General features: G+C 60.0%; 51 protein-coding genes and 1 tRNA gene (1 of these 52 only partly in view). 32 read left to right on the top strand and 20 right to left on the bottom strand.

The window, feature by feature from the left end:
* The 3 genes from nhaA to NFR47_RS02930 all read left to right on the top strand — a co-directional run.
* Nucleotides 1-563, top strand: partial view of a Na+/H+ antiporter NhaA gene (nhaA, locus tag NFR47_RS02920; RefSeq protein WP_251214080.1) — the 3' portion only. It extends 820 nt beyond the left edge of the window; 563 of the gene's 1383 nt are visible here — the last part of the coding sequence; the start codon falls outside the window, past its left edge; its stop codon occupies nucleotides 561-563.
* Nucleotides 563-1255: an FKBP-type peptidyl-prolyl cis-trans isomerase gene (locus tag NFR47_RS02925; RefSeq protein ID WP_251214143.1), complete on the top strand. Its 693-nt coding sequence runs from the start codon at nucleotides 563-565 to the stop codon at nucleotides 1253-1255. The genes nhaA and NFR47_RS02925 overlap by 1 nt, the downstream gene beginning before the upstream one ends.
* Before the next feature lie 500 nt (nucleotides 1256-1755).
* On the top strand, nucleotides 1756-2850 hold the full coding sequence (locus NFR47_RS02930; protein ID WP_251214081.1) for an FKBP-type peptidyl-prolyl cis-trans isomerase N-terminal domain-containing protein: 1095 nt from the start codon (nucleotides 1756-1758) through the stop codon (nucleotides 2848-2850).
* Between the two features lie 133 nt (nucleotides 2851-2983).
* On the opposite strand, the gene gcvT is transcribed toward NFR47_RS02930, so the two are convergent.
* Together gcvT and NFR47_RS02940 are read right to left on the bottom strand one after the other, a co-directional pair.
* Complete coding sequence (gene gcvT / locus NFR47_RS02935) at nucleotides 2984-4084, bottom strand: glycine cleavage system aminomethyltransferase GcvT (protein WP_251214082.1); 1101 nt, start codon at nucleotides 4082-4084, stop codon at nucleotides 2984-2986.
* 49 nt (nucleotides 4085-4133) lie between these two features.
* Entirely contained in the window at nucleotides 4134-5339 is a 1206-nt protein-coding gene (locus tag NFR47_RS02940) for a hypothetical protein (RefSeq protein WP_251214083.1), read from the bottom strand.
* A 148-nt stretch (nucleotides 5340-5487) separates the two neighbouring features.
* Here NFR47_RS02940 and NFR47_RS02945 point away from each other — a divergent pair, with 148 nt between their 5' ends.
* Both NFR47_RS02945 and gdhA read left to right on the top strand, forming a co-directional pair.
* On the top strand, nucleotides 5488-8460 hold the full coding sequence (locus tag NFR47_RS02945) for a PEP/pyruvate-binding domain-containing protein (RefSeq protein ID WP_251214084.1): 2973 nt from the start codon (nucleotides 5488-5490) through the stop codon (nucleotides 8458-8460).
* A gap of 117 nt (nucleotides 8461-8577) precedes the next feature.
* Nucleotides 8578-9915, top strand: a complete 1338-nt coding sequence (gene gdhA, locus NFR47_RS02950; protein ID WP_251214085.1) for an NADP-specific glutamate dehydrogenase — start codon at nucleotides 8578-8580, stop codon at nucleotides 9913-9915.
* 81 nt (nucleotides 9916-9996) lie between these two features.
* On the opposite strand, the gene NFR47_RS02955 is transcribed toward gdhA, so the two are convergent.
* The 6 genes from NFR47_RS02955 to NFR47_RS02980 form a co-directional block, all read right to left on the bottom strand.
* Nucleotides 9997-12582, bottom strand: a complete 2586-nt coding sequence (locus NFR47_RS02955) for a calcium-translocating P-type ATPase, PMCA-type (RefSeq protein WP_251214086.1) — start codon at nucleotides 12580-12582, stop codon at nucleotides 9997-9999.
* On the bottom strand, nucleotides 12579-14030 hold the full coding sequence (rodA, locus tag NFR47_RS02960; RefSeq protein ID WP_251214087.1) for a rod shape-determining protein RodA: 1452 nt from the start codon (nucleotides 14028-14030) through the stop codon (nucleotides 12579-12581). Before rodA ends, NFR47_RS02955 begins: the two co-directional genes overlap by 4 nt.
* Nucleotides 14020-15849 (bottom strand): peptidoglycan D,D-transpeptidase FtsI family protein, encoded by a 1830-nt coding sequence (locus NFR47_RS02965; RefSeq protein WP_251214088.1) that lies wholly within the window; start codon nucleotides 15847-15849, stop codon nucleotides 14020-14022. The genes rodA and NFR47_RS02965 overlap by 11 nt, the downstream gene beginning before the upstream one ends.
* Complete coding sequence (locus NFR47_RS02970; RefSeq protein ID WP_251214089.1) at nucleotides 15846-16364, bottom strand: rod shape-determining protein MreD; 519 nt, start codon at nucleotides 16362-16364, stop codon at nucleotides 15846-15848. The genes NFR47_RS02965 and NFR47_RS02970 overlap by 4 nt, the downstream gene beginning before the upstream one ends.
* A 12-nt stretch (nucleotides 16365-16376) precedes the next feature.
* The gene (mreC, locus tag NFR47_RS02975; RefSeq protein WP_251214090.1) at nucleotides 16377-17231 is read right to left on the bottom strand and encodes a rod shape-determining protein MreC; all 855 of its coding nucleotides are present in this window, start codon (nucleotides 17229-17231) and stop codon (nucleotides 16377-16379) included.
* A gap of 79 nt (nucleotides 17232-17310) precedes the next feature.
* Nucleotides 17311-18330, bottom strand: a complete 1020-nt coding sequence (locus NFR47_RS02980) for a rod shape-determining protein (protein WP_251214091.1) — start codon at nucleotides 18328-18330, stop codon at nucleotides 17311-17313.
* 157 nt (nucleotides 18331-18487) lie between these two features.
* Between NFR47_RS02980 and NFR47_RS02985 the strand changes: the two genes are divergently transcribed.
* From NFR47_RS02985 to NFR47_RS02995, 3 genes are all read left to right on the top strand, one after another.
* Complete coding sequence (locus NFR47_RS02985) at nucleotides 18488-19495, top strand: NAD(P)H-dependent glycerol-3-phosphate dehydrogenase (protein ID WP_251214092.1); 1008 nt, start codon at nucleotides 18488-18490, stop codon at nucleotides 19493-19495.
* A 6-nt stretch (nucleotides 19496-19501) separates the two neighbouring features.
* Nucleotides 19502-20833, top strand: a complete 1332-nt coding sequence (locus NFR47_RS02990; RefSeq protein ID WP_251214093.1) for a glucose-6-phosphate isomerase — start codon at nucleotides 19502-19504, stop codon at nucleotides 20831-20833.
* Nucleotides 20834-21089: 256 nt separating this feature from the next.
* On the top strand, nucleotides 21090-21740 hold the full coding sequence (locus NFR47_RS02995) for a rubrerythrin family protein (RefSeq protein ID WP_251214094.1): 651 nt from the start codon (nucleotides 21090-21092) through the stop codon (nucleotides 21738-21740).
* Nucleotides 21741-21796: 56 nt separating this feature from the next.
* Here NFR47_RS02995 and NFR47_RS03000 read toward each other — a convergent pair whose 3' ends face one another.
* From NFR47_RS03000 to uvrC, 3 genes are all read right to left on the bottom strand, one after another.
* Entirely contained in the window at nucleotides 21797-22522 is a 726-nt protein-coding gene (locus NFR47_RS03000; protein ID WP_251214095.1) for a YebC/PmpR family DNA-binding transcriptional regulator, read from the bottom strand.
* A 228-nt stretch (nucleotides 22523-22750) separates the two neighbouring features.
* Nucleotides 22751-22834: transfer RNA gene (locus NFR47_RS03005), tRNA-Leu, on the bottom strand.
* 191 nt (nucleotides 22835-23025) lie between these two features.
* Nucleotides 23026-24855 (bottom strand): excinuclease ABC subunit UvrC, encoded by a 1830-nt coding sequence (uvrC, locus tag NFR47_RS03010; protein WP_251214096.1) that lies wholly within the window; start codon nucleotides 24853-24855, stop codon nucleotides 23026-23028.
* Between the two features lie 131 nt (nucleotides 24856-24986).
* Between uvrC and NFR47_RS03015 the strand changes: the two genes are divergently transcribed.
* A complete protein-coding gene (locus tag NFR47_RS03015) occupies nucleotides 24987-25907 on the top strand; it encodes a hypothetical protein (RefSeq protein ID WP_251214097.1) in 921 nt (306 codons plus the stop codon).
* 15 nt (nucleotides 25908-25922) lie between these two features.
* Nucleotides 25923-27284, top strand: a complete 1362-nt coding sequence (locus tag NFR47_RS03020) for a DUF5723 family protein (protein WP_251214098.1) — start codon at nucleotides 25923-25925, stop codon at nucleotides 27282-27284.
* Nucleotides 27285-27731: 447 nt separating this feature from the next.
* On the opposite strand, the gene NFR47_RS03025 is transcribed toward NFR47_RS03020, so the two are convergent.
* The gene (locus tag NFR47_RS03025) at nucleotides 27732-28517 is read right to left on the bottom strand and encodes a patatin-like phospholipase family protein (RefSeq protein WP_251214099.1); all 786 of its coding nucleotides are present in this window, start codon (nucleotides 28515-28517) and stop codon (nucleotides 27732-27734) included.
* 63 nt (nucleotides 28518-28580) lie between these two features.
* Nucleotides 28581-29117 (bottom strand): 5-formyltetrahydrofolate cyclo-ligase, encoded by a 537-nt coding sequence (locus tag NFR47_RS03030; RefSeq protein WP_251214100.1) that lies wholly within the window; start codon nucleotides 29115-29117, stop codon nucleotides 28581-28583.
* A gap of 148 nt (nucleotides 29118-29265) precedes the next feature.
* Between NFR47_RS03030 and NFR47_RS03035 the strand changes: the two genes are divergently transcribed.
* From NFR47_RS03035 to NFR47_RS03080, 10 genes are all read left to right on the top strand, one after another.
* Nucleotides 29266-29970 carry a succinate dehydrogenase cytochrome b subunit gene (locus NFR47_RS03035; protein WP_251214101.1) on the top strand — a complete coding sequence of 235 codons (705 nt, stop codon included), beginning with the start codon at nucleotides 29266-29268 and terminating at the stop codon, nucleotides 29968-29970.
* Between the two features lie 37 nt (nucleotides 29971-30007).
* Complete coding sequence (locus NFR47_RS03040) at nucleotides 30008-31954, top strand: fumarate reductase/succinate dehydrogenase flavoprotein subunit (protein WP_251214102.1); 1947 nt, start codon at nucleotides 30008-30010, stop codon at nucleotides 31952-31954.
* A 35-nt stretch (nucleotides 31955-31989) separates the two neighbouring features.
* On the top strand, nucleotides 31990-32733 hold the full coding sequence (locus tag NFR47_RS03045; RefSeq protein WP_251214103.1) for a succinate dehydrogenase/fumarate reductase iron-sulfur subunit: 744 nt from the start codon (nucleotides 31990-31992) through the stop codon (nucleotides 32731-32733).
* 277 nt (nucleotides 32734-33010) lie between these two features.
* Entirely contained in the window at nucleotides 33011-33520 is a 510-nt protein-coding gene (locus NFR47_RS03050) for a PspC domain-containing protein (protein ID WP_251214104.1), read from the top strand.
* 6 nt (nucleotides 33521-33526) lie between these two features.
* Nucleotides 33527-33730: a PspC domain-containing protein gene (locus tag NFR47_RS03055; protein WP_251214105.1), complete on the top strand. Its 204-nt coding sequence runs from the start codon at nucleotides 33527-33529 to the stop codon at nucleotides 33728-33730.
* Nucleotides 33731-33737: 7 nt separating this feature from the next.
* Nucleotides 33738-34076, top strand: a complete 339-nt coding sequence (locus NFR47_RS03060; RefSeq protein WP_251214106.1) for a PadR family transcriptional regulator — start codon at nucleotides 33738-33740, stop codon at nucleotides 34074-34076.
* A 26-nt stretch (nucleotides 34077-34102) separates the two neighbouring features.
* Nucleotides 34103-34963 (top strand): head GIN domain-containing protein, encoded by an 861-nt coding sequence (locus NFR47_RS03065; RefSeq protein WP_251214107.1) that lies wholly within the window; start codon nucleotides 34103-34105, stop codon nucleotides 34961-34963.
* 13 nt (nucleotides 34964-34976) lie between these two features.
* Entirely contained in the window at nucleotides 34977-36275 is a 1299-nt protein-coding gene (locus NFR47_RS03070) for a PspC domain-containing protein (protein ID WP_251214108.1), read from the top strand.
* 202 nt (nucleotides 36276-36477) lie between these two features.
* The gene (gene pfkA / locus NFR47_RS03075) at nucleotides 36478-37458 is read left to right on the top strand and encodes a 6-phosphofructokinase (protein ID WP_251214109.1); all 981 of its coding nucleotides are present in this window, start codon (nucleotides 36478-36480) and stop codon (nucleotides 37456-37458) included.
* A 38-nt stretch (nucleotides 37459-37496) separates the two neighbouring features.
* Nucleotides 37497-38498 carry an adenosine kinase gene (locus tag NFR47_RS03080; RefSeq protein WP_251214144.1) on the top strand — a complete coding sequence of 334 codons (1002 nt, stop codon included), beginning with the start codon at nucleotides 37497-37499 and terminating at the stop codon, nucleotides 38496-38498.
* A 119-nt stretch (nucleotides 38499-38617) separates the two neighbouring features.
* On the opposite strand, the gene NFR47_RS03085 is transcribed toward NFR47_RS03080, so the two are convergent.
* Nucleotides 38618-39508, bottom strand: a complete 891-nt coding sequence (locus NFR47_RS03085) for a glycosyltransferase family 2 protein (RefSeq protein WP_251214110.1) — start codon at nucleotides 39506-39508, stop codon at nucleotides 38618-38620.
* A gap of 106 nt (nucleotides 39509-39614) precedes the next feature.
* Here NFR47_RS03085 and prfA point away from each other — a divergent pair, with 106 nt between their 5' ends.
* The 6 genes from prfA to NFR47_RS03115 are packed head-to-tail and all read left to right on the top strand — an operon-like array spanning nucleotide 39615 to nucleotide 44421.
* Nucleotides 39615-40700 (top strand): peptide chain release factor 1, encoded by a 1086-nt coding sequence (gene prfA / locus NFR47_RS03090; RefSeq protein WP_251214111.1) that lies wholly within the window; start codon nucleotides 39615-39617, stop codon nucleotides 40698-40700.
* Between the two features lie 47 nt (nucleotides 40701-40747).
* Nucleotides 40748-41284 carry an energy transducer TonB gene (locus NFR47_RS03095; protein WP_251214112.1) on the top strand — a complete coding sequence of 179 codons (537 nt, stop codon included), beginning with the start codon at nucleotides 40748-40750 and terminating at the stop codon, nucleotides 41282-41284.
* Between the two features lie 40 nt (nucleotides 41285-41324).
* Nucleotides 41325-42212 carry a 1,4-dihydroxy-2-naphthoate octaprenyltransferase gene (gene menA / locus NFR47_RS03100; protein WP_251214113.1) on the top strand — a complete coding sequence of 296 codons (888 nt, stop codon included), beginning with the start codon at nucleotides 41325-41327 and terminating at the stop codon, nucleotides 42210-42212.
* 3 nt (nucleotides 42213-42215) lie between these two features.
* Nucleotides 42216-43493: an exodeoxyribonuclease VII large subunit gene (gene xseA / locus NFR47_RS03105; RefSeq protein WP_251214114.1), complete on the top strand. Its 1278-nt coding sequence runs from the start codon at nucleotides 42216-42218 to the stop codon at nucleotides 43491-43493.
* Entirely contained in the window at nucleotides 43457-43648 is a 192-nt protein-coding gene (gene xseB / locus NFR47_RS03110) for an exodeoxyribonuclease VII small subunit (protein ID WP_251214115.1), read from the top strand. Before xseA ends, xseB begins: the two co-directional genes overlap by 37 nt.
* On the top strand, nucleotides 43648-44421 hold the full coding sequence (locus tag NFR47_RS03115; RefSeq protein ID WP_251214145.1) for a class I SAM-dependent methyltransferase: 774 nt from the start codon (nucleotides 43648-43650) through the stop codon (nucleotides 44419-44421). Before xseB ends, NFR47_RS03115 begins: the two co-directional genes overlap by 1 nt.
* An 86-nt stretch (nucleotides 44422-44507) precedes the next feature.
* On the opposite strand, the gene rplS is transcribed toward NFR47_RS03115, so the two are convergent.
* Nucleotides 44508-44888: a 50S ribosomal protein L19 gene (gene rplS, locus NFR47_RS03120; RefSeq protein WP_251214116.1), complete on the bottom strand. Its 381-nt coding sequence runs from the start codon at nucleotides 44886-44888 to the stop codon at nucleotides 44508-44510.
* A gap of 334 nt (nucleotides 44889-45222) precedes the next feature.
* Here rplS and surE point away from each other — a divergent pair, with 334 nt between their 5' ends.
* The 3 genes from surE to NFR47_RS03135 are packed head-to-tail and all read left to right on the top strand — an operon-like array spanning nucleotide 45223 to nucleotide 47640.
* Nucleotides 45223-45996, top strand: a complete 774-nt coding sequence (surE, locus tag NFR47_RS03125; protein ID WP_251214117.1) for a 5'/3'-nucleotidase SurE — start codon at nucleotides 45223-45225, stop codon at nucleotides 45994-45996.
* A gap of 34 nt (nucleotides 45997-46030) precedes the next feature.
* Nucleotides 46031-47008 carry a sensor histidine kinase gene (locus NFR47_RS03130; protein ID WP_251214118.1) on the top strand — a complete coding sequence of 326 codons (978 nt, stop codon included), beginning with the start codon at nucleotides 46031-46033 and terminating at the stop codon, nucleotides 47006-47008.
* Nucleotides 47005-47640 (top strand): response regulator, encoded by a 636-nt coding sequence (locus tag NFR47_RS03135; protein WP_251214119.1) that lies wholly within the window; start codon nucleotides 47005-47007, stop codon nucleotides 47638-47640. Before NFR47_RS03130 ends, NFR47_RS03135 begins: the two co-directional genes overlap by 4 nt.
* Nucleotides 47641-47783: 143 nt before the next feature.
* Here NFR47_RS03135 and efp read toward each other — a convergent pair whose 3' ends face one another.
* Nucleotides 47784-48356 carry an elongation factor P gene (gene efp, locus NFR47_RS03140; RefSeq protein ID WP_251214120.1) on the bottom strand — a complete coding sequence of 191 codons (573 nt, stop codon included), beginning with the start codon at nucleotides 48354-48356 and terminating at the stop codon, nucleotides 47784-47786.
* Between the two features lie 88 nt (nucleotides 48357-48444).
* Nucleotides 48445-49053, bottom strand: a complete 609-nt coding sequence (locus NFR47_RS03145; RefSeq protein WP_251214121.1) for a polysaccharide deacetylase family protein — start codon at nucleotides 49051-49053, stop codon at nucleotides 48445-48447.
* A 366-nt stretch (nucleotides 49054-49419) separates the two neighbouring features.
* Here NFR47_RS03145 and NFR47_RS03150 point away from each other — a divergent pair, with 366 nt between their 5' ends.
* Both NFR47_RS03150 and cls read left to right on the top strand, forming a co-directional pair.
* Complete coding sequence (locus tag NFR47_RS03150; RefSeq protein WP_251214122.1) at nucleotides 49420-50421, top strand: DUF4837 family protein; 1002 nt, start codon at nucleotides 49420-49422, stop codon at nucleotides 50419-50421.
* A gap of 54 nt (nucleotides 50422-50475) precedes the next feature.
* Entirely contained in the window at nucleotides 50476-51906 is a 1431-nt protein-coding gene (gene cls, locus NFR47_RS03155) for a cardiolipin synthase (protein WP_251214123.1), read from the top strand.
* A 91-nt stretch (nucleotides 51907-51997) separates the two neighbouring features.
* On the opposite strand, the gene NFR47_RS03160 is transcribed toward cls, so the two are convergent.
* Nucleotides 51998-54193 carry a RelA/SpoT family protein gene (locus NFR47_RS03160; RefSeq protein WP_251214124.1) on the bottom strand — a complete coding sequence of 732 codons (2196 nt, stop codon included), beginning with the start codon at nucleotides 54191-54193 and terminating at the stop codon, nucleotides 51998-52000.
* Nucleotides 54194-54298: 105 nt separating this feature from the next.
* Between NFR47_RS03160 and trhA the strand changes: the two genes are divergently transcribed.
* Nucleotides 54299-54952 carry a PAQR family membrane homeostasis protein TrhA gene (trhA, locus tag NFR47_RS03165; RefSeq protein ID WP_251214125.1) on the top strand — a complete coding sequence of 218 codons (654 nt, stop codon included), beginning with the start codon at nucleotides 54299-54301 and terminating at the stop codon, nucleotides 54950-54952.
* A gap of 141 nt (nucleotides 54953-55093) precedes the next feature.
* Here trhA and NFR47_RS03170 read toward each other — a convergent pair whose 3' ends face one another.
* Nucleotides 55094-56440: an MFS transporter gene (locus NFR47_RS03170; RefSeq protein WP_251214126.1), complete on the bottom strand. Its 1347-nt coding sequence runs from the start codon at nucleotides 56438-56440 to the stop codon at nucleotides 55094-55096.
* Between the two features lie 36 nt (nucleotides 56441-56476).
* Complete coding sequence (locus tag NFR47_RS03175) at nucleotides 56477-57466, bottom strand: polyprenyl synthetase family protein (protein ID WP_251214127.1); 990 nt, start codon at nucleotides 57464-57466, stop codon at nucleotides 56477-56479.
* Between the last annotated feature and the right edge of the window lie 205 nt (nucleotides 57467-57671).

The raw sequence follows: 57671 nt of genomic DNA on the forward strand, positions 1-57671 counted from the left end.
AGATGCGCTGGCTGCGCGACCACCTGCTGGCCGTAGAGGATTCGGCCGAGGAATTCCCCAACGAGGAACACCGCTTCTACCTGCGTCAGATGACCTGCTTAGGCGCCCAATCCGTGGGGATGAGCTATCGGCTCGAACACGCGCTGGCTCCCTATGTGACGTTCCTCATCATGCCCATCTTCGCACTGGCCAACGCCGGAGTGGAAATCACCTCGCTGGAATACATCAACATCTTCGACTTCTCGCCCGAAATCGGCTCGGTGGGCATGGGCGTCTTCTTCGGCCTGTTGGTCGGCAAACCGTTGGGCATCTTTGTTGCAAGCTGGATCGCCGTGAAATCCAAAATGGCGGTCATGCCCGAGGGCGCTTCGTGGCGGATGCTGCTGGCCGTAGCGTGCCTGGGCGGTATCGGCTTCACCATGTCGCTGTTCGTCGATTCGCTGGCCTACACCGACCCGGGGCTTATCGACCGCGGCAAAATCGCCATTCTGATGGGTTCGACCGCGGCCGCCGTAGCCGGCAGCCTGCTGATTCTGCTCTTTTCCAAAAAACAACCGCGATGATGAAACGGACAATTCTGTTGCTGGCCGTCGGTGCGATGGCCCTCGCCTGCTCCAAGAACGGCAGCGGCGGCGCGAAACTCCGCACCGACACCGACTCGGTCGCCTACGTGCTGGGCTTCAACATCGGACTGAACCTTCAGCGGATGGATTCGACCCTCAACGCCGAAGCCGTCTGCGAGGGAATCCGCGACGTATTCCGAGGCACCACGAAGTTCTCGGCGGCCGATGCGGAGACCTGCTACCTACGTTTTCAGAACCACACCCTGCCCGAGAAAGCCCGCGCCTACGAGGAGCAGTTCCTGCTCGACATCGCCAAATCCAACCGTGCCTACGCCCGCACCGCTTCGGGGGTGACCTACACCGTTGACGAGGTGGGCGACCAGGAACGTCTCCCCAACTCGGACCGCGACACGGTGCTGCTCCGCTATGTAATCCGCACGGCCGACGGGCACGAAGTCTACTCCTCCTATGAGCAGGGCGACACGCTGCGCAGCTCCGTCGGACAATTGCAGCGCGGTGTGCGCGAGAGCCTGAAACTGATAGGCAAGGGCGGCCGCATCAACGCATGGCTGCCCGCAGCCACTGCCTACGGCGCCGAAGGCAATGCCGAACTCGGTATCGGCCCCAACGCAACGCTCTACTATGAAATGGAGTTGATCGACGTCATCAAATATTCGGCCCGGAGACGGTAAAAAGCTATACTTTTCCTCTTGAATAAATAAGGTCCTCACTGACGTCGAAGCCGTTAAGCGGAGGACGGACTAAAAGCGTCGACGCAGGGGCCGGTTTGCTTGCAAACCCGCGAATAGGCGCCCGAAGTAGCGTTAGGCCGTCCGCAGTAGGCGGAGACGTCTGTGAGGAGAGGTTTTTCCGCCGCTTTTTGCCGGAACAAAAAGCGGCCAAAGAACGCCGGGGCGGAACCCGAAACGACGTTTAACAATTGAAATGCAAACTTCGTTTGCTTTTCCGCTCGGCTTGCACTTTACCGTCGCTTCGCTCGGTTTAGATAGGCGGCGCCTCGGGAAAATGCAAACTTCGTTTGCTTTTCCGCTCGGCTTGCACTTTACCGTCGCTTCGCTCGGTTTAGATAGGCGGCGCCTCGGGAAAATGCAAACTTCGTTTGCTTTTCCGCTCGGCTTGCACTATCTTTGTCACTCGGAGTGAGAAACAAACACTTATACAAAATAAAACCATGAAAAAAATCCTTCTGGCAACGGCCATCGCTGCCATGACGCTGGTTTCCTGCAGCGGCGACCGCAAGACGACGGTCGTCATGGGCGACACGGCGCAATTCGACACCCTTTCCTACGCATTGGGTGCCAACATCGCTGCGGGCATGAACTACCAGCTGAGCAACGTTCCGTTCGATTACAAGGCCATCGACGAAAATTTCAAGAACGCTGTGCTGGGCAAGACGTCGGTCAAGCACGAAGATGCCCGCAAGACCCTGCAGGACTTCTTCAACTATGAAACCTACGGCAAGCGCATGCAGGCCATCGACCGCAAGCGCAAGGAAGCCGACAGCATCCGCCTTGCCAACGGCGACACGACCCAGGTCGTTTACGGCGCCGACCCCGAAATGTTCGAGACCGAGGAGGAGCGCGACGAAATTTCGTCGGCATTCGGTACCGACATGGGCTACAACGTTCGTCAGAGCGGCCTGCCCCTGCAGGTGGTGTGGATGCTCGAAGGCATGCAGAACGTTCGTGACAAGAACCCCAAGATGACCGAAGACGAAGTAGGCCAGTATCTGCAATACTACTTCATGGTGAAGCGTCCCGCCGAGAACGCCGAGGCATCGCAGGCATGGCTGGAGAAAATCGAGAAGAAATCGGGCGTGAAGAAGACAGAATCGGGCCTGCTCTACAAGGTGGTCAAGGCCGGCGACATGAATATGAAGCCCTCCGACCCGCGCGACGTGGTGAAGGTACATTATACCGGCCGTCTGCGCACGGGCGACGTTTTCGACACTTCGTTGTTCAAGAACCGTCCCAAGGAGCAGCAGGAGATGATGAAGCAGCAGCTTCCCGACAGCTACGACAAGGACGAGCCCATCGAATTCCCGCTCAACCGGGTTATCCGCGGCTGGACCGAGGGTTTGCAGCTGGTCGGCAAAGGCGGTAAAATCAAGCTCTGGATTCCGGCCGAACTAGCTTACGGTTCGAGCGACAACGGCCGCATCGGCCCCAACGAGGCGTTGGAGTTCGACGTGGAGCTGATCGACGTAACGCCTTACGAGGAGCCCGCTCCCGCCGAGGAAGTTCCTGCCGAAACTCCCGCAGAATAACCATTCCGCCATTCAGTTCAAAAGGCCGTCCCGAAAAAGGACGGCCTTTTTTCAACGCTCTGGCGACACGTTTATTCACCCTACCAAACAACAGGGCCGCGCAAGGCGGCCCTGAAGCATATAAGACAAGCCCCTACACGAACGGGAGCGGAGTTACCTGGGCCTTGAGGGCCTTGTCGCGAATGATGACGGCAATTTCGGTACCGGGCTTGGCGAAGTCAGCAGCGACGTACCCGAGCCCGAAACCGATTTTGAGACACGGCGACATGGTGCCGGAGGTGACGTGGCCGATGGGCGTGCCGTCGGGAGCGGACAGCGCATAGCCGTGGCGCGGAATGCCGCGGTCGATCATCTTGAACCCGACGAGTTTGCGCGTGACGCCCTCGCTCTTCTGCTTCTCCATCAGCGCCCGGTCGATGAACTCCTTGCCCTCGGCGAACTTGGTAATCCACCCGAGTCCGGCCTCGATGGGCGAAGTCGTGTCGTCGATGTCGTTGCCATAGAGACAGAAGCCCTTTTCGAGCCGGAGCGTGTCGCGGGCACCGAGCCCGATATTCTTCAGCCCGTATTCGGCCCCGGCTTCCCAAAGCGCCGTCCAGAGTTTGTCGCCGTCCTCGTTGGCCACATAGATTTCGCAGCCGCCCGACCCGGTGTAGCCCGTAATCGAAAGAATAGCGTCGCACCCGGCCACCCGCATCTTGCGGAACGTATAATACTCCATCTCCTCAACGGGTTCGGCGCACATTTTCTGCACGATTTTCATGGCCAGGGGCCCCTGCACGGCGAGCTGACAGATTTCGTCGGAAGCGTTGTAAAGTTCCTTGCCGTGACCGGCTTCCATGCCGAGCTTGGCCCCCTCGGCGCAGATATGCTGCCAGTCCTTGTCGGTATTGGCCGCGTTGACCACCAACAGATAGGTCTCGGCGTCGACACGATAAACCAAAATGTCGTCGACGATGCCGCCGCGGCCGTTGGGCATGCACGAATACTGCACCTTGCCGTCGTAGAGCTTCGACACGTCGTTGGACGTAATGCGCTGCAAAAGGTCGAGCGCCTTGGGCCCCTTGACCCAGATTTCGCCCATGTGGCTGACGTCGAAGACCCCGGCGCCCTGCCGCACGGTCAGATGCTCGTCGTTGATGCCCGAGAACTCGATGGGCATGTTGTACCCCGCGAACTCGGCCATGCGGGCCCCGGCGGCGATGTGGTACTTGGTGAAAGCGGTTGTTTTCATGGTATCAGGTAAGGTTTCAGGCTGTTTCCGGATTCGGACCGAAAGGATGCTACTCGCGCTTTTTCATCCCCAGACGGGGGCAGCGGTGGAATTCTTTCTCGCGGTCGAACAGATAACGGTAGGTCGTATGGACCTTGTGGCGCGACGCGCAGACGTAGGTCTCGATCATGCGGTTCATCACGGGGTTGAAGTCGCCGATCCATGCCAGCTCCAAAGTCTTGTAAGGAATATCCGTCCGGTCGAGGTATTTCCAATATTCGGCCATGATGGCCGATTCGACCCCCTTGCCGTGGAACTCGGGCGCGATGCCGAAGATGATGCCGAAAATCCGGTCGCACTTGCGCCGCACCTTGAGGTCCCACATCAGCCGCAGTTTCTGCCACAGCCCGAACTTGCCGCGGAACTTGCCGATAAGCCGGTTGAGGTCGGGCACGGTGACGAAGAAACCGATGGGTTCCTGGTTGTAGTAGGCGAAGAAGACGATTTCGGGGTCGATGATGGGACGCAGCGCCCGCATCATGTCGAGCGCCTCGCTCTGCGTCATGGGCTTGACGCCCGAGAAAAGCGCCCAGGCACGGTTGTAGACGACGCGGAAATTCTCGGCGGCCTCCTCGACGTTTTTCATGTCGATGTGCTCGACGTGGTAGCCGGGCGTGGAATAGAGTCGCGCGGCGCGGGCGAAAATCTGGCGGTTGGCCTCGGACGCATCCTTGCGCCAGATGAAACTGTGCTGGTTGAAATAGTTCTTGAACCCGTAGTTCTCGAACAGCTCCTTATAATATGTAGGATTGTAGGGGTTCTTGTAGAGGGGCTGGAACTCGTAGCCCTCGACCAGGAGCCCCCACCAGTCGCGCCGCTGTCCGAAGTTGATGGGACCGTCCATCGCCTCCATGCCGCGGCCGGCAAGCCACATGCGGGCAGCGTCGAACAGCATGTCGGCGACCTGCTGGCAGTCGATACACTCGAAGAATCCGCACCCGCCCGTGGGCTGCTCCTCCAAAGCGGCCTTCTCGCGGTTGTAGAACGCGGCGATGCGCCCGACGACCTTGCCGCTGCTGTCGCGCACGACCCACCGGACAGCCTCGCCGTCGGCGAAAAGCTCGTTCTTGTCGCGGTCGAAGACCTCCAGAACATCCTGGTCCAGCGGGCAGACCCAGTTGGGATAACCCTCGTAGAGGGTCTTGGGAAAATCGAGCCACTCACGCTCGGCGGCAGGGGTCGCAACCTCCTGCAAACGATATTTTTGCGAATCCATCGTACGATATTTTGGTGAACCGGTAACCACGGCCGGCGCCCGCCCCACGCAACGTTCGCTCGAAAATATTGCGGAAGCGCGCCTGCCTTAAGACAAAGATAACCATTTTTTCTTATATTTGTTCAGCCGACCGAAAAAGAGACGCCCTATGGAAAAGACCCGCGAAGAACAACTGCCCGACGGCACCCGGCCGCAGTACCGCTTCATGAAGTACCGGATACACAAAATCCTGCTGGTATGCTGCAGCTACGACGGCTACATACTCGAAGAAGACGGCCACATCGAATCGCAGATCAACCAGGAGTACCTGGACCTCAACCTGTCGAATCCGCCCTCGTTCACGCGGGTAAGTTCGACGCGCGAAGCCCTCGACGTGCTGGCCGACGACGATTCGTACGACTTCATCCTGACGATGTACAACGTCGGCGAACCGGACGTCTTCAGTTTCGCCAAGACCGTCAAGCAGCGCCACCCGCAGATACCCGTGGCACTGCTGACCTCGTTCTCGAAAGACATCTACCGCCGCATCGAGGAGCAGGACCGCTCGGGGCTCGACTACATCTTCTGCTGGCACGGCAACAACGACCTCATCATCGCCATCATCAAGCTGGTCGAAGACAAGATGAACGCCGAGGAAGACATTCTGCAAGGCGGCGTGCAGGCGATTCTGCTGGTCGAGGACTCGATTCGCTTCTACTCGACCTACCTGCCCGAGCTGTACCGTCTGCTGCTGATGCAGAACACCGAATTTCTGAAGGACGCCCTCAACGAGCAGCAGCAGATTCTGCGCAAACGGGCCCGGCCCAAAATCCTGCTGGCGACCAACTACGACCAGGCGACCGAACTTTACGACCGCTACAAGAACAACCTGCTCGGCGTCATTTCGGACGTGGGATTCGTGATGCACGCCGACGACAAGCCCGCCGACGAGCGGCCCGACGCAGGCATGGCGCTCTGCCGCCGCATCCGCCAGGACAACCCGCTGATGCCGGTGCTGCTGCAATCGTCGCAGGTCGAATTCCGGGCGCAGGCCCGTGAGCTGGGCGCCGGGTTCATCGCCAAGAATTCCAAGACGCTGCTGTCGGAACTGCACGACTACATCTCGACGGAATTCGCGTTCGGCGACTTCGTGTTTCGCGACCCGCAGGCTGGTACGGTCATCGGCCGGGCCAAAGACCTGGCGCAGATGCAGCAGATGATTGCGACGGTGCCCGACGATGCGTTCGAGTACCACACTTCGCAGAACCACCTCTCCAAATGGCTCTACTCGCGGGGGCTCTTCCCGCTGGCGGCCTCCATCCGCCGCTACAACAAGGGCCATTTCGCGTCGGTCGAAGAACACCGCCGGGTGCTGGTGGGGCTCATCCGCGACTACCGCACGCTGCTGGGGCAGGGCGTGGTGGCGCGCTTCGACCCGGAGACTTACTCCGACGCCGTGGCGTTCGCCCGCATCGGCGAGGGCTCGCTGGGCGGCAAGGCCCGCGGGCTGGCGTTCATGAACTCGATGCTCATCAAATACCGCCAGTACGACAAGCACGACGGGGTGCGCATCATGATTCCGCGCTCGGTGGTCATCGCAACCGACTGGTTCGACGAATTCATCCGGCAGAACGGCCTGCAATACGTCATTTCGCGGGAGTGCACCGACGAGGAAATCCTGTCGGAATTCGTCACGGCAACCATCCCGGCCCGGCTCCAGGAAGAACTCAAGGCCTACATCCGCACCGTACGGGCGCCGCTGGCCGTGCGTTCGTCGTCGAAGCTGGAAGACTCGCACTACCAACCTTTCGCGGGCATCTATTCGACCTACATGATTCCCTACACGGAGAACGAGGACCAGATGCTGCGGCTCCTGCTGCGGGCCGTGAAGAGCGTCTATGCCTCGGTCTACTTCGCGGCGTCGAGGGCCTACATACAGAGTTCGCAGAACCTGATTTCGGAGGAGAAGATGGCGGTCATCGTGCAGGAAGTGTGCGGCACGGAGCAGAACGGGCTCTTCTTCCCGACCTTCTCGGGCGTGGCGCGCTCGATCAACTGCTACCCCATCGGCGACGAAAAGCCCGAAGACGGCATCTGCAACGTGGCGATGGGCCTTGGCAAACTCGTGGTCGACGGCGGACGGACGCTACGCTTCTCGCCCCGCTATCCGCAGAAAGTATTGCAGACCTCGACGCCGGAACTTGCCCTGCGCGACACGCAGACGGAGGTGCTGGCACTGAGCCTGCGGCCCGAAGAATTCCGGACGTCGATAGACGACGCGGTGAACCTGCGCCGGCTGACGGTCAGCGAAGCGGGCGAATACCGCAACGCCTGCCATGCGACGTCGGTGTGGGACCGCGAGAACGAACGCATCTCGGACAGCCCCTACGACCGCGGGCGCAAGCTGATAACGTTCAACAACATACTGAAGTACAACACTTTCCCGCTGGCGGAAATCGTGCGCGACATCCTGGCGATGGGAGCCGAGGAGATGCGCTGCCCGGTGGAGGTGGAATTTGCGGTCAACATGGACGTGAACGCGGGCCGCGAACGGATATTCAACCTGCTGCAAATCCGCCCGATTATCGACAGCCAGGACAACCGCCCGGTCGACTGGAGCGAAACGGAGACCAGCGATGCGCTGATTTACGGCGAGAGCGCGCTGGGCATCGGCCAGATGGCCGACATCGCGGACATCGTCTATGTGAAGACCGAGAAATTCAGTTCGCTGGCGACGGAGAAAATCGCCGACGAACTGCTGGCGCTCAACGCACGTCTGCGCGACGAAAAACGTCCCTACATCCTGGTAGGCCCGGGCCGCTGGGGTTCGTCGGACCCGTATCTGGGGGTGCCGGTCAAATGGAGCCACATATCGGAAGCGAAAGTAATCGTAGAATGCGGCATCGAAAACTTCGACGTGGAACCCTCGCAAGGAACCCACTTTTTCCAGAACGTCACCTCGCTGGGCGTAGGCTATCTGACAATCAACCCGTTCCGGGGCGACGGCATCTTCCGGCAGGACCGATTGGACGCCCGCGAAGCCCTCTACGAGGGGGAATACCTGCGGCTGGTACGCTTCGACCGCCCGCTGTGGGTCTGCATCGACGGTCGCTCGGACCGGGGAATGGTCGCTATAAAGTGAAAGGTGAATTTTGCGGATAAATAAGAGCCCGGCTGAAAAAATCCACAAAAAGATTACAATCCATAAGAATAATTCCTATATTTGTTCTAAACAAAAACCTTAAAACACCTGCAAGCTATGAATGTAAACAATCTGATGACCGAACTCGAACGGAAGCATCCGGGCGAGAGCGAGTACCTGCAAGCCGTGCGCGAAGTACTCATGACCGTGGAGGAGACCTACAACAAACACCCCGAATTCGAGGCCAACCGCATTGCGGAGCGAATCGTGGAACCCGATCGCAGCTTCACGTTCAAAGTGGTATGGGTCGACGACAAGGGCGAAGTGCAGGTCAACACGGGCTACCGCTTCCAGTTCAACAACGCCATCGGCCCCTACAAGGGCGGGCTGCGTTTCCACCCCTCGGTGAACCCCTCGATTCTGAAATTCCTGGGCTTCGAGCAGATTTTCAAGAACGCGCTGACGACCCTGCCGATGGGCGGTGCGAAAGGCGGCTCGGACTTCAACCCCAAGGGCAAGTCGGACCGCGAGGTGATGCGCTTCTGCCAGGCTTTCATGACGGAGCTGTGGCGCCACATCGGCCCGGAGACCGACGTACCTGCAGGCGACATCGGCGTGGGCGGCCGCGAAATCGGCTACCTCTACGGCATGTACCGCAAGCTGGCGCGCGAGAACACGGGCGTGTTGACGGGCAAGGGCATGACCTACGGCGGCTCGCTGATTCGTCCGGAAGCGACGGGCTTCGGCGCGGTCTATTTCCTGCGCCAGATGCTCGAAAAAGCGGGCATGGACATCAAGGGGCAGACCATCGCCATTTCGGGCTTCGGCAACGTAGCGTGGGGCGCGGCGACGAAAGCCACGGAGCTGGGTGCCAAGGTCGTGACGATTTCGGGCCCGGACGGCTACATCTACGACCCCGAAGGACTGAACGCCGAGAAAATCGCCTACATGCTTGAACTGCGCGCGTCGAACAACGACGTAGTGGCTCCCTATGCCGACAAGTTCCCGGGCTCGAAATTCGTGGCGGGCCGCAAGCCGTGGGAAGTGAAGGTCGACATCGCGATGCCCTGCGCGACGCAGAACGAGCTGGGCGGCGAAGACGCCAAACAGCTGCTGGCCAACGGCGTGAAGATCGTGGCCGAAGTGTCGAACATGGGCTGCCGCCCGGAAGCCATCGACGCGTTCATTGCGGCGAAGATACCCTACGGCCCGGGCAAGGCGGTCAATGCGGGCGGCGTAGCGACGTCGGGCCTGGAAATGACGCAGAACTCGCAGAAACTCAACTGGACGGCCGAAGAAGTCGACGCGAAGCTGCACCAGATTATGAGCTCGATTCACGGAGCCTGCCTGGAATACGGCACGGAGAAAGACGGCTATATCAACTACATGAAAGGCGCCAACATCGCCGGCTTCATGAAAGTGGCCAAGTCGATGGTCGAGCAGGGAATCCTGTAAGAGCAACGGTTCAAGAATACGACGACGGGAAAAGCCGAATGGCTTTTCCCGTTTTTTTAGCGTGCAAAAAACCTCTTACTTTTAACCTTTCACCTTTAACTTTCTTCTCAAGCTGCGGACGACTTCGCCACCGAGGGCGAGGAACGAGGAAGCACCGACGACAAAAGCCCATTCGCGCAAGGAAAGGGGGACGGTGCGGAAAACCTCTCCGCCGAAACGCACGATAAGGAACTGCCCGAAGCCGATAGCAAGGAGAATAAGGAAGAATTCGCGGCATCCTTTCCACGAAGCAAAGACACAGCGCCGCGTCTCGAACCCTTTGGCGTTGAACATGTTCCAAAACTGCATAAAGACGAATGCGGAGAAGAAGACCGTCAGCTGCCGCACGGAAAGCTCGGCGCCGCCGCAGGACCACCACCCCAACAAACCGAGCAGCGCAACGACCATCAGCCCGCCGCAGACGAAGATAGTCCGGGCCATGGCGGGCGTGATGATGAACTCGTCGCGCGGACGCGGACGGTCGGCCATCACCCCGGGGTCGGGCGGGAGCGAAGCCATGGCCATGGCGGCGAGGGTGTCCATGATGATGTTGACCCACAGAATCTGCACGACGGTGAGGGGCATTTCGGTGCCGAAAACCGCCCCGGCGAAGCAGATGACGATGGCCGCGAAGTTGATGGTGAGCTGGAACAGCACGAACCGCTGGATGTTGCGGTAGAGCGAACGGCCCCACATGACGGCCGTGGCGATGGACGAAAACGAATCGTCAAGCAACGTGATGTCGGACGCATCCTTGGCCACGGAAGTGCCGGAGCCCATGGAGAGCCCGACATGGGCGAAGTTGAGCGCAGGTGCGTCGTTGGTGCCGTCGCCCGTGACGGCGACGACCTCGCCGCACTGCTGCAAGAGCCGCACGAGCCGCTGCTTGTCCAAGGGCCGGGCTCGCGAAAGAATCTTCAAATCCCGCACACGGGCCAGTAGCTCCCCGTCGCTGGCCGCAGCGAACTCTGCCCCGGTCATGCGGTTGCGGTCGCCGTCGGCCGAATCGTCCCAAAGGCCGATTTGGCGGGCGATTTCGCAAGCGGTGGCCGAAGTGTCGCCGGTGACGATCTTAACGGCGATTCCGGCACTCAAGCACCGTTGTACAGCAGCCGGAACGTCGTCCCGCACAGGGTCGGCGATGGCCGCGACACCCGAAAAGGTCAATCCGCCCCGAGCGACAGCCTCCTCGCAGGTATCGGCATCGGTTTCGGACCAAGCAACGGCGAGCGTCCGCATGGCGCGGCTTTGGAAATCGTCCAACTGCTGAGCGACCTGGGCACCCAAGCCGTCATCGCGGCACAAGGCCCGCACGATTTCGGGTGCCCCCTTGACGCACAACAATTTGCGCCCGGAGACCCCGCTGCGGACGATGGTAGCCATATACTTGCGCTCGGTGGAGAAAGTGAGCCTGTCAACAATCTGCGCCCCGGCCCGCAAAGGCTCGTAATCGAACCCTCGACTGCGCAGCCACGCGAGCAGCGCCCCCTCGGTGGGATTGCCGAGAATCCGCCCCTCGGCATCAAGGAACGCGGTGGAATTGGCCGCGACGACCTCGGCGAATTCGGGGTCGGACAAGGCATCGTAACGCACCAACCCGCAAACGTGCATGCGGTTCTGCGTGAGGGTCCCAGTCTTGTCGGTACAGATGACCGTCACGGCGCCCATGGTCTCGCACGCGTGCATCTTACGGACCAAGTTATTGGTTTTCAGCATGCGGCGCATGGACATGGCCAACGAAAGCGTGATGCTCATGGGCAGCCCCTCGGGCACGGCCATGACGATGATGGCGACCGAAATCATGAAGAGGTGGAGCACCTGCTGCGAAACGGCGAGCCAGTTCTGCTGCAACAGCCCGCCGAAGAAAAAGGCCTTGAAGAGCATGATGCAGAAGATGGCGACGGCAAGCGAAATGCCGACGCGCCCGATGAGCCGCGAAAGCCGTGCGAGCTGGCGGTTGAGCGGCGTGGGCTCGTCGCAGAGAACCGCGGCCTGCTCGGTGACGCGCCCGGCTTCGGTAGCGTCGCCCACGGCCGTGACGACGAACCGCCCGTATCCGTCGGCGACGGTAGTGCCGCGCAAAACACGGTCGGAGGGATAAGTGGCTTCGGGGTCGAAATGGGCGGGGTCGGCGGTTTTGTCGGTTTCGGGCTCCCCGGTGAGAGAGGATTCGTTGACTTTGAGCGAAACGGCCTCAACTAATTGCCCGTCGGCGGGTACGGTCTCGCCGCTCTCGATAACGACGACATCGCCGACGACGACATCGCGCCGGGGAACGCGCTGCATGGCTCCGTCGCGCAGGACGGTGACGGGAACGTCGTCGCTGACCCTGTTGAGCCTGCGGAACCGCCGCTGGGCGTCCCACTCGAAAAGGAACCCGACGCAAGTGGCGAGGACAATGGCGCAGACGATGCCGACGGATTCGGTGAAATCATGGCGGACAGCCCCGACGACGAACGAAAGCACGGCGGCGGCGAGCAGCACTTTGATAACGGGGTCGCGGAACTTGTCGAGCAACAGCACCCACGGCGACTGCTCGCGCGGCGGTGTGATGACGTTGACACCGTGGAGCCGCCGGCTTTCGGCGACCTCGGAAGCGGACAGACCGACGGAACGGGAAGGAATCATAACGAACTTTTTTTCTCCAGCGGGAACTGCCGCGACGACGCATCGAGCCGCACGGCGATAAAAAGCAGGATGGTGAAAGCGATGAGCGACGACCCGCCGTAACTCATGAAAGGCAGCGGAATACCCATCACGGGCATCATGCCGATGGTCATGCCGACGTTGACCAAGACGTGGAACAAGAGAATGGACGCCACGCAATAGCAATAGATACGCCCGAAAGGCTCCTGCTGGTACTCGCCCATACGCATGAGGCGGAGAATCAACAGACACAGCAGCACGAGGACCGCCGCGGCGCCGACGAACCCCCACTCCTCGCCGACGGTGCAGAAGATGAAGTCGGTATGCCGTTCGGGAACGAAACCGTACTTGATCTGCGTACCCCGCAGGAAACCCTTGCCGAGCCAGCCGCCCGACCCGATGGCGATTTTGGACTGGTTGACGTTGTAGTCGATGCCGCGCGGGTCGCTGATGATGCCCAGGAAACTGAGGATGCGGTCGCGCTGGTGCTGCCGGAGCACGGAATCGAAGATGTAGTCGGTGGTGGGGAGAAAAATCATGGCGCCGACGAACAGCCCGACGGGCAAAAAGACGCTGCGGATATTGGCCCGGTAAGCGTAGACGGCGATGCCGATAAACGACAAAAGCGTGACGGTGAGCAGCGCGGCGTAGAACGAAACGGCGCCGGGAGCGATGAAGTGGGCGGTCCAGAAAAAGAGCAGACTGCCGAGCGCGAGCGCCGCCAGATAGACCATGCGCGACTGCCACTCGCCGCTCATCATGGCCTCGGAGAGGGTGCAGATGACAATCAGCGCCACCAACAAGACGGCGGGCGAGAGGAGAAACGACGAAATGAACAGCCCGGCGACCAGCAAAATGGGAATGCAAAGCCACTTGTTGAGCCCCTCGCGGTAGAGAACGAAAAGAAACGAACAGAGAACGATACCGGACCCGGTGTCGTTCTGCAAGACGATGATGAAAAGCGGCGCGCAGATGACCGCCGCGACCTTGAACAAGTCGCCGGACCGCGAAATGGAGAACGAATAGGAACTCATGACGCGGGCGAGCGCCAGGGCGGTGGCTATCTTTACGAACTCGGCGGGCTGGACACGGAACGATCCGAACTCGAACCACGCCTTGGCGCCGTTGACCTCCTTACCGAACAAGAGCGCAGCGAGGAGGAGGGCCAACCCGGCGAAGTAAGCAGGATAGGCGAGCATGTGGATGAACCGCTTGTCCAGGAGCAGGACGACCAGCGCGGCGACCCACGCGATGCCGATCCAGACCAACTGCTTCATGTAGAAATGCGAGAGGGCGAAAGGAGCGAGCGAATCCTCCTTGTAAGTGGCCGCGAGAATCGACAGGGCCCCGGCGGCGACGATGGCCAGGTAGAGGAGGACCGTCCAGACGTCGACCCACCCGAAGATGTTGCGAAAACGCTCACCGATCATAATAAGGATAATAAATGTTCATGTTCTTGATACGCTCGAACAGCTCGGGCCGCCGGATGGTGTCGGTGAGGTAGAACTCCTCCAGCAGCGAAGCGATGGGCAGCGCGGCGGAAGCACCGAAACCGCCGTTCTCGACATAGACGGAGATGGCGATTCTGGGATTGTTGCGCGGAGCGAACGAAAGGAACGTAGAATGGTCCTTGCCGTGGGGGTTCTGGGCCGTGCCGGTCTTGCCGCAGACGTCCCAACCCTCCAGATAAGCGTCGGTAGAAGTACCCGCCACGTTGACGCCCCGCCACATGCCCTCGACGATGGGCTCGAAGTGCTTGGGGTCGACCATGGTATAATGACGCTGGTAGAACCGTGCGTCGAGCGAATCGCGCCCCTCTATCTGCTTGACGATGTGGGGGATGTAATAATAGCCGCGGTTGGCGACGATGGCGGCGAGGTTGGCGAGCTGCAAGGGCGTACAGCCCAGCTCGCCCTGCCCGATGGAGAGGGAAAGCAGCGTGAGCGAATTCCAGGAACGACGATAACGACGGTCGTAGAACTCGCGGTTGGGAACGTAGCCATGGCCCTCGTCGAGGAAGTCGGACCCGAGCTTGCGCCCGAAACCGAAGCTGTGGACGTACTCTTTCCAGACGTCGAAACCCTCCTTGGGCCCGTCGTAACGGGGGTTGTCGAGGATGTCGCGGAAGACGTAGCAAAAATAGGCGTTGCACGAAGTGGCGACGGCGAACCGCAGGTCGAGGGGCGAAGAATGGGCGTGGCAGGCCATCCGCTGCCGGCCGGCCTGATACCCCATGTTGCAGGCGTGGAGGTCGGACGGCCGCAGGACTCCCTCCTGCAGCCCGATGAGCCCCTGCACGATTTTGAAAGTGGACCCGGGAGGATACTTGGCCTTGACGGCGCGGTTGAACAACGGCCGCCGCTTGTTGCGCAACATACGCATGTAATTGTTGCCGCGCCCGCGTCCGACGAGCTCGTCGGGGTCGTAAGTAGGCGACGAAACCATCATGAGGATTTCTCCGGTCGAGGGCTCGATGGCGACAGCGGCCCCGACCTTGCCGTGCATCAGCTCCTCGCCGAGCAGCTGGAGCCGGGTGTCGATGGTGCTGACGAGGTTGCGCCCGGGTTTGGGCAGCGAATCGTAACGCCCGTCGAGGTAAGAACCCTTGACCTCGCCGTGGGTGTCGACCTCCTGGATCTTGACCCCCTTTTCACCGCGCATGACGGTCTCGTAAGCGGATTCGACGCCTGTGAGCCCGACGTAATCGCCGGCCTGGTAATAAGGGTGGCGCTTGAGATACTCGGAAGTGACCTCGGAGACGAACCCCAACAAATTGCCGCCGACCTTGCGGGGATAACGCCGGACGGTACGGTAGACCATATAGAACCCGCGGAAATTGCACTCGTCGAAACGTAGCTTGTCCTCCTTGGAAATGTAGCTGGAGACGAGCCTCGGCGCACGGGGCCGCATCCGGGCGTTGGCGATTTCGCGGTTGAGCTTGGCGACGGAGAGACCGAGAATCCGGCACATGCGGGCGGTATCGAACCCGCGCTTGTCGAGCTCGCGGTAGATGACCATCAAATCGTAGCACTCGCGCGACTGGACCAGGAACTCGCCGTTGCGGTCGAGCACTTCGCCACGCGAGGGATACTGGACGACGTGGCGCAGGACATTGGCCTTGGCCAGCTCCTCATAACGCGAATCGAAGAGCTGCAGCCACGCGAGCCGCCCGACCAGGAGGGCGAAGATGAAAATCACTACCCCCTGCAACAAACGCATGCGGGCAAAACCGTCGACGGGCCCGTTCATAACCGCGCGACGAATTTGGCGGTGAAGATACGGCCGAGCAGCCAGACGGCGGCGACGGTGACCGACCCGGAAGCGACGATACGCAGCACGGTACGGACAATATGGCTCCACGAAAGTGCCTCCAAAGAGAAGAAGACGGCGTGGTGGACGGCGACGAGGACGATAAGGTAGTTGAGGAATACATGATGTCCCAACCGCTCGGGCGACGGGACGCCGCCGTCGCGCAAGTCGTCGCGGCTATAAAACGAAGCAAGGATATAAGGCCGCAAAAACGCCATCAGCAAGGTAGCCATCGTGTTGATACCTGCGGCCCCCATGAGGAAATCCATGGTGACGCCCATGGCCAACCCGGCGAGCAGAACGGTGACGGGTGCCGTATCGACGGGCAGAAGGACGATGAACGCGACGTAGATAAGCGGATTGAGGTAGATGCTGACCGAAAGGTTGTCGAAGAGGAAGACCTGCAACAACACGGTGACCAGAAAGAGCGACGAATAAGTGACTATGCGATACATGGCGGAATATGGCTACTGATGGCGGAAACGCTCGTCGTCCTCCTGCCGGGCCTGCAAGTCGAGGACCTCGCAGGCGTCGCGGTTCTCGATGAGGATGATGTCGGTGAGCCTTGCGAAATCGGTGGCGAGCTTCAGACGGACGGTATAGGCGGTCCTGTTCTCGTTCATGGAAGCGCTCTCGACCCACCCGATGAGGACGTTCTCGGGAAAGAACTGCGAAAACCCGGTCGTGATGACCCGCTGCCCGATTTTGGGCTCGGCATACTTGGACAGCTCGCCGAGCAAGACGGAATGGGGGTCGACGCCGTCCCAATACACGGACCCGAAATAATCGGTGCCCTCCAACTTGCCGCTGGCTCGGAACGAGGTGTTAAGCAAGGGGATGGCGACGGAATAGCGGTCGGTACAATCGACGATATATCCCAACATGGAGCCGCCGGGAGCGAGCAACGCCATATCGGGAGTGACGCCGTCGCGCAAACCCCGGTTGATGGTGACGAAATTCTGCGCCCGGTTGATGGTATTGGAGACGACGGTAGCGGTCATGACGCGGAACTTGGACCCGCCCAAATCGAGCATGTAACGCTTGAGCCTGTCGATATTGGCGGCCTCGTCGTATTGGGCAAGCCGTTCCTCAAGGAGGGCGACACGGTCGAGGAGGATGCGATTCTCGGCTTCGAGCCGGAAGTAGCGCCGCACCCCGGCGGAAAACTCGTGGACCGACCCGGCGGCGGCGTTGGAACGCGCGAGCAGGCGGGCCTGCGTGAAGTAGGTGGACCGTGCGTAATACCCGATGGCGAGGGCCTCCAACACGACGAACAACACCACGAGGTAGATACTACGGATGAACTCGATGAGCTTGTGCACGACTTTTACTAATTCAAGATTGCGGACCGTCGGCCCGCAATCCAAAAAACGCTATGTATGACCGGCTTGGGACCGGCGGCTACTTCATGAGGAACGAAAAACGGTTGATATTCTTCAAGGCAATGCCGGTACCGCGCGCGATGGCCCGCAGCGGGTCCTCGGCGAGGTGGAACGGGATGCCGGTCTTCTCGGTAAGGCGTCTGTCGAGCCCCTTGATGAGGGCACCGCCGCCAGCAAGGTAGATACCGTTCTTGACGATGTCGGCGTACAACTCGGGCGGCATGGACTCGAGAACCTTCATCAGCGCGGCGTCGATTTTGGTGAGCGACTTCTCCAAAGCGTAAGCGATTTCGCTGTAAGAAAGGGAGACGGTCTGCGGCAGGGCGGTGAGCATGTTGGGACCCGTGACGACGAAATCTTCGGGCTCGTTGTCGAGGTCGGAGACGGCGGCACCGACGGAACACTTGATGGCCTCGGCCGTACGCTCGCCGATGCGGATGTTATGCTGCTGGCGGACGTAACTCTGAATGTCGTTGGTAAAGACGTCGCCGGCGACATTAACCGACTCGGAGCAAACGATGCCGCCGAGGGAGATGCAGGCGATTTCGGAAGTACCGCCGCCGATGTCGATGACCATGTTGCCCTCGGGAGCCTCGACGTCGAGCCCGGCACCCAGGGCGGCGGCCATGGGCTCGTAAATCATATAGACCTCGCGTCCCCCGGCGTGCTCGGCGGAATCGCGGACGGCGCGAATCTCGACGTTGGTAGACCCGGACGGGATGCAGATGACCATACGCAGCGACGGCGCGAAGAGACTGCCCGAAGTCTTGACCTTCTTGAGCATTCCGCGCAGCATGAGCTCGGTAGCGTTGAAGTCGGCGATGACGCCGTCTTTCAAGGGGCGGATGGTCTTGATATTGGGGTTGGTCTTCTCGTGCATGTTGCGCGCCTGGCTGCCGATGGCGACCAGCTTGCCGGTATGGACGTCGAGCGCGACGATGGACGGTTCGTCGACAACGACCTTGCCGTTATAGAGGATGAGCGTATTGGCCGTACCGAGGTCGATGGCCAACTCCTGTGTCAAAGAAAATAATCCCATACTGAATGCGAAGAATTTAACAACGGCGCGGACCCGGCGAAAACCCCAAGGGAGAACGGCGGGAAGCTACCCGGACAAAGGTAGGAAAAAGCTGTGAAATAATTTGTATATTTTTTGAGATTTTTTTATTTACTTTGTGTGGCCAAACAACGACTGCATGGAATACAAAATAGGAAAAGAAGCCCGCTGCGCCGTAATCGGCTACGGAAGCTGGGCGACGGCGATCGTGGGTCTGCTGGCGGCCAACGAAACGCGCGTAGGCTGGCATGTGCGCAACCCCGAAGTGCTGGAAGCCCTGCGCACCGAAGGCCGCAACCCGCGCTATCTGAGCGACGCGGAATTCGACCGGGAACGCATAGCCCCCACGGACGACCTGAACGAAGCGGTCCGCGAAGCGGACATCGTGGTGCTGGCGGCCCCGTCGGCCTATCTGAAAGACTTCCTGGCGCCGCTGACCGAACCGCTGACGGACAAATTCATCGTGTCGGCCATCAAGGGAATCATACCGGGCGACTACACGACGGTGGTAGAATATATCCACGACCACTACGGAGTGCCGTACAAGCAGCTGGGCCTGCTGACGGGCCCGTCGCATGCGGAAGAAGTGTCGCGCGGAAAACTCACCTACCTGACGGCGGTATGCACCGACCTGGAAAACGCACGGGAGATAGGCAAGAAATTCGCAGCCCCGCACATCCAGCTGAGCTACGCCACGGACCTCTACGGCATCGAATACGCGGCGATACTGAAAAACATCTATGCGCTGGCGGTAGGCATAGCCGTGGGGCTGGGCTACGGCGACAACTTCCTGGCGGTGCTGATAGCCAACAGCGCGGGCGAAATGAAACGTTTCTTAGACGAAAGCTACCCGGACGCCCGCGACACGCTGGTATCGGCCTATGTAGGCGACCTGCTGGTGACGTGCTACTCGGTACACAGCCGCAACCGCCGTCTGGGACTGCTCATCGGCCACGGCTGCACGGTGAAAAGCGCGCTGAACGAAATGACGATGGTGGCGGAAGGCTACTTCGCGGCCGACTGCATCCGCCACATCAACACCCGCCACCGCATCGAAATGCCGATAGCGGAGACGGTCTACAAAATCCTCTACGAAAAAGCCCCGGCGCGCCGGAGCATGAAAGAACTGACGACAAAACTAATCTGATACGACATGAAAACACTCGAACTGGACATCCGCAAAAGCGGCATAACGCCGACCGACGAGATGAAGAAGGCGGCCGAAGCGGCCAATACCCTGCTGCACTCGGGCAAGGGAGCGGGCAGCGACTTTCTGGGCTGGGTACACCTGCCGTCGTCGATAACGGACGCCGACTTGGCGGCCATCGAAAAAACGGCGGCCAACCTGCGCGCGAAAGCCGACCTGATAATCTGCATCGGCATCGGCGGCTCGTACTTGGGAGCCAAGGCGGTGCTGGAAGCGATGAACGACCCGTTCAAGCAACTGCGCAGGGAGCAGAAAGACCCGACGGTGGTATTTGCAGGCCAGAACATCTCGGAAGACTACATCCACGCCCTGCTGGAAGCCTCGAAAGAGCACTCGGTAGCGGCAATCGTCATCTCGAAATCGGGCACGACGACCGAACCGGCCATTGCATTCCGGCTGATAAAGGCGGAAATCGAAAAACGCTACGGCAAGAAAGAAGCGGCGGAACGAATCGTAGCGGTGACCGACGCAGCGCGCGGCGCACTGAAGACGCTGGCAACGAACGAAGGCTACCCGACTTTCGTGATTCCGGACGACGTGGGCGGCCGCTTCTCGGTACTGACCCCGGTAGGTCTGCTGCCGCTGGCTGCGGCGGGCATAGACATCCGTGCGCTGGTGCGCGGAGCGCAGGAAATGGAGAAGGCAACGGACGAAAAGATACCGTATGCCGAAAACCCTGCGGCGATCTATGCGACGGTACGCAACGCTCTCTACCGGAACGGCAAGAAAACGGAAATCCTGGGCTCCTACGAACCGCAGCTGCAATACGTCAACGAATGGTGGAAACAACTCTACGGCGAGAGCGAGGGCAAGGAAGGCAAAGGCATCTTCCCGGCGAGCGTGACGCTGACGGCCGACCTGCACTCGATGGGCCAATACATCCAGGAGGGCGAGCGAACGCTGTTCGAGACGATTATTTCGGTGAAAACGCCTGCGCACGAAGTGAAAGTGGAAACGGACGCAGAAAACCTGGACGGTCTGAACTACCTGGCGGGCAAACGAATCTCGGAAGTAAACCGGATGGCGGAAATCGGCGTACAGCTGGCCCATGTGGACGGAGGAGTGCCCAACATCCGCATCGAAATCCCGCGCATCGACGCGCAGACGATAGGCGGCCTGCTCTACTTCTTCGAGAAAGCCTGCGGCATCAGCGGCTATCTGCTGGGAGTGAACCCGTTCGACCAGCCGGGCGTGGAAGCGTACAAGAAAAACATGTTTGCACTGCTGGAAAAACCGGGCTACGAAGAAGCATCGAAAGCCATCAAGGCAAGACTATAAAACATCGCATTGCGAATCGAAAGCGGACCTCTCACCGAGGTCCGCTTTTTTGTAGGCAGGACGCGGGCACTCCTTGCGACCTCCTCCTTGCGGCATAGCATGTTGCCAAGCATCGGTTCATCTGCGGCTTCTCAGAATGACAGAGAGGAACTTCTCGGAATGGCCAATCACCTTTAGCCTTTCACTTTTCACCTTATAAATAAAGTGGCACAAAAAATGCACCCGGAAACAATCCCTTAGACAAGCAAACCGAACCATGAAACTGCGTCCGCTATTCATCCTGATTCTGTTCGTCGTATCGACGGCCATCCTGGGCTGGATATACTACAAGGCCACCCATCCGCAGCAGGAAAAACCCACCGAAACCTGGCACGAAATCATAGCCGACCTGGACGCCTGCTGCCGCCGCAAACACGTGAAGTCGATGCAGTACGACCACTTCGCAACGATAGCCGAACAGGAAAGCCGCCAGCAAATCGCACGGCTGTTCCGGGCGATGGCCCTTTCGGAACGGCTCCAGGAACACAACTGCGCGGATGCAATCCAACAATTGGGCGGCGAATACCTGCCGCCGGAGAAAATCGTGGTATTCCGCGGCGACACGGACGGCAATCTCGAACGGAGCATCGCCTATGAACTGCGCACGACGGAAGAATGCAAATGCGGCGAAATCGACCGGGCCATAGCCTGCGACAACCGCTTCGCGGCGCGCCTGCTGACATGGTCCTCGTCGGTAGACATGCGGAACGCGGCGTTCATGCACCTGTGCCGGATACCGGAAGAAACGGCGGCCAACTGGGAATATCTGGTCTGCCCGCGCTGCGGAAATCTCTTCATATCGGTCTACTGCGAACCCTACTGCCCGTTCTGTCTGACGTCGGGCCGACAATTCGTCCGCTTCGAGTAAAAAGAAAACCCGGTCCATTCTACGAACGACCGGGCTTTTCATATATGGTGCGGCGGCTACTCCTCGTCGGCCTCCTTCATGGCGTGGTAGACGTTGGTAACGTCGTCGTCCTCCTCAAGCCGCTCGACGAGCTTCTCGACAGCTTCGCGTCCCTCGGCATCCAGCTCCTTGGTATCGGTAGGCAGGTAAGCCGATTCACCCGAAACAATCTCGAAACCCTTGTCGTCGAGCCACTTCTGAATGGCGCCGAACGACTCGTAGGGAGCGTAGACCGTGATTCCGTCCTCCTCGGGGTAGAACTCGTCGACGCCGAGGTCGATCATTTCGAGCTCCAATTCTTCGGGGTCGGTCCCGGCAGGAACGCTGAACTTGAAGATGCACTTGTGGTCGAACATGAACGCAACGGAACCGCTGTTGCCCAACGTTCCGCCGCACTTGTTGAAGTGCATCCGCACATTGGCGACGGTCCGGTTGGTGTTGTCGGTAGCGGTTTCGACAAGGAACGCAACACCGTGGGGACCGTAACCTTCGTAAACGACCTCCTTGTAATCGGCGGCATCCTTCTCGGTGGCACGCTTGATGGCACGCTCGACATTCTCCTTGGGCATGTTCTCAGCCTTGGCATTCTGCATGAGAATACGCAGACGCGTATTGCCGGAGGGGTCGGAACCGCCCGCCTTGACGGCGATTTCGATCTCCTTGCCCAACTTGGTGAACGTACGGGCCATGTGCCCCCAACGCTTCATTTTGCGCGCCTTACGGTACTCGAAAGCTCTTCCCATAATATATTCAGATTTACGATTTCTCGGACTTGGTGGCGCAAAGTTATAAAAACGCGACCAAAAACGGAAAAATAGAAGCCGAAAAATCAGCGGGGCCAGCAACGAACAAGCTCTGCCCGGCTGAACCGTCGGCGGCAAAGCGCTGCGGGGTTTCGCAAACAAGACATCCGGAGGAAGACCCTGCGGCACAAAAAAAACAATCTGCTGTAAACCAGCAGATTGAAAAGGTACCCGGAGCCGGGGTCGAACCGGCACGACATTGCTGTCATTGGTGTTTGAGACCAACGCGTCTACCGATTCCGCCATCCGGGCAAACCGTCTCCAACGAAGAATCGGGCGCACAAAGATAGGAATTAATTCACAATTCGCAATTCCTAACACACAATTATTTCAATCGAAGCCGAAAAAAGCAAAAGAACGCGGAGACCGAAGCCAGGACCATGGCTGTGCCTGCTCGAAAAAAGATTCTTCGCTGCGCTCAGAATGACAGAAAGAGGAAAGGACTAATCCGCAGGGTGGAAAAACTCCTGGATTTTACGGGCCTTGGCGTCACCAACGAGGGCGGCGAGCTCGCCGAAATTGGCAGCCTTAACCTTAGCGACGGTCCGGAAATGCTGCAAGAGCAGGCGGACGGTCTTTTCGCCGACACCGGGAATCTGCTCCAGCTCGCTATGGATAAACGCCTTGCTCCGCTTCTGCCGATGGAACGAAACAGCAAAACGGTGCACCTCCTCCTGGATATGCGACAACAGGTGGAAAACGGGCGAAGTAGGCCGCAGCCCGACCAACAAAGGCGGATAACCGCAATACAATTCGGCGGTGCGGTGGCGGCTGTCCTTGGCCAACCCGGCGATGGGAATATCGAGCTGCAAATACTCCAGCACTTCGTGGATAACCGTCATCTGCCCCTTGCCGCCGTCGGCGATAATCAAATCGGGCAGCTCGGCCCCCTCGGCCACGAGCCGGCTATAACGCCGAAAAACAACCTCGCGCATGGAAGCGTAATCGTCGGCCCCCTCGACGGTCTTGACGTTGAAATGGCGGTACTCCTTGCGGGAGGGCTTGCCGTTGCGGAAGACGACGCACGACGCGACGGGGTGGGAACCCTGCAAATTGGAATTGTCGAAACACTCGATATGGCGCGGCTGCCGGTCGAGGTGCAGTTCTTTCTGCATGGCGTTCATCAAACGGTCGGCGTGGCGCTCGGGATTCTTGATTTCGAGGTTCTTGAGCTGCTCGGCGCGGTAGATGCGGGCGCTTTTCTGCGAAAACACCAACAAATCGAGCTTCTCGCCGCGCTTGGGAACGGTGAAGGTGACGCCGTCGAACAGCAAGGTAGTGGAGGGCAGGAACGGAACGATTACTTCGCGCGCCAACTCCCCGCCCGCGATATGCTCGACGACATGCTGGATAGCCAAGGTGAGCATGTCGCGCTCGTCAGCCCCGACGCCCGTGGAAAGACGCACGGTAGAGACGCCGACGACCGACCCGTGGCGGATACGGACAAAATTGCAATAAGCCACATCGTCGTCGGGCAAGAGCGAAAAGACGTCGACGTCGACGATGCGGGCGCTGACGATGACCGACCGACCGGCGTAATGGTCCAGAGCGTCGAGCCGCTGTTTGTAGCGCTGCGCCTGCTCGAACCTCAGCGCCGCGGAAGCCCGGGCCATCTCCTCCTCCAGGTAGCTCCGCACGGGCCGCAAGTCGCCTTTGAGAATGGAGACGACCAGCCCGACCTGCGTGTCGTAGTCTTCCTCGGACTGCAGCCCGACGCAAGGCCCCTTGCAATTGCCGATATGATACTGAAGACAGACCGAATACTTGCCTCGCGCGATAAGTTCGGGAGCGAGGTTGAGCTTGCAGGTACGCAACGGCACGACCTCGCGGATGAACTCCAGCACGCTGTGCTGCATCATGCCCGACCCGTAAGGACCGAAATACTGCGACCCGTCGCGCAAGAGCTGCCGCGTAGACTGCACACGGGGAAAATGTTCGCGCCGCACGACGATCCACGGGTAGGTCTTGTCGTCCTTGAGGAGGATGTTGTAACGCGGCTGGAGGGTCTTGATAAGCGAGTTTTCGAGCAGCAAAGCGTCGGTCTCGCTGCCAACGACTATATGGCGGATTTCGGCAATCTGCCTGACCAGCACACGCACCTTGGCGCTATGCTCCTTGCTCTGAACGAAATACGAAGAAACGCGCTTGCGCAGGCTTTTGGCCTTGCCGACGTAGATGACCGTGCCGGAGCGGTCCACGAACTGGTAGACGCCCGGCGACAAGGGCAGCAAAGCCACCTGCTCGCGAAGAAAGGAATTGTCGGATTCGGCCATACGTGTGCAAATGTAGGAATTTTTTCGCAAAGCCCCGGCCCCGAATACGCGCAGCGACAAAGCCCGGGCGATTTTTGCTTTATTGGGCCGAACGCCGTATATTTGCGCACAAAATGCTCATATTCACACCCATGAAAAAAACGATACTCCTATTGGCCGCGGGACTGCTGACCCTGTCGTGCGTCGACAAAGCCTACGACCTCGGGCGCCTGGAGGGAGGACAAATCGCCGTCGGCGACGACGAATCGGAATTCGCGGCACCGCTGGTGACCGTGACGGTCCTGCTCGACGACATCCACGACAGCCAAGGTTCGCTGCAAGAAATGCTGGACGAAGCCGACATCTGGCTGCCGTCGGAGCTGCCCGGAGGGGTGGACTACGTAGACTTCCAGCGCCTCTATGCGGACGACGCCTATCTGGCGGAAGTGACCGGAGCTCTGGTCGATGAAATGGGGCACGATGCGGCCAAGGTGGACAAAGTGGCCGACCTGGTATGGCGGTGCTACAAGGATGACTTCCTCAAACCGCTGGGGCTGGAGGGAATACCCGTCGACAAAGCCCAGTTTACAACATTGTTCGTCGACCGGTTCACAGCCAGCGAAGCGCTTCGGGAGCAAACCGAAGCGACAGCCCGCAAATTCTTGATTTTGCTGCAAGTATCCGACCTGGACTACCAGCTGGGAGCCATCGACCTGGGCGAAGCATTGGACATGCTGACCGCGAACCTCGACCCGGAAGGGACGCCCGACCCGCGCAACACGCTCTCCATCAAAGGCAAGGTAGAGAGTACGCTACCGCTGAGCATGCGGCTGTCGCCCGTATTCACGCCGACGGGGCTGGAAATCGCCCCGTTCGCCATAGCCCCGGGCACAACGACCGAACTGACCCCGACGCGGATTTACACCGAAGACCTGCGGGCGCTGGCAGAAGCCAACGACCTGGCCATCCATGTACCGGTCGAGTTGCAGCGCTACTACCCGGGACGGGCACTCGACGCGCGCCCGATCTCCATCCGGCTGAGCCTCCACAAAACCGGAGCTCTGAACCTCTAACCCGCGGCACAAACCATGAAAAGGATTCCTATATATATAATAGCGCTCCTGGCGGCCGCAACAGCGGCGGCACAGAACCCCACGACCTACTTCATGGAGGGGAGCACCCTCCGCATGCAATACAACCCGGCGTTCGCCCCGCACCGCGGCTACTTCAACGTACCGGGCGCGGGTGGCGTACAAGTGGGCGTGAACAGCAGCCTTACCCTCGACAACCTGCTTTACCCGCGCGACGGACGGCTTGTAACGCTGTTCGACGCGTCGGTACCGACGTCGGAAGCCCTGCGCAACATTCGCGACAAGAACACGCTGACGGCCGGCACGCGGGTGAACCTGCTGGGATTCGGCAGCTATACCCGCAACCGCAAACATTTCTGGTCGTTCGACCTCAACCTGCACGCCAGCGCGACGCTCAACATACCGGGCAAACTGGTCGAATTCGTCAAACGCGGCACCGACGGCTCGATCCGCGACCTGGGGATAAGCGTCGAAACCTATGCGGACGCGGGATTCTCCTACTCGTTCCCGCTACTCGACGACAAGCTCTACATAGGCGCCAAAGCCAAGGTGCTGGTGGGATTGGGCCGCGCGAAACTGACGTTCGACCGAATGGACGTAACGCTCCACGACGACCGTTGGGCGGTAGACACCTATGCCACGCTGGACGCGAACATACCGGAAGCGGAAATCAACTACCGCTATGACGAAGAAGGCCGCCCCTATTTCGAGCTGAGCGACATCCGCATGAAAGGCTTCAAGCCCACAGGCTACGGATTCGCAGTCGACCTGGGCGCGACATACAATGTACTGCCCGACTTGCAGGTGTCGCTCTCGGTGACGGACCTGGGATTCATCGACTGGGACAAAGAAAACAACATCCGGGGCCACTCGGAAGAACATGTAGAATACACAGGAATCACGGTGGAAAACGACATGACGGTCGCTTCGCCCGACTTCTCGTTCGACGACCTGCTGCGCTTCCGCCCGGACGACAGCCAAATGAAAACCCGCATGCTGCAAGCGACGCTCAACGCAGGGGCGGAATATTACTTGTGGGACCACCGGGTAGGATTCGGCCTGCTCTACCAAGCCCGCTTCCACCACTTTACAACGCTGCACAGCGTGACGGGTTCGGTGAACTTCAGCCCGGTACGATGGTTCACGCTGGCGGCAAGCTACACGCGCACGACCCGCTGCGGAGGAAGTTTCGGCCTTGCGCTGAACCTCTGCCCGAGCTGGATCAACTTCTTCATAGCGACCGACCTGGCGACGGCGAAATTCACGCCGCAATACATCCCCGTCCGCCAGCGCACGATGAATGTCACGTTCGGGCTGGGTTTCCCGCTCGGACCCAAAGGCCAGCGCACGCAAAAATAGACCTCCTGCCGGCCGAAACAGCCGAACTACGAGGATTTCAACCCGTTTACGCCCGGATTCAAACGGCCCCGACCGCCCGAATCCGGGCATTTTGTGCACCCCCGATACCGGATAAGGTTCGCAGCGATGCGGAAAAATGCGAACGCGAACTCCGGAAAAGGCATCGGAATTAACGATTTCAGACGCACCCATACCAGATTCGGGCAAAGCTATTGCAAATTCGGAATCTTTGCGTATCTTTGTGGTGTTGGAGAAATCCGACGAATAACCTCGCAAAGTTTGAAGGTTAGTAAAAATAATTAAGTACCCATTGCGGCGGTCCGAACTCTGTGTGAAGTTGCGTCACTGAACTTGAATTCTTCAACGGACCGCCGCAATTTTTGATCCGAAACCCCGTATTGCCGGCAAGGCAGTACGGGGTTCCTATATAAATTAAGGAGAAGTAAATCAACCGCTGACGGGAACCCCGTGGCGCTGCAGCGCCTGCTCCATCAGATGCCGGCCGGCCTCGACGATTTCAGCGGCGCGGTAGAACTCGAAGATGCCGAACAAATCGCAAGGCAGCTCGACCAGCAAATCGGGCGGATAAATCCGGCACATGAGCTGCGTGATGCGCTGAATCATGATTTCGGAAGAGACGGAAATCAAGTTGTAATAATTGAGCGACGAGCACAGCCCGGAACACGAACCGCAGACATCGACAGCGACGAGCCAATCGCCGGGCTGCCGCTGCACGCGGTTGAGCGGCAAGGGATTGACCGTACCGCCGTCGATAAGGACCATGCCATTGTAACGCACGGGCTGGAAGACCGAGGGAATGGAAATGGAAGCCCGGACGGCGCCGAACAAATCGCCGTGGTCGAAGACGACTTCGCGCCCGGTGACGAGGTCGGCGGAGACGGCGGCGAAAGGAACGGCGAGACGTTCGATGCGCACATCGGGAACGAGCGACTTCAAAGCCTTCATAACGCGGTTGCCCTTGACCAGCCCCTCGGAGCTGAACGCCAAGTCGACCATGCCGAGGACCTTGTAACGGTCGAGCGAACAAATCCAGTCGCGGAACTCCGCCAGACGCCCGGCGGCGAACATTCCCCCTACGAGCGCTCCCATGGAAGTACCGGCGACGGACGAAATCTCGAACCCGGCCTCCTCCAGCGCCTCGATGGCCCCGATATGGGCGATGCCGCGCGCGCCGCCGCCGCTGAGCACCAAAGCAACCTTACGTTTCTGCATAAGACAAATCCTCCGAACAATCCAAAAAAAATACACGCATCGTGCCGAACCGCGGGGCACGAACTACTCGCCGCAAAACACCCGGTCCATCGCCACGTCGTGCGGCTCGGCGGACAGTTTGCCAACCAACTGATGCGGATAACACACGCCGAACCTAAGGGCCCGCACACCGGGCTGGGTGAGATAACGGTCGTAGAACCCCTTGCCGCGTCCCAACCGGACACCAGACGGGGTGAAGGCTACGCCGGGAACGATGATGAGGTCTATGTCGCCGGGCGGGCAAACCGAAGCCCCGGGTCCGGGCTCGGCGATACCGAAAGCCCCGCAGCACAAAGATTCGGGCACATAATCGTAGAACTGCATGGTCTCGCCCTCGACCCGGGGCACGACGATGCGCTTCTGCCTGCACCAAGCGGCGAGCGCCGCCAAAGTGTCGGGCTCGTCGCCAAGGGCGCAGAACAGCCCCACGCACCGGGCCGCAGCGAACTCGGGCAAAGCAGCTATGCCCGCAAAAATCCTTTCCGATGCCACCCGGCGCTCCTCCCCGGTCAAAGCCCGGTTGAGCCGCTTCATTTCGGCACGCAGCTCCTTCTTATTCATAAAACCCTCCGACTTAAGACAATTTCCCCCGTGCCGCCATTGTTATTCCGCAAACAATACGTATATTTGTGGCAGTTTGTCCGCCACGAACCATCGCTGCGGAAACCCACGGCAACACGAACATTACAAATATAACAAAATTATTCCTATGAACTGTTTTCTTTGCAACTCCTCGGTGGGCAAGAAACTGGTGATGAGCGTCTCGGGCTGCGTGCTGGTGCTCTTCATCCTGTTCCACATGTCCATGAACCTGACGGCGCTCTTCTCGCCGGAAGCCTACAACGTAATCTGCTCGCTGCTGGGCGCGAATTGGTATGCGCTGGTAGCGACGGCGGGCCTGGCAGCCATCGTAGCGCTGCACTTCATCTATGCGATCGTGCTGACGCTGAACAACTATCGCGCGCGCGGCTCGCAGCGCTACGAAGTGACGGCCAAGGAACCGGGCGTATCGTGGGCCTCGAAGAACATGCTCGTACTGGGCTTCATCGTACTGGGCGGCCTGGCCCTCCACCTCTACAACTTCTGGGCGAAGATGCAGCTGGTGGAACTCATGGGCGGCCACGTGAACTCGCTGGGCTACGCCCCCACCGACGGAGCGGCGCTGATAGCCTACACGTTCTCGCAATGGTACTACGTAGCGCTCTACCTGGCGTGGTTCTTCGCGCTGTGGTTCCATCTCACGCACGGCGTATGGTCGATGTTCCAGACCGTGGGCTGGGCCAACGACACGTGGTACCCGCGTCTGAAGTGCGCGGCCAACATCGCGGCAACGATCATCTTCCTGGGCTTCGCGGCCGTGGTGGTCGTATACTATCTGAAGAGCGTATGCCCCTGCTGTGCAGGCGCCTGCTGAATCCACCCTATCACGAAACAATAAATCGCACGAAGATATGGCACTCAAATTAGATGCTAAAATTCCTGCCGGCGAACTTGCGCAGAAGTGGAACAACCACAAGGCGGCCATCAAGGTAGTGAGCCCGGCCAACAAACGAAAACTCGACATCATCATTGTCGGAACCGGACTGGGCGGCGCTTCGGCCGCTGCCTCGCTGGGCGAACTGGGCTACAACGTGAAGATATTCTGCATCCAGGATTCGCCCCGCCGTGCCCACTCCATTGCGGCGCAGGGCGGTATCAACGCAGCGAAGAACTACCAGAACGACAACGACTCGGTATACCGTCTGTTCTACGACACGATCAAGGGCGGCGACTACCGTGCCCGCGAAGCCAACGTCTACCGACTGGCCGAGGTGTCGAACCTCATCATCGACCAGTGCGTGGCGCAGGGCGTACCGTTCGCCCGCGAATACGGCGGTCTGCTGGCCAACCGTTCGTTCGGCGGCGCACAGGTATCGCGCACGTTCTATGCCCGCGGCCAGACGGGCCAGCAGCTCCTGCTGGGCGCCTATGCGGCCCTCAACAAGGAAATCGCCGCCGGCTCGGTGAAGAGCTATCCGCGTCACGAGATGCTCGACATCGTCATCGAAGACGGCGAAGCCAAGGGCATCATCGCCCGCAACCTGGTGACGGGCGAAATCGAACGCCACGGAGCCCATGCGGTGGTAATCGCGACGGGCGGTTACGGCAACGTATTCTTCCTGTCGACCAACGCGATGGCCTCGAACGGCTCGGCGGCATTCCAGTGCTACCGCAAAGGCGCAGGCTTTGCGAACCCCTGCTTCACGCAGATTCACCCGACGTGCATCCCGGTACACGGCGACCAGCAGTCGAAACTGACCCTGATGTCGGAATCGCTGCGCAACGACGGCCGCATCTGGGTACCCAAGAAGATAGAAGACGTCCAGGCAATCCGCTCGGGCGCCAAGAAACCGTCGGACATTGCCGAAGAAGACCGCGACTACTACCTGGAGCGCCGCTACCCTGCGTTCGGCAACCTGGTACCGCGCGACGTAGCGTCGCGTGCGGCCAAGGAGCGCTGCGACGCCGGCTACGGTGTGAACGAAACGGGCCTGGCCGTATTCCTCGACTTCAAGACGGCAATCGAACGTCTCGGCAAGGAAATCATCAAGCAGCGCTACGGCAATCTGTTCGACATGTATGAGGAAATCACCGACGTGAGCCCCTACGAGGAACCGATGCAGATATTCCCGGCCGTACACTATACGATGGGCGGCATCTGGGTCGACTACAACCTCATGACCACCGTTCCGGGTCTGTACGCCATCGGCGAAGCCAACTTCTCGGACCACGGAGCCAACCGCCTCGGCGCCTCGGCGCTGATGCAGGGTCTGGCCGACGGTTACTTCGTACTGCCCTACACCATCGGAGACTACCTGTCGCACAAGATTCAGGCCCCGAAAGTGGCGACCGACACCCCGGCGTTCGCGGAAGCGGAGAAAGCCGTGCGCGAGAAAATCGGCAAACTGCTGGCCATCAAGGGCAAGCAGTCGGTCGACGACATCCACAAGAAACTGGGCCACATCATGTGGGAAAACGTGGGCATGGCCCGCACGAAGGAATCGCTCGAAAAAGCGATTGTGGAAATCCAGGCCCTGCGCAAGGAATTCTGGGCCGACGTGAAAGTGGTGGGCGCCGAAAACGAATTCAACGTAGAGCTGGAAAAGGCGCTGCGCCTGGCCGACTTCCTCGAACTGGGCGAACTGATGGCCCGCGACGCACTGAACCGCGAGGAATCGTGCGGCGGACACTTCCGCTCGGAACACCAGACCGAGGAGGGCGAAGCCAAGCGCGACGACGAAAACTTCGTCTATGCGGCCGTATGGGAATACAAAGGCATGGACCAAGCACCGGAGCTGACCAAGGAACCGCTGAACTTCGAGTTCGTACACCCGGCCCAGCGCAACTACAAGGACTAAACTTTCTGACGTACAATTAAAGACAATTCGGAATCATGAATTTCACGTTGAAAATATGGCGTCAGAAAGACGCCAAGTCGAAAGGCGCATTCGAGACCTACAAGGTAGAGAACATCTCGGCCGACACGTCGTTCCTCGAAATGCTCGACATTCTGAACAACAACCTTATCCACGAAGGCAAGGAACCTGTGGCCTTCGACCACGACTGCCGCGAAGGCATCTGCGGCATGTGCTCGCTGCACATCGACGGGCAGGCCCACGGCCCGAGCCAGGCGGCGACGACGTGCCAGATTTACATGCGCAAGTTCAAGGACGGCGCAACGATCACCATCGAGCCGTGGCGCTCGGCAGCGTTCCCCGTCATCAAGGACCTGGTGGTGAACCGCTCGGCCTACGACGAGATTCTCCAGGCCGGAGGCTTCATCTCGGTGCGGACCAACTCGGTGCCCGACGCCAACGCCATTCCGATTCCCAAGGCCGACGCCGACGAATCCATGGACGCCGCGGCCTGCATCGGCTGCGGAGCCTGCGCGGCGACGTGCAAGAACGGTTCGGCGATGCTCTTCGTGGCGGCCCGCGTATCGTCGCTGGCCAAGTTGCCGCAAGGCCGCGTGGAAGGCGCACGCCGCGCCAAGGCGATGGTCGCCAAGATGGACGAGCTGGGATTCGGCAACTGCACCAACACGGGTGCTTGCCAGGCCGAATGCCCGAAGTCGATTTCGATAGCCCACATCGCCCGGCTCAACCGCGAATTCCTCTCGGCCAAGTTCGAGGACTAAGATTCGCTCAATATTTCCTGCAAGCAAGCGGAATCCCGGCTTTTCGGGATTCCGCTTGTTATTTGCAGACAGATGCAGCCGCAGAACCCTTGGCGCACACAAAAAACAAAAACAGCTTCTTCGCTGAAACAGCCATCGCCGGGAGGAGTTCCCATAAAAAAAGCGAAGATTGTAGAAAATAAAAGTACTTTGTATTGCATAATACCAAAAAGTGCATTATATTTGCATCGTGAAAACCACCCGCCCCGGCGGAAAAACCAGAAACGCACCCGCAGACATGAAAGAAACGATTCAGGCGAACATCGGCTCGATAGCCTTCACGCTTGACCGCGACGCCTACGACACACTCAAGGAATACTTAGACGCCGTGCGCGACCGCCTGCCGGAACACGACACGGAGACGCTGGACGACATCGAACGCCACTTTGCAGAAATCTTCGGCGAACGCATCGCTTCCCCGATGCAGGTAGTCTCGCTGGAAACCGTGAACGAAGCGATAAAACGGATGGGACGGCCTGCGGACTTCGGCGACGGCCCCGCAGACGCACGCACCCGAAATCCGGCGCCCCATGAAATCCTGCGGCCGCTGCGCCGCACGGTGGCGGACCGCTCGATAGCGGGTGTCTGCGGCGGACTGGCCCGGTTCTTCGGGACGGACCCTACGCTGGTCCGCATTATCACGCTGCTGCTGTTTCTGTTCGGCGGGCTGTCGCTCTGGGTTTATATCCTCCTGTGGATAATCGTCCCGGAAGAAAGCCCCCGCATCGCGACCAACAAAAAACACTGAAATACAATGGAAACGAACCAACGACTTTACCGCACCCGCAACGGCGTGCTGGCAGGCGTATGCGGCGGACTGGCCGACTATTTCGGGCTGAACCGCGGACTTATCCGCCTCGCAACGGCGATTCTGATACTCTTCGGCGGGCTCTCGCTCTGGGTCTACATCATCCTGTGGATCATCATTCCGAAAGCACCCGCACAACTTAACCCCTGAAACCCTCATGTCTGAAGACAACGTAAAGGCACAGATGCGCAAAGGCATCCTGGAATACTGCATCCTGGCCATCCTCTCGCGGGAAGATTCCTACGCCCCGAAAATCATTGCCGAATTGAAAGCGGCGGAGATGATCGTGGTCGAGGGAACGCTCTACCCGATTCTGACCCGGCAGAAGAACGCCGGACTGCTGACCTACCGCTGGGAAGAGTCGCCGCAGGGCCCTCCCCGCAAGTACTACACCCTGACCGAAAAAGGCCGCGAATACCTCGCGGCCCTGGACGAAGCGTGGGACGAGCTGGTGAAGCAAATCGGCACCATCCGCCACGGCAAAAAAGACGAATAACCCTCTAACGACAAACACTTACGACTATGAAAAAACTCTTTCTGCTTATTGCCGGGCTCGGTTTCCTGGCCGCCGTCACAGGCTGCATACTGGGTCTGACCGCCAAATCGCTCATCGCCGCCGAAAGAATCAAGGGCAGCGGAAACCTCGTTACCCGCACGGTGACGGTGCCTGCGTTCGACGCGGTACAGGTATCGCGGGGCATTCATACAATAATAAAGAACACTGACAGCAACGAAGTCGAGGTCAAGGCCGACGATAATCTGCTGGACAAAGTGACCGTCCAGGTAGAGGAAAGCACGCTGAAAATCAGCATCGACAAATCGGTCAAGGAACTTGCGAACCACCACGTCACGGTGACCGTGCCCCACAACGCACGCATCGGCAAAATCGACGCCAACAGCGCGGCATGCGTAGTCTGCGAAGCACCGCTCACAGCCAAGAACGTAGAGCTCGACGCGTCGAGCGCGGCAAAAATCGAAGCAACGGTCCATGCCGACAAATGCGAAGCCGAGGCATCGAGCGCCGCCAAAATTGCGGCAACGATAACTGCCACGGAATGCGCATTCGACGTGTCGAGCGCCGCGAAGATAACGGGCCACGTGACGACCGAACGCTGCAAAATAGAGTTGTCGAGCGCCTCGTCGCTGACGCTCGACGGAACCGCCGCCGACTGCAAGGCCGAAACGAACTCGGCCGCCCGGCTGTCGGCAGATAAATTTGCGGTGAAAAACTACGACGTCGACGCGTCGAGCGGCTCGTCGGCCCGTATCCGCTGCACCGAAACCCTCAACGCCAGCGCATCGAGCGGTGCATCGGTCCGCTACGCAGGCGACTGCCGGGCGCGAATCAAGACGTCGAGCGGCGGCAGCATCCGCGAAAACTAACCCCCACAACCTTATGAACGAAGTCAGAAAATGCAGTCTCTCCGGCGTGGCCTTCACGATGGACGCCGACGCCTTCGCCCTGCTGGCGGAATACATAGAGACCCTGAAGAAAAGCTACGAAGATTCGGCCGACGGCGACGAAATCGTGGCCGACATCGAAGCCCGCATTGCGGAACTGATCCTCTCGGCCCAGGACAACACGCGTGTGGTGGAGCGCCCGCTGGTGGAGAACATCATCCGCCAGATGGGTTCGGCCGAAGACATATCGGAGACCGACCCTGCGGCCGCGCGCCGCGGAGGCCCCCGCATCCCGCGCCGGCTCTACCGCGACCGGGAGAACGCCAAGCTGGGCGGCGTATGCGCGGGGATAGGCAAGTATTTCGACGTCGACCCGGTGTGGGTGCGGCTGGCGCTGTTCCTGCCGCTGCTGCTGCTCTGCCTGCAATGGATACCCTTTTTCGGGTGGTGGGTAGGCCCGATGATGGGCAACCTGTTCGGCATCTTCATCATCTGCTACCTGATTATGTGGTTCGCGGTGCCGACCGCCCGCACGGCGCGTCAGAAACTCGAAATGAACGGCGAACGCATCACGGAGCAGGCGATTCGCCGGACAACCGAGCAGACGGCGGCCCAGGACCCCGACAGCCGGACCAAACCGGTGGTGGCCGAAGCGGTGTCGGCAATCGGGAAAATCGTGCTGATGCTCTGCAAGCTGTTTGCGGGACTGCTGGTCTTCGGGCTGATTCTCGGCGCCTGCGCCCTTATCATCGCGCTGTTCGCCATCCTCGTGGGCGGCCACGACATGCCGCTGTCGCCCCACTTCCTGAACGACATGAACCTGGGCATTCCGATTCTCGGCATACTTCTTGTATTGATACCCGTTATCTTGCTGATTTACGTGCTGATGTGCCTGATCGCATCGCGCAAGCCGGGCAGCAAGACCCTGCTGGCGATTTTCCTGACGTGGATTGCAGGCCTTGCGATGCTGATAGGGCTGGCCTACAAGGAAAAGGCGGTGGACCGGGTGCGGAACTACCAGCCGCTGGGACAAATACTCAACAAGGAAGTAGTCATCGAGAGCGACACAACGACGCTGCGGCAAATACTGCGGGAATTCGACGACGAGAAAATCGTGGAGGACGACCTGCGCTCGGTGCATATCAGCGTCCCGTCGAAAGGCATCGAAATAACCTACGACAAGCAGACGTCGCAGCTCGACATCGAAGCCGACGGCAAACGCATAAGGATGCAGGCCGACGAATCGGACGGCGCCTACATCCGAGTAAACGAAGAAGAGACGCAGCAGCTGTAAGAAAGTACCAAGGTTTTCAAAATAAAAAGTTTTCCGGGACACGGGGCGGGCATGGAGTTCGCTCCGTGTTTTTTGAAAAAATTGAAATAATTCGTACCTTTGGCTACAACTTGGATGCGCGGCCCCGGCGCCCTGCGGACGAATTCCGCTTCGGCCGGATGCGCGCATTCCCGGGAGCGGTTTTGTTAGTTAACGGAAAATTATGGCAGAAATCAAATGTATCGGCGTGCTGACCTCGGGCGGCGACGCCCCCGGCATGAACGCGGCCATCCGCGCCGTGACCCGCAGCGCAATCTACAACGGGCTGACGGTCAAGGGCATCATGCGCGGCTACAAAGGACTGGTGTACAACGAAATCGTCGAATTCAAGTCGCAGAGCGTGAGCAACATCATCCAGCTGGGCGGCACGATACTGAAGACGGCCCGCTGCAAGGAGTTCGCGACGCCCGAAGGGCGCAGGCAAGCCTACGACAACATGATGGCGGCGGGCATCGACGCGCTGGTGGTCATAGGCGGCGACGGATCGCTGACGGGCGCCGGAATCTTCGCGAAAGAATACAACGTGCCGGTCGTGGGACTGCCGGGCACGATAGACAACGACCTGGGAGGTACGGACTCGACCATCGGCTATGACACGGCGCTGAACACCATCATGGAAGCGGTGGACAAACTGCGCGACACGGCGTCGAGCCACGAACGTCTTTTCTTCGTGGAGGTCATGGGCCACACGGCGGGCTACCTGGCGCTCAACAGCGCGCTGGCGACGGGCTCGGAAGCGGCCATCATCCCGGAGATGGAGACCGAAGTCGACCAGCTGGCCGAACTCATTAACCACGGATTCCGCAAGAGCAAGAACTCGGCAATAGTCATCGTAGCGGAGAACCCCCAGACAGGCGGGGCCACGGCGCTGGCCGAGCGCGTGAAAAAGGAATTCCCGCAATACGACGCCCGGGTGACCATCCTGGGCCACATCCAGCGCGGCGGTTCGCCGACAGCATTCGACCGCATCCTGGCTTCGCGCATGGGCGAAGCAGCCATCGAAGCGCTCCAGGAGGGACAGCGCAACGTGATGATAGGCACCGAAAACGGCAAAATCGTCTACGTTCCCTTCCCGAAAGCCGTGAAACACAACAAAGGCATCGACCGCCAGAACCTCGACCTGGTGAAGATACTCTCGATATAAATCGCTCCCCAAGAGAAAACCCGAACCCAATGCTGAAGATAAAACGCGTGACCGGCATCGGCAACGCACTGACCGACATGCTGGTGAACCTGAAGACCGATTCCGTGCTGGAACGGTTCGACCTGCCGAAAGGCTCGATGAGCCTGGTGGACAACCGCCTGCAAACCGAAATCTCGAAGTCGGTGGCAGGACTGCCCTACTCGCTCTCGCTGGGCGGCTCGGCGGGCAACACCATCCGGGCAATGGCGCAGCTGGGCTGCAAGGTGGGATTCATCGGCAAGGTGGGTCCCGATACGACGGGCGACTTCTTCGTCCAGGCGCTGGAGAATCTGAAAGTCGCCCCGACGGTTTTCCGCGGCAAGGAGCGTTCGGGCAAATGCGTGTCGCTCATATCGCCCGACGGCGAGCGGACGATGGTGACCCACCTGGGTGCGGCGCTGGAGCTGAGCGCCGAAGAAATCGAACCGGCCGTATTCGAGGGCTACGATTGTCTCTACATGGAGGGTTACTTGGTACAGAACCACGCCCTTATCCGCAAGGCGGCCGAAACGGCCAAAGCCTGCGGGCTGAAAGTGGCGCTGGACCTGGCGAGCTTCAACATCGTAGCCGAGAATCTGGAGTTCCTGCGCAAGCTCGTGACCGACTGCGTGGACATCGTTTTTGCAAACGAAGACGAAGCCAAAGCCTTCACCTGCGAAGCCGAGCCGCTGAACGCCCTGCAAATGATTTCGGGCATGTGCGAACTGGCTGTGGTGAAAATCGGAATCCGCGGCGCCCTTATCAAACAAGGCGACGAGGTGGTGCACGTGGGCATCATGGCGGCGGCCAAGCGGGTGGACACGACAGGTGCGGGCGACTTCTACGCCGCAGGATTCCTTGCGGGGCTGTGCGACGGGCTGTCGCTGCGCCAGTGCGGCACGATAGGCGCCATCACGGCAGGCAAGGTAATCGAAGTGGTCGGAACGACTTTCGGCGACGACGCGTGGAAAGACATCTACCGATTGGTCAACAAGGTCAAGACGGAAAAGTATCTGTTCTAATTAATAACCCGTCAGCAACATATCCGCATAATTGCGAATTAGCTCCCAGGGGCTTGACTTGCCTACAACTCGGATGGGCTGCGTCTCGGCAAGACCAGAATCGCAAAATTCATTATTAATTATTCACCGAACAAGCCTCTCGAAATCTGCCAGCGCATCCTCAGCAGCCAGCGCGACTGCACGGGGCGCATGGTAAGACAAAGCAGCAGCGTGGCGCCCCACTTGAGGATTTCGAGCAGGCGGGTCCGATGCGTGCGGCGGTGGATGACCGCCCGCAGACGCTGGCTCCGACCCACGTTGAAACATAGGCGGCGGAAATAATCGGCGGTCAGCTTTTCGGGCGGAATGATATGCCACATCACGGCGCCGGGCACGTACCAAATCGTCTCGCCGCCGCGCAGCAGCCGCTCGAAGAAATCGTTCTCCTCGCCGCCGATCAGCTCGCGGCCCACACGCCCCAACGCCACATCGAACCCGCCGTAACGCATCGCCAAGCTGCGGCGGAACGCCATGTTGCCGCCCCCCGGCACCCGGCCGAGCGGAAACGGACGCACCGCAGGACCGAAATCCATCGGATTGGCAACGGGCATTTCAGCATACTTGGACATCCAGCGCGGCCGCCCCTTGGGATACTCGGCGACGATACGTCCCCCGGCTACCGAAGCCCCGGGATACGCATCGAAGAAATCCAGGTAGGCGGCGATGAAGTGTTCGCCGATGCGCTCGTCGTCGTCGATCCAGGCCAACAAATCGGCCCGGGCCTCCGACAGACCGCGGTTGCGGGCATGGGAAACGCCGGGCTCGGGCTCGAAGACCATGCGCAGATTGATCCCCGCATGCTCCGCGGCGAACGCCGCGAAACGTTCCTCGGTATCGTCAGTCGAAGCGTTGTTCACAACAACGCACTCCCACGACGCCGGGTCGGCGCTCTGCCGCACGACGGAGCGCAGGGCCACCAGCAGCTGTTCGGCACGGTTGTGCGTAGGGATGACAAGCGAAAGACGAATCATACCGCGAAAGTAAGAAAAATATCGGCAAAACCTCGCCTGCGACCCGATTCTTGACTTCCGATTCGCGATTTTTCATTACCTTTGCATTCCAAGCAAACATATCCCTATGGCAGACACCACCATTCTGACCCGGCTGGACGGGCTGAAACTCAAATACGAAGAGATCGGCCAGAAACTCACCGACCCCGAAGTGATCGCCGACGTCAAGCAATTCGTCCAACTCAACAAGGAATACAAGGAGCTGGAGCCCATCATCGAGACCTCGGACCGCTTCCGCACGGCCATCGCCAACCTGTCGGAAGCCAAGGACGTCATGGCCAACGACAAGGACGAGGAGATGCGCGAAATGGCCCGCGAGGAGATCGCCGAGCTCGAACCCGCCATCGAACGCATGGAGGAGGAAATCAAGCTGCTGCTCATACCGAAAGACCCGCAGGATTCCAAAAACGCCATCGTCGAAATCCGCGGCGGCACGGGCGGCGACGAAGCGGCCATCTTTGCGGGCGACCTGCTGCGCATGTACACCAAATACGTGGAATCGAAAGGCTGGCGCTACGAAATCACGTCGTTCTCGGACGGCGCCGCGGGCGGCTACAAGGAAGTGGTGCTGAAGGTGACGGGGCAGAACGTCCACGGGACGCTCAAATACGAATCGGGCGTGCACCGCGTACAGCGCGTGCCGCAGACCGAGACCCAAGGCCGCGTCCACACCTCGGCCGCGTCGGTGGCCGTGCTGCCCGAAGCCGAGGAGTTCGACGTCGAAATCTCGATGAACGACATCCGCAAGGACATCTTCTGCGCCTCGGGACCGGGCGGGCAGTCGGTCAACACGACTTATTCGGCCATCCGCCTGACCCACATCCCGACGGGAATCGTGGTGCAGTGCCAGGACCAGAAGTCGCAGCTCAAGAACTTCGACAAGGCGTTCGAGGAGCTGCGCACCCGCGTCTTCAACCTCGAATACTCCAAGTATCTGGACGAAATCGCCTCGAAACGCAAGACGATGGTCTCGACGGGCGACCGCTCGGCCAAAATCCGCACCTACAACTATCCGCAGGGGCGCATCACGGACCACCGCATCAACTACACGATTTACAACCTGGCGGCTTTCATGGACGGCGACATCCAGGACTGCATCGACCATCTGATCGTGGCTGAGAACGCCGAACGGCTCAAGGAAAGCGAGCTGTAAGGACAATCGTTTCCGGCTCCGGAACGTTCTGACAGAAAACGCCTGCCATGATTCGCCGTCTCGCTCTCTTTGCCGCCCTGCTCGCTGCGACGCCTCTTGCCGCGCAAAAGCCGCTCTACATAGTCAACGGCACGCCGTGCGACAAAATCGTGGGGATAGAGACCGACGACATCGAACGCATCGAGGAGCTGCCGGCCGACGAGGAGAGCATAGCCCGCTACGGCGAAAAAGCCTCGAACGGCGTTATCCTCATCACGCTGAAGTACGATTCGCCCGCAGTATTCGAGGGCGGAGAGCCGTTCGCCGACCACATCGCCCGGCAGGTGAAGTGGGGCGAAAACGAACCCGCCGCCCGGGTGGCACTGCGCTACACGGTCACGGCCGAGGGCGAAACGGTGGCCGGAGCCATCCTCGAATCGACCGACAGCCGGCTCAGACGCCGCGTGCTGAAAGCCTTGGCCGAAGCTCCGCGCTGGAAGCCCGCCACGAAGAACGGCCGCCCGGTCGAAAGCGAAGGCGTTCTGCGCATCCAGCTGCCCGAAGGCAAGCCGCTGCCGGGAGAACCTTATATAAGAATATGGTAGTCTCCGGCGAGGAGCGCCTCACAAGAAACGACATCATACCATGAAAACCAATTCCTTTGCAGCCTGGGTGCTGGCCGTGCGGCCTTACAGCCTTGGCGCTGCGATTATCCCGGTAGCTGTGGGCTCGGCCCTGGCATGGAGCGACGGCGGGTTCAACCTCGTCGTTACGCTGCTCTGCGCATGTTTCGCCATCCTGGCCCAATGTACGGCCAACTTGGTCAACGACCTTTGGGACTTCCTGCGCGGCGCCGACCAGCCCGACCGGCTGGGTCCCGACCGCGCATTCGCCAAAGGCTACATAACGCTCCCGGCGATGAAAGCGGGCATCGGGCTGTTCACCCTCGCCACCGCACTGGCGGGTTGCGGGCTGCTGTTCTACGGCGGCTGGCAGCTGATTCCGGTGGGCGCGGTCTGCCTGCTTTTCGCCTACATCTACACGGCGGGGCCGTGGCCGCTGGCCTATCACGGGCTGGGCGACGCGGCGGTCGTGACGTTCTTCGGACTGGTGCCTGCCTGCTTCACCTATTATATACAGACGGGCGGCTGGAACTGGCAAGTGACCGCGGCGGCGTTGGCCTGCGGGCTTGTCATCGACACAATGCTGTGGATTAATAATTTCCGCGACCGCGAAGAAGACGCCCGCTGCGGCAAGAAGACGCTGGTGGTCTATTGGGGCGAGCGGGTCGGCCGCTGGGGCTATCTGGTGCTGGGCGCCGTGGCCATAGCGCTCTGCATGAGCCTGTGGATTTTCGGCGGAAGAATGTGGGCGGGACTGCTGCCGCTGCTCTATCTGCCGCTGCTGCTGGCCACGTGGCGCAAAATCATCCGCATCGACCACGGCGACGAACTCAACGTCTGCTTGGGCGAAACGGCACGCAACATGCAGCTCTTCGGGCTCCTGCTGACCATAGGCATCCTTTTGGGCTGACGCATGGCCGAACCCCGGCATATCACCCTGCGCGAACTCCAGCGCGCGGTCAAACGAACTCTCGAAGAAGGGTTCGAGCTGCCGGTGTGGGTGAGCGCCGAAATCGCCGAAATCAAAGTCAACTACTCGGGCCACTGCTACCTTGAGCTGGTCGAAAAAGGAGACGCGAACGGAGTGCCGACGGCCCAGGCCCGGGCGATGATCTGGAGCAGCAGCTACCCCCGGATTGCGGCTCGCTTCGAGCACGAAACGGGACGGCCCCTCGCCGCAGGACTGCAAATTCTGGCCAAAGCGCTGGTATCGTACCACGAAATATACGGCTTTTCGCTGCAAATCAGCGACATCGACCCCACCTACACGCTGGGCGGCATGGAACGCCAACGCCAACAGACCATCGCGCAATTGCAGGAAGAGGGGGTCTGGGAGATGAACCGCCAGCTGGAAGCCCCAACCGGAATCCAGCGCATAGCGGTGGTGTCGAGCGCCCATGCCGCAGGCTGCCGCGACTTCTGCAAAGAGCTGGAAAAGAGCCCCTATCGGTTCGACCTGACGCTGTTCGACGCGTTCGTACAAGGTGCCGAAGCGGAGAACTCGATTATCGGCGCACTGGGCCGGATTGCCGCACGCGCGGACGAATTCGACGCGGTGGCGCTGATTCGCGGCGGCGGCTCGGCAAGCGACCTCAACTGTTTCAACGCCTATCGGCTGTGCGCCCACGTCGCGCAGTTTCCGCTCCCTGTACTGACAGGCATAGGCCACGACAAAGACACGAGCGTCGCCGACATGGTGGCCTATGCGGCCCTCAAGACCCCGACAGCAGTCGCGGGGTGGCTGGTCGAACGGCTTGCGAACGCAGAGGGCGGATTCGACTACCTGGCCGTGCGGCTGCGGGAAGCGACCTGCAGCCGGACCCACGCGGCGAAACTGCAACTGGAACGACTGACGGCCGAACTCCGCCGCACGAGCGGCGAGCGTCTGACCCGCGAACGCCTGCGGACCGAAGGGCTGACCGAACGCCCGGCCGAAGCGGCCCGCGAATGGATAGCGCGCCAAAAACAACGGCTGAACAACGCGGCGGAAATCGCAGCGGCCCACGCCCCGGAACGACTGCTGAAACTGGGTTTTGCCCTGCTCCACGGTGCCGGAGGTGCGATAACCTCGGCCGCACAAGCGCAGCCGGGCGACGAAGTGGAAATCCGCCTCGCCGACGGAACCATCACCGCAACGATCAACAAAACGACGATATGGCAAAGAAAGAAATCGGCTACGAAGAAGCGATGACCCGCGTCGAAGAGATTCTGGGCCGCATTCAGCGCGAGGAAGTGACCGTCGACGAGCTGGCGGCCGAAGTTGGGCGCGCCACGGAACTCATAGCCGCCTGCAAGGCCCGGTTGCTGAAAGCCGAAGCCGAAGTGAACAAAATGCTGGGAGAATGATGAAACGGCTTATCCGCTGGGCCCTCAACCGCATACCCCGCCCCATGCTCCAACGCATGGCCGGATGGGCGGTGCCGCTGGCCGGGCTGCTGTACAAAGGCCGCGGTGCGGAATGCCCGGTATGCGGCGCCCGCTACCGCAGGTTCATGCCCTACGGCTATGTACATTCGCGCAGCAATGCGCTGTGTCCCAACTGCCTTTCACTCGAACGCCACCGCCTGCTGTGGCTCTACCTCTCGCGCGAGACGGAGCTGCTGCAAAGCCTGCCCCGCACGCTCCACATAGCCCCCGAAGTCTGCATCCTGCGCCACCTGAAACCCCGTTTCGCCGACTGCCCGGAGCGTTATCTGACAGCCGACCTGGAGAGCCCGCTGGCTGACCTCCATTTCGACGTACAACGGATTCCGCTGGCCGACGGGTCGGTCGACGTAGTGATCTGCAACCACCTGCTGGAACATGTGGCCGACGACCGCCAAGCCCTGCGCGAACTCCACCGCGTACTGCGACCCGGGGGCTGGGGCATCGTTCTGTCGCCCGTAGACCCGGCCCGCGCCACGACCTACGAAGACGACACGATTACCGACCCGGCCGAACGCACCCGCATCTTCGGCCAATACGACCATCGGCGCATCTACGGCCGGGACTATGCCGACCGCCTGCGCGAAGCGGGATTCGAGGTCGCCGACATTGACTACGCCGCCACTTTCAGCGAAGCGGAACGACGCCTGTACGCCCTGCCGGAAGACCACATCTACGCGGTTTACAAGAAGTAACCGACAGATTCCCGCCACATTCAGAATGACAAACAAAAAAGGATGCCGCACATGCGGCATCCTTTTTACTTGCGACGGACCACGGACTATTTCTCCGCAGCCGACGTCATGCGCTTCTCCTTGATACGGGCCTTCTTACCGGTCAGATTGCGGAGGTAGTAGATGCGGGCGCGGCGAACCACACCAATCTTGTTGACCTCGATCTTCTCGATATGGGGCGAGTAGAGCGGGAAGATACGTTCGACGCCCACACCGTTGGAAACCTTGCGGATGGTGAACATCTTGGTCTTGCCCTGACCCTTGATTTGGATAACCACACCCCGGAAGCTCTGGAGGCGCTCCTTGCTGCCCTCGACGATTTTGTAGGTAACGGTGATCGTGTCACCGGCCTTGAACGACGGCACGTCGGCGTCCGTCTTGGGCCACATCTGCTCGTTGACGAGCCGGATGATTGCGTCTTTGTTCATTGCTGCAACAAATTTTGAAGTTTCGCACCCAACATTCCCGCTGCGTTGCGGCTACCATGCCCGCCCTGTGGCCGGCAATCCCGCGTACCTGCCGCCAGCACCGCTCCGCCCAATGGAAGAGGTTGATATACGTCCCCGAAGGGACGACAAAGATAGAAAGTTTTTTCGTTCCGAACAAATACGGCACGAAATATTCGTATCTTCGGCGTCGGCGAAGCAGGGCACGGCATTCGGCAAACCCGGTTTTCGGCCGCGCTCTCCGGCAAAAAAAGCGAACAGGGTTGTTTTTGCGTTCGGCTTGCGCTATCTTTGTAATCGACATATTCTGAAAAAAATGGACGAACGACTGATATTGGTGACCAACGACGACGGCTACGCCTCGAAAGGACTGGCCGCAGCCATCGAGGTGGCGCGCGGATTCGGCCGGGTGGTGGCCGTGGCTCCGGAGACCACGCAAAGCGGCATGAGCCAGGCCATCACGATGTACAGCCCGCTCTACCTGCGCAAGGTGCGCGAAGAAGAGGGGCTCGAAGTCTATGCCTTTTCGGGCACTCCGGTGGACTGCGTGAAGATGGCTTTCGACTACCTGCTGCGCGAAGAACGGGTCGGGCTGGTCATCTCGGGCATCAACCACGGCTCGAACTCGGCGGTCAACGTACTCTATTCGGGGACGATGGGCGCCGCCATCGAGGGCAGTTTCTACGGCTGTCCGGCCGTGGGGCTCTCGCTCGACGACCATTCGGCCGACGCGGATTTCGAGGCCGCGGTGCTCTACGGCAAGCGCATCGTGGGCGAGGTCCTGGCCCGGGAGGTCGACCTGCCGCTGTGCTTGAACGTAAACGTCCCGGTGGGAAAACCCGACCAGCTCCACGGCATCAGGCTCTGCCGCCAGAACCGGGGATTCTGGCGCGAGGAATTCTACCGCCACGAAGACCCGCGGGGCCGCGAATACTTCTGGCTCACGGGCGAATTCGTCAACATGGAACCGGGTGCCGACGACACCGACGAATGGGCCCTCGCGCACGGCTGGGTCTCGGTCGTACCCGTGCAGACCGACATGACGGACTACCGCCAGCTGAAGAAACTGGGCGGCATCTTCGGCGAATAGAGAAAAACAACGTACATTTGTAAAAACCGCTTCCATGCTCCTCAAGTTCCTGCTTGTCCTTTCGATTCTCATCCAGTCGGCTGCCACGGTCTATGCCCTGCGGCTGGTCCGCACCACGAAATACAATTCGGTGTGGATACTTTTCATCGTGGGATTCTCGCTGCTGTCGGTCGAACGGGTCGTACAGCTGCTGATGGCCTGCGAGGTCGAAGTCATGCCCCGCTGGTGGTTCGGCTACTTGGGCATCGTGGTCTCGGCGTGCCTGTCTATCGGGGTGATGTACGCCCACAAGCTGTTCAAATACATCGAGCGTCTCAACCGCCAGCGGCAGACGATGAACCGGCGCATTCTGACCGCCGTACTGCGCACCGAGGAGAAAGCCCGGTCGCGCTTCTCCAAGGAGCTGCACGACGGGCTGGGGCCGCTGCTCTCGTCGGCCAAGATGTCGCTGTCGGCCCTCGCGCACGAAGAACGCTCGCCGGAACAGCGCGAAATCATCGACAACACGACCTACGTGATCGAAGAAGCGATACGCTCGCTGCGCGAAATCTCGAACAACCTGTCGCCTCACGTACTCAACGACTTCGGGCTGGCGCGGGGCGTGCAGCACTTCATCGACCGCAGCGCCGCGATGCACAACGTCAAAATCCGCTTCACGACCAACCTGCGGACCGAACGCTACGACACGGACATCGAAGTGATACTCTACCGGGTCATCTGCGAGCTCATCAACAATTCGCTCAAGCACGCCGCCTGCACGACCGTCAACCTTTCGCTCTCGCAGACGGGCGGCCTGCTGACGCTCGATTACAGCGACAACGGCCGCGGCTTCAACCCCCAGGCGATGATGGACTGCGGCATGGGGCTCTCGAACATCGCCTCGCGCATCAACTCGCTGGGCGGGACTTTCGACATGGCGTCGGCCAAAGGCAAGGGCATGCACGCTACGGTCCGGGTGGAAACGGCCCGGCAGGAACCGCCGCACCGAACTCATAAACGCCGCGAACGATGAACAGCCCCCGCATCATACTGGTCGACGACCACTCGCTTTTCCGCAAGGGTCTGCGCGGCCTGCTGGAGCACAACGGCTGCCGGGTGACGGGCGAAGCGGGCAGCGGCGAAGAGCTGCTGGCGATACTGCCGGACTGCGAAGCCGACGTGGTGTTCATGGACTTCTCGATGCCGGGGCTCGACGGAGCGCAGACGACCGAACGGGCCCTGGCCCTGCGGCCCGACCTGCGAATCATCACGCTGTCGATGTTCGGCGAAGAAAGCTACTATTCGCGGATGGTCGAAGCCGGAGCCCGCGGTTTTCTGCTGAAGGATTCGCAGATAGGCGAAGTGCTGGAAGCCGTGGAGACCGTCGCGGCGGGCGGAAGCTACTTCAGTCCGCAGCTGCTGGCGTCGCTGACCCACCGGATGCGCACGCGCGAAGACGCCCAGGACGAACAGCTCTCCGAACGCGAGCGCGAAATACTGGTACAAATCTGCCGCGGGCTGTCGAACCAGGAAATCGCCGACTGCCTGTTCATCTCGAAACGCACGGTCGACAAGCACCGCGCCAACATCCTGGAAAAAACAGGCTGCAAGAACACCGCGTCGCTGGTGGTCTATGCCATCCGCAACGGAGTGGTGGAAGTGTAAAACCGAGGTGAAAGGTTAAAAGTGAAAGGCGATATGTCGCAGGCACCTTAAGAATCATTTTGATTCATTCGGTCCGTGCAACAATAAAAACGGGAAGAACTCGGCGAGTTCTTCCCGTTTTTTTTCAATAAGCCAAGCAACAGCTACTTGATACGCTCGTAATACTCGCGGGTGCGGGTATCGACGCGAATCTTGTCGCCGGTATTGATGAAAAGGGGCACGCGGACCGTGGCACCCGTGTTGACCGTGGCGGGCTTGAGCGAATTGGTCGAAGCGGTATCGCCCTTGATACCCGGCTCGGTATACGTAACCTCCATGTCGACGATGGGAGGAAGTTCGGCCGAAAGAACAGTCTCTTTCTCGGTGTGGAACATCACCTCGACAATCTGGCCGTCGGCCATGAGGTCGTAGTTGTTGATCAGGCTCTTTTCGATGTTGATTTCCTCGAAGGTCTCGGTGTGCATGAAATGCGCGCCCAGGTCGTCCTCATAAGTGAACTGATAGGGGCGGCGCTCCACACGCACCTGCTCGATTTTCTGGCCCACGGACGAAAAGGTGTTTTCGAGTACACGGCCGTTTTCGAGGTTCTTGAGTTTGGAGCGGACGAAAGCGGGGCCCTTGCCCGGCTTGCAATGCTGGAAATCGACTACAAGAAAGGTCTTGCCGTCCATTTCGATGCACATGCCGATCTTGATGTCGGCGGCTGTAATGGTCATAACGGTATCGTTTTGAAATTTTTGTCCGAGCGCAAAAATAGGAAAAATTCCGCAAAGCTGCAAAAAGCGGATTTCGGGCGGCAGCGCCTCACAGCTCGATAGCCTTGCAGCGAAGCCCGGCCTGCCGGATTTTTTCGAGGGTGCGGGGCAGGGCGTAGCGCATGTTGCGGAACGCCTTTTCGCTGTCGTGGAAGACGACGATGGCCCCGGGTGCCAGATGCTTGGTGACGTTCTTCAGACACGTGCGGGGCGAAAGCTGGCGGTTGTAGTCGCGCGAAATGATGTCCCACATAATCAGTTTGTAACGTTGCCCAAGCAGCCGGGCCTGCGCCGGGGTGATGCGCGCATAGGGCGGGCGGAACAGGTCGCTGCGAACCAGGTCGTTGGCAAAATCGACGTCCTCTGTATAACGTTCGAGACTCATGCCCCACCCTTTCTGATGGGAATAGGTGTGGTTGCCCACCCGGTGCCCGGCATCAAGGATGCGTTGGAAAAGGTCGGGGTACATTTCGACGTTCTTGCCCAGCACGAAAAAGGTGGCTTTGGCATCGTACTTGTCGAGCGTGGCCAGAATCCACTCGGTGATACCGGGCGTAGGCCCGTCGTCGAAAGTGAGGAAGACGCCCTCGGGGTCGTCGATTTCCCAAATCAGGTCGGGCATCAGCCGGCGGATTATTTTCGGAGGTTTCAGACGCATGGCAAATGCAAAGATACGAAAAGTCGAGCGCAGAAGCAAGCGGTAGCTTGATTATGCCGAGACGGAGTATCTTCGGCCAAGTCAAAGATAGCGCAAGTCGAATGCAATGCCAAATTTATTTGAGCATTCCCGAGGCGGGAGTATCTTCTGTAAAGATACGAAAAGTCGAGCGCAGAAGCAAGCGGCAGTTAAAAACAGGGAAAATCCGAATAAGAAAGAAAATTTTTCGTAACTTCGCCAAAGATAGGGCAGGCCGCATGCAGCGCCCGAATAAAACCGGCATTGCAGAGACAAGGGCCGCCCCTCCCGGCCGCGACAAGCCACGGAAGCGACGGCCTGCCGCGAACACCTCAAATTCCCGACGTCATGAAAACACTCCGTCACCTATCGTTGCTTCTGCTCGTCGCCATGGCAGCGACAGCCTGCGACGCATTCCGCACGCTGGGCAGCTCGTCGTCCCAGACGGCCCAGGGCGCGCCCTACGAACTGCTCGTCGTGTGCGAACAAAAAGAATGGAACGGCCCGGCGGGCGACACGCTGCGCTCCGTACTGACGGCGCCGGTGCCCTATCTGAACCAGACCGAGCCCAAGTTCGACGTGCTGCGCGTGAGGGCGCAGGACTTCACGGGCATGCTGGCCAAGCACCGCAACATCCTCAAAGTCAACATCGACCCCTCGATCACGAAGGCGGCCACGGGCGTAGAATACGACGTGACGGCGACGCCGCAAATCGTACTGACGCTCCAAGGCCCCGACGAAAAATCCATCGTGGACTACGTCTCGACCTACCGCAGCGAACTGGTAGCCGCGCTGGAAGCGGCCGAACGGAACCGGGCGGTCGCCTATGCCGAGAAATTCGGTGCTCCGGCCGTCGAACAAGCCATCGAACGCACGTTCGGAGTGAAGATGAACGTGCCGAAAGGCTACATCCTGGCCGCCGAAAAGCCCGACTTCATCTGGGCGCGCTACGAATATCCCACCGCCAGCCAGGGCTTCTTCGTCTACTCCTACCCCTACGAAGGCTCCGCGGCGATGACGGCCGAAGCGCTCGTCAAAGCCCGCAACCGCTTCGCGGCCCGGATACCGGGACCCTCGGAGGGTTCCTACATGACCACCTCCGAAGTCTTCCCGCCCGAATTCCGGATGTTCCACTTGGAGGGGCGCCTCTGGTGCGAGATGCGCGGATTCTGGGACGTGGCGGGCGACTTCATGGGCGGCCCGTTCGTAAGCTACACGACCGTCGACACCCGCACGAACCAGGTCTTCACCTTGGACGGCTACGTATACTCGCCGAAACTGCACAAGCGCAACTTCCTGCGCGGCGTGGAACACCTGCTCTACGGGGTGGAAATCCCGGGAAAACAATAGCCCGGCGACGCGGCCCAACGCCCGACGCAGCCGCCCGGGCCTGAAGAAACCGACATGTTACAGATTCTGAGCACGATCTTTCTGGTCGTCTACACGCTGACGATCATCGGCGTGGTGCTGGTCATCATCACCGACAACCGCAACCCGCTGAAGACCCTGCCGTGGATACTGGTGCTGGTACTGGCGCCGGGTGCCGGGCTGGCGATCTACTTCTTCTTCGGGCAGAACCTTTCCAAGCGCCGGATCATCTCGCACCGCACCCGCAAACGAATCACCACCCGGCTGGAAGAGAACGACGCGGCGGGCGGAACGGGCATTCCGCCGCAGCGGCTCCCGCTGGCGCGTCTCCTCTGCCAAACGGCCCTCGCCGTACCGCTCTACGGAAGCCGGCTGACCCCCTATGTCGACGGAAAGACGAAGATGGACGCGCTGCTCGAAGCAATCGCCGGGGCGCGCCACCACATCCATATCCAATACTACATTTTCAGCGACGACGAGACGGGCCGCCGCCTGCGCGATGCGCTCACGGCCAAGGCCCGCGAAGGGGTCGAAGTGCGAATACTCTACGACGACGTGGGCTGCACCGGGGTGAAGAAAGCCTTTTTCGAGGGAATGCGGGCCGATGGCATCGAAGCGTATTCGTTCCTGCACGTAAAATTCCCGCGGTTCACGAGCAAGGTCAACTACCGCAACCACCGCAAAATCGGGGTCATCGACGGCCGTATAGGATTCATCGGCGGGATGAACGTCGCCGACCGCTATGTGCTGGGCATCGAACGCGGCAACGGCAAGCGCGAGCGCTGGCGCGACACCCATTTCCGAATCGAGGGAAGCGGCGTAGCGGGATTGCAGGCATCGTTTCTGAGCGACTGGTCCGCGACAACCAAACAGGCCGTCGGAGGCCCGGCCTATTTCCCGGCGCCGGAACGGCTGACCGAAAACGTGATGCAGATAGTGCCGAGCGGCCCGCTGGGCAAATGGCGCACCCTGCTGCAGGCGGTCGAATACGCCGTGTCGCGGGCGGCGCAGCGCGTATGGATCGAAACACCCTATTACCTGCCGTCCGAAACGCTTAACGCGGCGCTGCAAGAAGCGGCGCTGGCGGGCATCGACGTGCGGCTGATGCTGCCCGAACGTTCCGACTCGCGAGTGGTCGACCTGGCGAGCCACTCCTACCTGGACGACATGGTGCAGGCCGGGGTGAAGATTGCGTTCTACACCCCGGGATTCCTCCACTCCAAACTCCTGCTTATCGACGACGATCTGGCGGTCGTCGGCTCGGCGAACATGGACTTCCGGAGCTTCGAGCACAATTTCGAGGTGAACGCGTTCGTCTACGACCGCGCATTCAACGCCCGACTGGCGGCCATCTACGAAACAGACCTCGGCGACTGCCGCCGCGTGACCCCGGGCGACTGGTTCCGCCGCCCCCGCACCCGCCGCTGGGCAGAATCGTTCATGCGGATTTTCTCGCCGCTGCTTTAAGATAGGGTGAAAAGCAGAAAGGTGAAAGGTGAGAGGCAAGAACGAAGTTTCATTGGCTGCCCCTTTTCACCTTTCACTTTCTGCTTTTCACTTAATTAATCCGGTAGGCCCGCTGGACGCCTTTGATACGCATGATAGAATGGATAAGCGTATCGACCACCCCCGAACCGGGAACTTCGACGGAGACGGTGCCGGAGACACAGCCGCCCGAAGCGGCGTCGAAATTGATGGAGCGGATGTTGAGCTTCAGCTCGCGGCTGATGGTCTCGGTAATGTGGTTGGCCATACCGGTAGTGTCGGCCGCGACGATACGGATAGTGACGCGGAAAGCCCCCAAGGCCGACTGCCGCCACCGTGCCTCGATGACCCGGTAAGGGTAACTCTCGCGCATGCGCCGCGCATTGGGACAATCGGTGCGATGAATGGTGATGCCGGAATTGATCGTGACGAACCCGAAGACGTCGTCGCCCTTGATGGGGTTGCAGCAGCGGGCCAGCTTGTACTGGATTTTGGAAATGTCGTCGTCGATAATTAGCGCGTCCTGCGGTGCGGCGCTTTCGCGCGAAGCGTAGGTCTTCTGCCGTTCGGCTTCGGCCGCGGCGGCGCGGCGCTCCTCGGCGGCCTCGCCCGAGAGGTGGCGCGCAAGAATCTCCTTGATGGACCCGAAATCGACCTTCTGCGTAGCGATAAGCGCGTAGACTTCGGTGCCGAGCCTGAGTTTGAAATACTTGCCCAAGTAAGCCACCGCTTCGTCGATGGTGAGGGCCATTTTCCAGTTCTTGAGCTTGCGCTCCAGCTCCTCGCGCCCCATGCGGGTGTGCTTGGCCTGCTCCTCGCGCAGGAACGACTTGATTTTGTTCCGCGCCTTGGAAGTGACAACCACCGAGAGCCAGTCGGCCTTGGGCGTCTGGTTCTTGGAAGTCTGGATTTCGACAATGTCACCGTTGTGCAGCACGTCGCGGATGGACGACGGACGGCCGTTGACCTTGCCGCCGACGCAGGTGGCGCCGAGCGAGGTGTGGATGTCGAACGCAAAATCGAGCAGCGCAGCCCCCTCGGGCAGCTTGCGCAGGTCGCCGTTGGGCGTGAAGACGAAAATCTCGCCCGAAGCGGGCTTGGCGTCGAAACGCTGGGCCAGCGAATGGGTGGTGTCCTCCATCAGCTCGCGCAGGCGGCCGAGCCACATTTCGCTGGTCTGCGCCCCCTGGTTCACGCCCTTGTAACGCCAGTGAGCCGCAATGCCGCGCTCGGCCACGGCGTCCATGCGCTCGGTGCGTATCTGCACCTCGACCCAGCGGCCCTCGGCCGAGACGGTGGTGTGGAGCGATTCGTAGCCGTTGGACTTGGGGATGGAAATCCAGTCGCGCATGCGCTTGGGGTTGGGCGTATAGAAATCGGTGACGACCGAATAAGCCGTCCAGCACAGCTGTTTCTCCTCCTCGCGCGGGCAGTCGATAATGATGCGCAGGGCGAAGATGTCGTAGACCCCCTCGAACGGTACGTGCTGCTTCTGCATCTTGGTCCAGATGGAGAAAATCGACTTGGTGCGGCTCTTGATATGGTACTTGATTCCGAGTTTCTTCAGCCGCTCCTCAACAGGAACCAGGAACCGCGCAATGAAAGCCCGGCGCTCGTCGGCGCTCTCTTCGAGCTTGGCGACGATATGTTCGTAATCCTTGGGCTCCAGATACTTGAGAGCGATGTCCTCAAGCTCGCTTTTGATGCTGTACAAACCGAGCTTGTGGGCAATCTGCGCATAGAGGTTCATGGCCTCCCAGCTCTTCTTGCGCCGCTTCTCGCGGGGGAAGATGTCGAGCGAGCGCATCACCTCCAAACGGTCGGCGAGCTTGATGAGGATGACGCGCGGGTCCTCGGAATAGCTGACAATCAGGTCGCGGAAATTGTCGGCCTGTTCTTTGGCAACCTTGAGCCGCAGGGCCGAGATATTGGCGAGCCCGACGGTGATGCCGACGACCTCTTCGCCGAAACGGGCCCGGATTTCGTCGGTGAGGGCGAGGAATTCCGCAGCGGAAAGCCGCTTGTGGGCCAACCGCACGACGTCGTGGAGAATGGAAGCGACAGCGGAATTGCGCCCCAACCCGACCTCGGAGATGACGATGGAAGCGACGGCCACGGCGTGGTCGAGCATAGGGCTCCCGTCGTAACGCAGCTCACCGCCGAGCCTCTCGGCAGCCCATGCCAACGCTTCGTCGACGGCCTGCTGCGTCCGTGCCGAAAAACCGCTCCGCACCGACGCGCGGAAATCATCGTAACGTGAAATATCCATTTTGCCTGACCTTATTGACCCAACGCCGCCCCGCAGGAACGGCACCTTTGCAAAGGTAGAAAAAAATTTCCTACATTTGGCACCGGAATCCGACCCGACGAACCGATGAAAAAATACACCCGCTACATTCCGACCGTAGGCGAAGAAGTCGCCAACGCGGTGAGCCACGGCGCAATGTCGCTGCTGGCACTGGCGGCCCTGCCCTTTGCGGCGGTATGGGCCTACATACACGCAGGAGAGAGCATAGCCGCGGCCGCCGCGGTGAGCGTCTTCGTCATGTCGATCTTTCTGATGTTCCTGGCCTCGACGCTCTACCACTCGATGAATCCGCAGTCGAAACACAAGGAGATATTCCACATACTGGACCACATATTCATCTATGTAGCCATAGCGGGCAGCTACACCCCCATCGCCGTGACAGTCATCGGCGGCTGGCAGGGCATCTTCATCACGGCGCTGCAATGGGCGATGGTGCTGTTCGGGATATTCTACAAATCGCTGTCCCGCCGCTCAATACCGGCCGTAAGCCTGACGATCTACCTGGTCATGGGCTGGACCATCGTCTTCTTCATGCCGCTGTTCGTCCGCCAGGCATCGACGCCGCTGCTGGTGCTGATTGCCGCGGGCGGAGTGTTCTACACCTTAGGCGCGTGGTTCTACGCCCGCAAGGGATTCCGCTACCACCACATGGTATGGCACCTGCTGATAAATCTTGCAGTGGCGTGCCACTTCACAGGAATCGTCTTTTTCCTATATTGATGCCGGAAGATTCTTCTCGGCACTCAGAATGACAGGCGCCGGCACGCGTTTTTTTCGCCGTGCTCGGAGCAGCATGCCAACGCACCAAAAAGGTCCGGCTTCCGCATCGGGAAGCCGGACCTTTCAGTGAACTATAATAGTCTATTCTTCGACAGGGATGTCGGTATTCACGTTCTTGCACCCGATAAGCGCATAATAGAGCAGGTAAGCCAACCCGACGATGATGACCCAATAGCTGGTCATGTACCCGGCCTTGTCGGCCACGAACTGCTGGAAGAGCGGCAGCACGCCACCGCCGACGACCATCATCATGAAGATACCCGACGCCTGGGCCGTGTACTTGCCGAGCCCCTCGACGGCAAGGTTGAAGATACCGCCCCACATGACCGACGTACAAAGACCGCAGAGCACGAGGAACAGGGCGCTAACAGGAACATGGGCCAGGCTGAACCCGTGACCAACGCTGTAACCGGGCATCATGACGGTGACTTCCTTGGGGATGAAGATGGCCAGGAGCACGAAGACGATGGCCGTAGCCGACACGGTCAGAAGCTGCACGCGGCTGGAAACCTTGCCGCTGATAAGGCTGCTGAGCGAACGCCCGACGAGCATCAGAAGCCAATAAACCGCCGCGATGGCGCCGCCGACGGCCGCCCCGTTGGTCAGAAGCCCGGCGCCGCGCGCCGAACTGTCGGCGAGGTAGAAATTGAGCGTACCGGGGATGCCGACCTCGACACCGACATAGATGAAGATACCGATGACGCCCAGCACCGTATGGCGGAAGTTCCAGGGGCTGTGGGCCGCCTTCTCCTGTTTTTCAGCCGACTTGCGGAGGTGCGGCTCGGGGATGGCGACGAAGGTGATGATAAGCGATGCAACGGCGAAGACACCCATGGCAAGGAACAGCAGCGGCGTGACGTCGCCCATGGTGGTCTGAGCCGTGACGGTGCCGATAAGCGCGCCGACGAACAGCGGTGTGAGGGTGCCCGACAGCGAATTGAACGTACTGCCGAACTGAAGCAGCTGGTTGCCGCGGACACCGCCGCCGCCCAGCGTATTGAGCATGGGGTTGACGACCGTGTTGAGCATGCAGACGGAGAATCCGCAGATGAAGGCGCCCAGGAGGTAGATGATGAAATTGAGGTGGATGGTGAACTTGTCCATCGTGAAGAGGACCGTACCGGCGCCCCAGCGGCTCGACAGGTACTGCGTGAAAAGACCGGCTATACCGACGATCATGGCAATGAGCGAAGTCTTCTTGTAACCGATCCGCACGATCATGTTGCCGGCCGGAATACCCATGAAGAGGTAGGCCAGGAAGTTCATCATGTTACCCATCATGCCGAGGGTGTTCGACCCCTCGTAGGCGTTGCGCCAGATGGTGCCGATAGGCGCTGCGAGGTTGGTCACGAACGAAATCATCGCAAAGAGGAAGAACATGGTGACCACAGGAACGATGGGCAGCTTGTAACGGTTGTTTTGTTCCATAAGTTTATCGTGTAGTTTGTGAGTTTGGAATTTTCGCTACTGGTCGCGCTCGCCGACGTAGGCGCAGAGGTCGATCATGGCCGTCTTGTACTCGGACGGCCCGAATTCGGAGAGGAGTTCGATGGCCTGCGAAAGGTAACTGCGCATGATGCTGATGGCCGAAGTGATGCCGTCCTCGTTCTCGACGATGCGCTGGAGGTATTCCATGGCGGCGGGATCCTCGTGACAGCGGACGAGCCGTGCGATGACCTCGGCCTGCCGCTCCTCGCCCATACGCTCCAGCACGCAGAGGAGTGGCAGCGTAATCTTGCCCTCGCGCAGGTCGTTGTAGGCAGGCTTGCCCGTGCGGGCGGTGGAGGTATAGTCGAGAATGTCGTCCTGAATCTGGAACGCCATGCCGAGCGACTCGCCGAAGTGCCGCATCCGTGCGACCTTGTCGCGCGTGGCGCCGACGGCCAGAGCCCCGGACGAAGCGCTGACACCGATAAGGCTGGCGGTCTTCTTGTGGACGATGTCGAGGTAGCTTTTGCGCGTCATGACGTGCTTCTCGGCACAGTCGCCCTGCAGCACCTCGCCTTCGCACAAGGCCGACATGGCCCCGCAAATGTGGGTGACCAAATCGTACTGCCCGCTCTGAAGCCCGAGGTTCATGTTGCGTGCGAGGATGTAATCGCCCAGGATGACCGCCTTGTGCGACTGCCAGCGGGCGTTGACCGACGGCTTGCCGCGCCGGGTGTCGGACTCGTCGATGACGTCGTCATGGATGAGCGAGGCGACGTGGATCATTTCGACCAGCATGGCGGCCAGGCAAGGCCGCCGCCCGAGGGAAGCCCCGGGCATGGGCGCGTTCATGGCGGCGGAAAGCATGACCAGCAGCGGCCGGATGCCCTTGCCGCGCGACGAAAGCGCATACTGCAGCATTTCGGAGAGCAGCTCGCCCTCGGCGGTGAACTGCCGTTCGACGAATTCGTCGAACGCTCTGAGCTCCGCTTCGACGGGTTTACGGATTATATCGAGTGTTGTCATCTGACGAAAAAACGCGACGAACCGGCGTAAAACGCCGTGCCGGCGAAAGGCCCGGCCATGGTGCGGCCGGTCCGCGCGGGATAAAATTACTGCAAATATAATGAAAATTCGCAATTCGGGCGCGATGATCGGCTATTTTTTCGTACCTTTGGCTTCACCGAAGATACTCCCGCTCGGCAACCCCAAATAAATTTGTGTTTGCCCT

The sequence above is a fragment of the Alistipes muris genome, assembly GCF_943193205.1.
GTDB classification, from domain to species: domain Bacteria; phylum Bacteroidota; class Bacteroidia; order Bacteroidales; family Rikenellaceae; genus Alistipes; species Alistipes muris.

Excerpts from the sequence above, each read along its gene's own strand:
- NFR47_RS02925 (WP_251214143.1), top strand. The coding sequence starts at position 563 with ATGAAACGGACAATTCTGTTGCTGGCCGTCGGTGCGATGGCCCTCGCC.
- NFR47_RS02930 (WP_251214081.1), top strand. The coding sequence starts at position 1,756 with ATGAAAAAAATCCTTCTGGCAACGGCCATCGCTGCCATGACGCTGGTT.
- gcvT (WP_251214082.1), bottom strand. The coding sequence starts at position 4,084 with ATGAAAACAACCGCTTTCACCAAGTACCACATCGCCGCCGGGGCCCGC.
- NFR47_RS02940 (WP_251214083.1), bottom strand. The coding sequence starts at position 5,339 with ATGGATTCGCAAAAATATCGTTTGCAGGAGGTTGCGACCCCTGCCGCC.
- NFR47_RS02945 (WP_251214084.1), top strand. The coding sequence starts at position 5,488 with ATGGAAAAGACCCGCGAAGAACAACTGCCCGACGGCACCCGGCCGCAG.
- gdhA (WP_251214085.1), top strand. The coding sequence starts at position 8,578 with ATGAATGTAAACAATCTGATGACCGAACTCGAACGGAAGCATCCGGGC.
- NFR47_RS02955 (WP_251214086.1), bottom strand. The coding sequence starts at position 12,582 with ATGATTCCTTCCCGTTCCGTCGGTCTGTCCGCTTCCGAGGTCGCCGAA.
- rodA (WP_251214087.1), bottom strand. The coding sequence starts at position 14,030 with ATGATCGGTGAGCGTTTTCGCAACATCTTCGGGTGGGTCGACGTCTGG.
- NFR47_RS02965 (WP_251214088.1), bottom strand. The coding sequence starts at position 15,849 with ATGAACGGGCCCGTCGACGGTTTTGCCCGCATGCGTTTGTTGCAGGGG.
- NFR47_RS02970 (WP_251214089.1), bottom strand. The coding sequence starts at position 16,364 with ATGTATCGCATAGTCACTTATTCGTCGCTCTTTCTGGTCACCGTGTTG.
- NFR47_RS02980 (WP_251214091.1), bottom strand. The coding sequence starts at position 18,330 with ATGGGATTATTTTCTTTGACACAGGAGTTGGCCATCGACCTCGGTACG.
- NFR47_RS02985 (WP_251214092.1), top strand. The coding sequence starts at position 18,488 with ATGGAATACAAAATAGGAAAAGAAGCCCGCTGCGCCGTAATCGGCTAC.
- NFR47_RS02990 (WP_251214093.1), top strand. The coding sequence starts at position 19,502 with ATGAAAACACTCGAACTGGACATCCGCAAAAGCGGCATAACGCCGACC.
- NFR47_RS02995 (WP_251214094.1), top strand. The coding sequence starts at position 21,090 with ATGAAACTGCGTCCGCTATTCATCCTGATTCTGTTCGTCGTATCGACG.
- NFR47_RS03000 (WP_251214095.1), bottom strand. The coding sequence starts at position 22,522 with ATGGGAAGAGCTTTCGAGTACCGTAAGGCGCGCAAAATGAAGCGTTGG.
- uvrC (WP_251214096.1), bottom strand. The coding sequence starts at position 24,855 with ATGGCCGAATCCGACAATTCCTTTCTTCGCGAGCAGGTGGCTTTGCTG.
- NFR47_RS03015 (WP_251214097.1), top strand. The coding sequence starts at position 24,987 with ATGAAAAAAACGATACTCCTATTGGCCGCGGGACTGCTGACCCTGTCG.
- NFR47_RS03020 (WP_251214098.1), top strand. The coding sequence starts at position 25,923 with ATGAAAAGGATTCCTATATATATAATAGCGCTCCTGGCGGCCGCAACA.
- NFR47_RS03025 (WP_251214099.1), bottom strand. The coding sequence starts at position 28,517 with ATGCAGAAACGTAAGGTTGCTTTGGTGCTCAGCGGCGGCGGCGCGCGC.
- NFR47_RS03030 (WP_251214100.1), bottom strand. The coding sequence starts at position 29,117 with ATGAATAAGAAGGAGCTGCGTGCCGAAATGAAGCGGCTCAACCGGGCT.
- NFR47_RS03035 (WP_251214101.1), top strand. The coding sequence starts at position 29,266 with ATGAACTGTTTTCTTTGCAACTCCTCGGTGGGCAAGAAACTGGTGATG.
- NFR47_RS03040 (WP_251214102.1), top strand. The coding sequence starts at position 30,008 with ATGGCACTCAAATTAGATGCTAAAATTCCTGCCGGCGAACTTGCGCAG.
- NFR47_RS03045 (WP_251214103.1), top strand. The coding sequence starts at position 31,990 with ATGAATTTCACGTTGAAAATATGGCGTCAGAAAGACGCCAAGTCGAAA.
- NFR47_RS03050 (WP_251214104.1), top strand. The coding sequence starts at position 33,011 with ATGAAAGAAACGATTCAGGCGAACATCGGCTCGATAGCCTTCACGCTT.
- NFR47_RS03055 (WP_251214105.1), top strand. The coding sequence starts at position 33,527 with ATGGAAACGAACCAACGACTTTACCGCACCCGCAACGGCGTGCTGGCA.
- NFR47_RS03060 (WP_251214106.1), top strand. The coding sequence starts at position 33,738 with ATGTCTGAAGACAACGTAAAGGCACAGATGCGCAAAGGCATCCTGGAA.
- NFR47_RS03065 (WP_251214107.1), top strand. The coding sequence starts at position 34,103 with ATGAAAAAACTCTTTCTGCTTATTGCCGGGCTCGGTTTCCTGGCCGCC.
- NFR47_RS03070 (WP_251214108.1), top strand. The coding sequence starts at position 34,977 with ATGAACGAAGTCAGAAAATGCAGTCTCTCCGGCGTGGCCTTCACGATG.
- pfkA (WP_251214109.1), top strand. The coding sequence starts at position 36,478 with ATGGCAGAAATCAAATGTATCGGCGTGCTGACCTCGGGCGGCGACGCC.
- NFR47_RS03085 (WP_251214110.1), bottom strand. The coding sequence starts at position 39,508 with ATGATTCGTCTTTCGCTTGTCATCCCTACGCACAACCGTGCCGAACAG.
- prfA (WP_251214111.1), top strand. The coding sequence starts at position 39,615 with ATGGCAGACACCACCATTCTGACCCGGCTGGACGGGCTGAAACTCAAA.
- NFR47_RS03095 (WP_251214112.1), top strand. The coding sequence starts at position 40,748 with ATGATTCGCCGTCTCGCTCTCTTTGCCGCCCTGCTCGCTGCGACGCCT.
- menA (WP_251214113.1), top strand. The coding sequence starts at position 41,325 with ATGAAAACCAATTCCTTTGCAGCCTGGGTGCTGGCCGTGCGGCCTTAC.
- xseA (WP_251214114.1), top strand. The coding sequence starts at position 42,216 with ATGGCCGAACCCCGGCATATCACCCTGCGCGAACTCCAGCGCGCGGTC.
- xseB (WP_251214115.1), top strand. The coding sequence starts at position 43,457 with ATGGCAAAGAAAGAAATCGGCTACGAAGAAGCGATGACCCGCGTCGAA.
- NFR47_RS03115 (WP_251214145.1), top strand. The coding sequence starts at position 43,648 with ATGAAACGGCTTATCCGCTGGGCCCTCAACCGCATACCCCGCCCCATG.
- rplS (WP_251214116.1), bottom strand. The coding sequence starts at position 44,888 with ATGAACAAAGACGCAATCATCCGGCTCGTCAACGAGCAGATGTGGCCC.
- surE (WP_251214117.1), top strand. The coding sequence starts at position 45,223 with ATGGACGAACGACTGATATTGGTGACCAACGACGACGGCTACGCCTCG.
- NFR47_RS03130 (WP_251214118.1), top strand. The coding sequence starts at position 46,031 with ATGCTCCTCAAGTTCCTGCTTGTCCTTTCGATTCTCATCCAGTCGGCT.
- NFR47_RS03135 (WP_251214119.1), top strand. The coding sequence starts at position 47,005 with ATGAACAGCCCCCGCATCATACTGGTCGACGACCACTCGCTTTTCCGC.
- efp (WP_251214120.1), bottom strand. The coding sequence starts at position 48,356 with ATGACCATTACAGCCGCCGACATCAAGATCGGCATGTGCATCGAAATG.
- NFR47_RS03145 (WP_251214121.1), bottom strand. The coding sequence starts at position 49,053 with ATGCGTCTGAAACCTCCGAAAATAATCCGCCGGCTGATGCCCGACCTG.
- NFR47_RS03150 (WP_251214122.1), top strand. The coding sequence starts at position 49,420 with ATGAAAACACTCCGTCACCTATCGTTGCTTCTGCTCGTCGCCATGGCA.
- cls (WP_251214123.1), top strand. The coding sequence starts at position 50,476 with ATGTTACAGATTCTGAGCACGATCTTTCTGGTCGTCTACACGCTGACG.
- NFR47_RS03160 (WP_251214124.1), bottom strand. The coding sequence starts at position 54,193 with ATGGATATTTCACGTTACGATGATTTCCGCGCGTCGGTGCGGAGCGGT.
- trhA (WP_251214125.1), top strand. The coding sequence starts at position 54,299 with ATGAAAAAATACACCCGCTACATTCCGACCGTAGGCGAAGAAGTCGCC.
- NFR47_RS03170 (WP_251214126.1), bottom strand. The coding sequence starts at position 56,440 with ATGGAACAAAACAACCGTTACAAGCTGCCCATCGTTCCTGTGGTCACC.
- NFR47_RS03175 (WP_251214127.1), bottom strand. The coding sequence starts at position 57,466 with ATGACAACACTCGATATAATCCGTAAACCCGTCGAAGCGGAGCTCAGA.